Below are 56,513 nucleotides of genomic sequence, written 5' to 3'. Positions count from 1 at the left end.
TTGTTGACCACCAGATCCACCCCGCCGAAGGCCAGGGCGGCGGTGCGCAACGCGGCGCTGACGGCGTCGCCGTCAGCGACGTCGCAGCCCACACCGACGGCGGTGTCGGCGCCACCGATCTCGGCGGCGGCCTTAGCGGCCTGGTCGGCGTCGAGGTCGGAGACGACCACACACGCGCCCTCGGCGGCCAGGCGAGTGGCGATGGCCTTACCGATGCCGCTCGCGGCCCCGGTGACGAACGCGACGCGTCCGGCCAGGGGCTTGGGAGCCGGCAGGCGCCGGAGCTTGGCCTCCTCCAACGCCCAGTACTCGATGCGGAACTTCTCCGACTCCTCGATGGGCCGGTAGGTGGAGACCGCCTCGGCGCCGCGCATCACGTTGATGGCGTTGACGTAGAACTCGCCCGCCACGCGCGCGGTCTTGGCGTCCTTACCGAAGGAGAACATGCCCACCCCCGGCACCAGGACGATGGCGGGGTCGGCGCCGCGCAGGGCGGGGCTGTCAGCGGTGGCGTGCCGGTCGTAGTAGGCCCGGTACTCGGTGCGGTAGGCCTCGTGGAGTTCGCGCAGGCGCTCGCCCACCCGCTCCAGCGGCGCGGTGGCGGGCAGGTCCAGCACCAGGGGGCGCACCTTGGTGCGCAGGAAGTGGTCGGGGCAGGAGGTGCCCAGGGCGGCCAGGCGCGGGTGTTCGGCGCGGGCGAGGAAGTCCAGGACCTCCTCGGTGTCGGTGAAGTGCCCGATCTGTGGGTGGTCGGTGGAGGCCAGACCACGGATCACGGGGGCCAGCGCGGCGGCGCGCTCACGGCGCTCGGCCTCGGGCAGCGCCTCGTGGCCCTCCAGCACGGGACCGAAGGGGGCGGGGCGCCCCTGTTCGGCGAGGAAGGTCTCCGCCGTGCGGATGACCTCCAGGGAGTTGGCCCGACACTGTTCGCTGGTCTGGGCCCAGGTGGTGATGCCGTGACCGCCCAGGACGGCGCCGATGGCGTTCGGGTTCTCCTCGGCGATCCGGGCGATGTCCAGCCCGAGCTGGAACCCGGGACGGCGCCAGGGCACCCACACCACGCGGTCGCCGAAGCACTCCCGGGTGAGGCGTTCGCCGTCGGCGGCGGTGGCCAGGGCGATGCCCGAGTCGGGGTGCAGGTGGTCCACGTGGGCCGCCCGGACGAGGCCGTGCATGGCGGTGTCGATCGAGGGTGCGGCCCCGCCCTTGCCGAAGAGGCAGTGGTCGAATGCGGCGACCATCTCGTCCTCGCGCTCCTCACCCGGGTAGACGTCCACGAGGGCGCGCAGACGGTCCAGGCGCAGGACCGCCAGGCCGTCCTCGGTGAGGGTGCCGAGGTCCCCGCCGGATCCCTTGACCCAGAGCAGGTCGACCGGGCCTCCGGTGACGGGGTCGGTGGCGCTCCCGGCGGCGGAGGTGTTGCCGCCCGCGTAGTTGGTGTTGCGCGGGTCGGCGCCGAGGGCGTTGCTGCGTGCGATGAGCTGGTCGACGACGGAGTCGGACACGGTGGTTCCCTGTTCGGTGTCGTGGTGAAGAGGTCGTGCGGGCCGGTCGGGGTCGCTCACGCGCCCCATCCGGCCTGGGTCCCGCCCTTGCGTTCGTCGACGACCCGCTCGACGTAACCCGAGGCGGCGTGGGCGGCCATGGGGTCGGGGTGCAGACCCTGTTCCTCGCGCAGCCCGGCCAGGAGCGGGCGCACGTCGGTGTTGTAGGCGTCCATGAGCACGGCGTTGGCGCCCAGCACGTCACCCGCGGTCTGCGCGGCGGCCAAGGCCTCGGCGTCCACGAGCAGGGCCTTGGCGGTGGCCTCCTGCACGTTCATGACCGAGCGGATCTGGCCCGCGATCTTGGGTTCGATGTTGTGGCACTGGTCGAGCATGAAGGCGACCTCGGTGTCGGCGTCCAGGGCACCGCCCCGCGCCACCTCGTACATGATGCGGAAGAGCTGGAAGGGGTCGGCCGCGCCGACCATGAGGTCGTCGTCGGCGTAGAAGCGCGAGTTGAAGTCGAAGGCGCCGAGCTTCCCGGCGCGCAGCAGGAACGCGACGATGAACTCGATGTTGGTGTGGGGCGCGTGGTGGCCGGTGTCGACGCACACCACGGCCCGCTCCCCCAGTTCGAGGCAGTGGGCGTAGGCCGTGCCCCAGTCGGGGACGTCGGTGGCGTAGAAGGCCGGTTCGAAGAGCTTGTACTCCAGCTGCAGGCGCTGGTGGGGGGCGAGCCGGTCGTAGACCTCGCGCAGGGCCTCGGCCAGACGGTCCTGGCGGGTGCGCAGGTCGTCCTGGCCGGGGTAGTTGGTGCCGTCGGCGAACCACAGTTTGAGGTCGCGCGATCCGGTGGCGTCCATGACGTCGACGCACGCCAGGAGGTGGTCGATGGCCTTGCGGCGGATCCCGGGGTCGGCGTTGGTCACGCTGCCGAGCCGGTAGTCGTCGTCCTGGAAGACGTTGGAGTTGATGGTGCCGATGCCGATACCCAGGTCACGGGCGTGGGCGGCCAGGGCGGAGTAGTCGTCCACCCGGTCCCAGGGGATGTGCAGCGCGACGGTGGGGGCGGCCCCGGTATGGCGGTGCACCTCGGCGGCGTCGGCGATCTTCTCCCAGGGGTCGCGCGGCACCCCGGGCCGCCCGAACACCTTGAAACGGGTCCCGGAGTTACCGAAGGCCCAGGAGGGGAGCTCGATGTGCTGGCGCCGCAGCACGGTGAGGGCGTCGGAGTGCGAGGCCGCGAGCGGTGTGACCACGGTGGGGCTCCGTTCGAGTGGGGAGGGATCGCGGAGCACGCGATCATTGAATCGTTTCATTCACGCCACGCCGAAGCTATCCCGGCATCTGGAAGGGTGTCAACAGTCACCCCTGGCCGAACAGGAAGGGCATGGTCGGGTTACCTGGTTACAACGTTTTATCGCTCACGCACGAAGAACCGCCCCGCGCGAGGAACCTCGGGCGGGCGGTCGATCGGGGGCACATCAGCCCGAGAAAGCGCTTTCCAGACATCTTGACCCACGCCGCCCGATCCTGTCCACCACTCCCCCGACGCACGAGACGGGGCCGGGGCGTGGCGCCCCGACCCCGTCCGCCGTGTCCTACCCGCGTCGGGCCAGGGTGCGGCTCCGCCCGCGGAACTCGGCGATGACCTCCTCGCCACGGCGGACCGTGACGTCGTAGACGCCGCTGCGTCCGAAGACCACGCGTTCCACCGCGGTCGCCACCAGGAGGTCGCCCTCCCGAGCCGAGGCCACGAACGTCACGTCGGCCCCCGAGGCCACCGTCACCCCGCCCCCGTCCACGTTGCACGCACAGGCGAAGGCGGTGTCGGCCAGGGTGAACACGAACCCGCCGTGGGCGATGTTGTGCCCGTTGATCATGAGCGGCCCCACGGTCATCTCCACGACCGCGCGCCCGTCGACGGCCTCCACCAGGCGCATGCCCAGGTTCTTGGAGGCCCGGTCGGCCTCGAACATCCGCCAGGCGGCCTCGTTGCGCTTGCGGGGCGCCTCCCCGCCGCTCACGAGTCGAAGTCCACGGTCACGGTGTCGGTCACCGGCAGCGACTGGCAGGCCAGTGCGTACCCGGCCGCCACCTCGGCGGGGGTGAGGGCGTAGTTGCGCACCATCGAGACCTCGCCGCCGCACACCTTGACCCGACAGGTGCCGCACACCCCGCCCTTGCAGGCGAAGGGCAGGTCGGGACGGTAGCGCTGGGCCGAGTCCAGCACCGGCACGCCCTGGGGCAGGGTCAGGGTGGTGGTCCGCCCGTCCAGGACGACGGTGACCTCGCTGGCGGGCCCTTCGACCTCCGGGTCCACGTGGCGGGCCTGGGGCGGCGGTTCGGCGCCCTCCACGAAGAACAGCTCCTGGTGGATCCGGTCCCCGTCCACGCCACGCTCGGAGAGCACCTCCCGGGCGTCGGTCACCATGCCGTAGGGGCCGCACAACCACCAGTGGTCGACGGCGTCGGCGGCGATGACGGTGGACAGCAGGGCGTCCAGCTTGGCCCCGTCCAGACGGCCGGTGAACAGCTCCGACTCCCGCGGCTCCCGCGAGAGCACGTGCACCAACTCCAGGCGCGGCCCGAAGGCGTCCTTGAGGTCGGCCAGGTCGTCGGCGAACATCACCGTGTCGCTGCGACGGTTGCCGTACAGCAGGGTCACCCGCGAATCGGTCCGGCGCAGCAGCGAGGCGGCCATGGACAGCATCGGGGTGATGCCCGAGCCCGCGGCGATCAGCACGTGGCGGGCGGACGCGGTCAGGTCCGGGCTGAACCGCCCCGTGGGAGCGCCCACCTCGATCTCGTCGCCCGGCGCCACCTCACGGACCAGCCAGGTGGAGAACAGGCCGTCCGCGACCAGACGCACACCCACGCGCGGGGCCTCGCCCACCGGAGCGCAGATGGAGTAGCTGCGGCGCTCCTCCACCCCGTCGATCTCACGGCGCAGGGTCAGTGACTGGCCCGGCGCGAACGCGAACACCTCGGCCAGGTGGTCGGGGACGTCGAAGGTGACGGCGACGGCGTCCTCGCACAGGCGCTCGACGGCGGCCACGCGCAGCCGGTGGAACGCCGCCCGGCCGCGCGCGGCGGCGGGGGCGGTCTCGGTGACGGGTGTGGTCACGGTCAGATCTCCTTGACGTGCTCGAACGGTTCGAGGCAGGCCCGGCAACGGTGCAGCGACTTACAGGAGGTCGCGCCGAACCGGGACAGTTCCTCGGTGTCGGCCGCACCGCACAGCGGACAGCGCGGGACGGTCCGGGTGGGAAGCAGGGTGAGGGGAACGGGCCCGGCGGGCCGCACGGGGGCTCCCCCGGGCGGCGAGATGCCGTGCTCGGTCAGCTTGCGCCGCCCCTCCTCGGTGATCCAGTCAGTGGTCCAGGGCGGGGAGAGCGCGGTGCGCACCTCCACCTCCTCGAAGCCGGCGGCGCGCACGGCGGTGTGCACGTCCACGCGCATCTCGGCCAGGGCCGGGCAGCCCGAGTAGGTGGGGGTGATCCACACCGCGACGGTGCCGTCCTCCTCGACCTCCACCTCGCGCAGGATGCCCAGGTCGGCGAGGGTGAGCATGGGGAGTTCGGGGTCGGTGACCGCGGCGGCGGCCCCCCAGACGCGTCGGCGGGTCTCGGTGTGCGCGGTGGTGGTCACCATGTCGCCTCCGGGTGTTCGCGGGCCACCCGCTGGAGCTCCTCCAGCAGCGGCTCCATTTCCTCGGTGTGCCGTCCGGCGCGTCCGGCGGGCTCCGCAGCGGGGAACGGCGCGGGGGCGTCGAGGGTGGCCCCGGTGAGGACCTGGGTGAGGACCTGGTGGACCTCCTCGCGCACCGTGGCGGGGTCCACGGCCGCACCCTGGGCGGCCAGGGCGGCCTCCACCGGGTGGGTGGCGAAGAGTTCTCCGGTGAGCGGCCACACGTCGGCGACCGCCTCGACCATGCGCTCGTGCGCGTAGGGGGTGCCGTCGCCCAGGCGCAGCGCCCAGGAGACGGCGTACTCACGGTGGTAGGCCAGTTCGTTGACGCCCTTGGCGGCGATGGCGGCCAGCACCGGGTCCCGACTCTCGGTCAACCGGCCGAACAGGGCGAGCCGCCAGCTGGAGAGCACGAGCAGCGTGGTGACGCATCGGGCGAAGTCGCCGCGCGGGGCCTCGGCCAGGCGCACGTTGAGGAACTCCGCCGGCCCACGTCGGTAGGCGAAGTCGTCCTCGTCGCGCCCCGTGCCGTCGGCCTGACCGGCGCGGGCCAGCAGCAGGCGGGCCTGGCCGAGCAGGTCGAGCGCGATGTTGGCCAGGGCCACCTCCTCCTCCAGCTCGGGGGCGTCGGTCACCCAGTGCACGAGCCGCTGCGCCTGGACGAGGGCGTCGTCGCCGAGCATCCGGCAGTAGGTCGCCAGGTCCTCGCCGTCCACCCCCGCGGGCAGGGTGGTGTCCACGCCCGCGAGCGCCTCGGTGAAACCGGTGCCGAAGGCCCAGCGGGCGTCGCCGTCGTGCTCCTCGGTCAGGCCGGTGAAGATGTTGTCGCCGCTCATGTCGTTCCTTTGAAGCCTCGTTCGTCCCGTGCGCGCCACTAGATGTGCGGGACGTCCTCGGGGATCGGGTAGAAGGTCGGGTGGCGGTAGACCTTGTCACCGCTGGGCGCGAAGTAGGGGTCCTTCTCGTCCGGGCTGGAGGCGGTGACGTTCTCGGCGAGCACGACCCAGATGCTCACGCCCTCGTTGCGGCGGGTGTAGAGGTTGCGGGCGTTGTGCAGGGCCATCTCGCCGTCGGGGGCGTGCAGGGAGCCCACGTGCACGTGGTTCAGGCCCCGCTTGCCCCGCACGAAGACCTCGTAGAGGGGCCACTCGGGGCGGGCCGGGGTGACGTCGTCGTTGCTCATACCGCGACCTCCCGGGCGCTCCGTTGCTTCTCCGCGTAGGCGGTGGCTGCCTCGCGGACCCACGCGCCGTTCTCGTGGGCGGCGCGACGCCGTTCGACGCGCTCGGCGTTCTTGGGGCCGTTCCCGGAGATGACCTGCTTCAGTTCGTCCCAGTCCGGTTCACCGAAGTCGTAGTGGTCACGCTCGTCGTTCCAGGCCAGTTCGGGGTCGGGCAGGGTGACGCCCAGCTTCTCGGCCTGCGGGACGGTCATGTCGACGAACTTCTGGCGCAGGTCGTCGTTGGTGTCGATCTTGATGCCCCAGTCCATGGACCGACGGGTGTTGGGCGAGTCGACGTCGGGCGGACCGAACATCATCAGGGACGGCCACCACCAGCGGTCCACGGCGTCCTGGACCATCGCGCGCTGGCCCTCGGTGCCCTCCATCATGCGCATGAGCAGTTCGTAGCCCTGCCGCTGGTGGAAGGACTCCTCCTTGCAGATGCGCACCATGGCGCGGGCGTAGGGGCCGAAGGAGGTGCGGCACAGCGGGACCTGGTTGCAGATCGCGGCGCCGTCGACCAACCAGCCGATCACGCCGACGTCGGCGTAGTTCAGCGAGGGGTAGTTGAAGATCGAGGAGTACTTCTGGCGGCCCCCGATCAGGCGCTCGGTGAGGTCGGCGCGGTCCACCCCGAGGGTCTCGGCCGCGGCGTACAGGTACAGGCCGTGACCGGCCTCGTCCTGGACCTTGGCCAGCAGGATGGCCTTGCGGCGCAGGCTGGGCGCGGTCGCGATCCAGTCACCCTCGGGCTGCATCCCGATGATCTCCGAGTGCGCGTGCTGGGAGACCTGGCGCACGAGGGACCTGCGATAGGCCTCGGGCATCCAGTCACGCGGTTCGATGCGCTGGTTGGCCGCGATCTTGGCGTCGAAGTCCGCCTGGAGTGCCTCGTCGGCGCCGGGGGGCGCTTCCTGGGCCGTGGTCGACATTGATCATTCCCCATTCATAACCGAACGTTCGGTCAGTAATTAGTATCTCCGGATCCCCCCGCCCAACGCAAGTCCCCACGTGGGGAAAGCACCGGTCCACGACCGGGGACGTGCGCCGGGCACGCCCCCGGGAGGCACGGAACGATCACCGCCGGGCCTCGGGACGCCGCACCACGGGGTGGTCGGTGGCGTGTTCGGGCGCCGGCGGGCCCTGCTCCCTCACAACCCGTGGAGGGTGCGTAGGTGGGATCGCGAGGAACGATCCCCCCACAGCAGGACCCGAAGGTTCCCGCCGTGCCGTGGGGCGCCCGAACACGGGCCGAAGCGCAGCGCAGGCCCCCGGGCGAACCCGGCTCCGCGCCACCGGGGTGGTCCACGGTCTCGCGGCTCCTTGGATGCCAGGGGGTTGCGCGTTCGGGCGCCGGCGGGGCTCTGGAGGGTGCGTAGGTGGGATCGCGAGGTACGAGCCATCACGCCGAAGGACCCGAAGGTTCCCGCCGTGCCGTGGGGCGCCCGAACACGGGCCGAAGCGAAGCGGAGGCCCCAAGAGAACACTGCCGGGCCCCGAACGGCCGCCCCTAACGTCCGTCGAAGGTGGGTCTGCGCTTGTTCAGGAACGCGTCGACGGCACCGACGTGGTCGGCGGTCATGCCCAGTTGGTTCTGCAGGTCCGCCTCCTCCTCCAGCAGTTCGGTGAGTTCCGCCCCGCCCTCGGCCGCGGACCGCACCTCACGCTTGGCGGCCACGTAGGCGACCGTGGGTCCCGCGGCCAACCGCACGGCGACCTCACGGGCGCGCGACTCCCACTCCGGATCGTCGACCACCTCGGTGACCAACCCCAGTTCCAGGGCGCGGTCGGCGTCCAGCATGGTGCCGAGCAGCATGAGCTCCATGGCCCGCGCCTGGCCCAGGGAACGGGACAGACGCAGCGCCAGGCCCGAGTCGGAGGCCAGACCGATGCCGGTGAAGGCGGTACCGAACCTGGCCCGGCGGGCGGCCACCCGCACGTCGCCGGCCAGCGCGAACCCGAGTCCCGCGCCGACGCACGCCCCGCCGATCCCGACCACGACCGGCACCTGGATCCGCTCCAGCCCCAGCACGATCGGGTTGTAGTGCTCGCGCACCGTGGCCAGCGCCTGGTCGGGTCTCTCGGCCAGGGTCCGGGCGTGCTCGGCCAGGTCCTGTCCCACGCAGAACGCCTTGTCGGACCCGAGGAAGAGCACCGCGCGGGCGGTCGTGGACTCGGCGGCCCGTTCCACGGCGGCCAGCAGTTCCTCCTTGACCTGTCGGGTCAGCGCCGGGCGGTGCAGGCGGATCGTGGCCAGCCCGTCGACCTCCTCGAACTCCGCCGCCTTGACTTCGCTCACGCCTTGTCTCCTTCGTCCCAGAGGTGAAAGCCCTCACCGCTCTTGCGGCCGAGCCTGCCGTCGGCGACCTTACGGCGCAGCAGATCGGGCGGCGTGAAGCGGTCCCCCAGTTCGGTGGCCAGGTGCTCGGCGATGGCCAGACGCACGTCGAGACCGACCAGGTCGGTGAGCTTGAGCGGGCCCATGGGGTGCCGGTAGCCCAGTTCCATGGCGGTGTCGATGTCGGCGGGCGAGGCCACGCCCTCCTCGACCATACGGATCGCCTCCAGGCCCAACATGACGCCCAGACGGCTGGTGGCGAACCCCGGGGAGTCGCGCACGACGATCTCGGTCTTGCCCAGGGCGCCCACCCAGCCGCGCACGGTCTCCAGTACGGCGGTGTCGGTCTCGGGGGCGGTGACGATCTCCACCAGCTTGGAGGCCGGGACGGGGTTGAAGAAGTGCGTGCCCAGGAAGCGCTCGGGGCGCTTCAACGCCGCGGCCAACTCGGTGACCGACAACGAACTCGTGTTGGAGGCGAGCACCGTGTCCTCCCCCACCGCGTTCTCGGCTGCGGTGAGCACGGCGATCTTCAGTGCGGGCTTCTCCGGCACGGCCTCGACCACGAGCCCGAGGCCGCCGGGGAGGTCGGCGACGTCGGTGACCGTGCTCAGGCGGTCCAGGTAGAGGTGCGGTTCGGCGGCGATCTTGCCGCGTTCGCGCGCCTTGTCCAGGCCGGCCTCGACCCGGTCGCGGCCGGCCCGGGCGGCCTCGGGGGTGGCCTCGGCGAGCACCACCCGCGCGCCGGCCATGAGGAACTGTTGGACGATACCGGCGCCCATGGTGCCGCCACCGATGACGGCGACGGTGTCGGGCACGCCCTGAGGGGTGATCTCGGTCAACGCTTCTTCCTCTCCAGGAAACGGGTCATCCGTTCGTGTTTGTCCGCGCTCTCGAACAGGACCGCCTGGGTCAGGTCGTCGGCCAGGGGGTGCGCCCCGTCGGCGTCCAGGACCATCTTGGTCATCCGCAGGGCCAACGCGGAGGAGCCGGCCATGCGGTCCAGCAGTGCGTGGGCGCTCTCCCGCAGTTCCTCGGAGGGCACGATCTGCGCGATGAGCCCATGGCGCAGCGCAGCCTCGGCGTCCAGACGGAACCCGCCGAGCAGCACCTGCTTGGCCACCGACGCCCCGACCAACTCCTTGAGTCGCCAGCACGCACCGGCGCCGGCGATGATGCCCAGGCCCGGCTCGGGCTGGGCGAAGACCGCGGTGGGTGTGGCGATGCGGATGTCGCAGGCGTAGGACAGCTCCGCGCCGCCGCCCAACGCCCAACCGTCGACCGCCGCCACGGTGGGCGCCTGGAGGCGGTGCAGACGTTCGAACAGGCGGCTGTTGATCCCCGCCAATGCCTGATCGCGACCCCGTTCGCGCAGCTCGGAGATGTCGGCGCCACCGGCGAACACGGTCCCGTGCCCGATCAGGAGCAGAGGTCGGGGGTCGGACTCCAGCTCGGCGCACACGCGGTGCAGTTCGTCGATCATGCGCGCGTTGATGGCGTTGCGGGCCTCCGGTCGGTACAGCTCGACGACCGTTCGGTCCTCGCGCCGCTCCACCCGCAGGGTCGCGAAGCCCTCGGCGTCATCGGCCGGACTCTGTTCGTTCACGGTGTCCCCGTCGTTGTCGTCGGTCGTGGCCCGGTGGTCGGTGCTCACACGCGCTCCACCAGCAGGGCGGCTCCCTGACCCACGCCCACGCACAGGGTGGCCAGGCCACGCCGCGCGTCCTCGCGCTCCATGCGGTTGAGGAGGGTGACCAGGATGCGGGCGCCGGAGGAGCCCAGCGGGTGGCCGAGCGCGATGGCGCCCCCGTCGGCGTTGACGCGCTCCTCCTTCAGCCCCAGTCGGCGCATGACGCCCAGGGACTGGGCGGCGAAGGCCTCGTTGAGCTCGATGGCGCCGACCTCGTCCAGGGTCCACCCCGCGCGGTCCAGGACCTTGTGGGTGGCCGGAACCGGACCCAGACCCATGACCTGCGGGTCGACACCGGCCGAGGCCGAGGAGACCACGCGGGCCCGGGGGGTGAGTCCGTACCTGCTCACGGCGTCGGCGCCGGCCAAGACCAGCGCGGAGGCGCCGTCGGACAGGGAGGAGGAGTTGCCGGCGGTGACGATGCCGCCCCGGCGGAAGACCGGGCGCAGCCCGCCCAGGCTCTCCAGGGTGGATCCGGCGCGGGGCCCCTCGTCAGCGGTGACCTCGTGCGTGGCTCCCTTGCGGCCGTGCACGGTCACCGGGACGATCTCCCGGTCGAAGCGGCCGGCCTCGGCGGCGGCGAGCGCGCGCTCGTGGCTGCGCAGCGCGAAGGCGTCGCATTCTTCGCGGGTGAGCCGCTCCAGCGTGGCGACCTCCTCGGCCGTCTCGCCCATCGACAGCGTGTAGCGCAGGTCGTCGGGGGTGGCGTCGGCGGGCGCCTGCGCGTCGGCCTCGGCGAACCGGGGGTTGGTGAAGCGCCAGCCCAGGGAGGTGTCGGCGACCTCGCCGGGCTTGGCCCAGGGGGTCCCGGGCTTGGCCATCACCCAGGGGGCCCGGGTCATCGACTCGACGCCGCCGGCGACCACGATGTCGGCTTCACCGGCGCGGATGGCCTGGGCGGCGGAGGAGACGGCGGTGAGGCCACTGGCGCACAGACGGTTGACGGTGTAGCCGGGCACGCCCGCTCCCAGACCGCCGAGCAGGGCCGCCATGCGGGCCACGTTGCGGTTGTCCTCACCGGCCTGGTTGGCGGCGCCGAGGATGACCTCGTCCACCGCCTCTCCTGGCACGCCGCTGCGGCGGACCACCTCGGACACCACGAGGGCGGCGAGGTCGTCGGGGCGGACGGACGCCAGGGCGCCCCCGTAGCGGCCCTGGGGGGTGCGGACCCCGTCGACCACGTAGACGTCGCTCACGAACGGCCTCCCATGTGAACCACGGTGGCGTGGGCCACCGTCTGCTGTGAAGTCATCGACACATCTCCTTGACACGGCTGCTCGGAGACTGAATAAATGCATTAGTAACCGAACGTTCGGTCAGTAAGCAAGTCGGCCACCCTCACGGGGGTCGGCCCAGACCCGTCACCGCGCGGCGGGCCGCCGACCCACCCGGGCATCCGGCCCGGCGGGCCATCGCGCACCGTACCCGGAGAGTCCCATGGCAAGCCAGGACACCATCACGCAGTCGGCCGGTACCGCCCTCCCCCAGCGCCTCGGTCAGGGCCCCGCGCCCGAGACGCTGGACCCGGCCGAACGCATGAGCGTCGACGAGCTGCGCGCGCTGCAGTTGACCCGCCTGCGCTGGACCCTGGAGCACGCCTACACCAACGTGCCCCTGTACAAGCGCAAGTTCGACGAGGCCGGTGTCCGCCCCGAGGACCTGAAGAGCCTGGACGACCTGGCCCTCTTCCCGCACACCACCAAGGCCGACCTGCGCGACAACTACCCCTTCGGCATGTTCGCCGTGCCCCAGGAGCAGGTCAGCCGTATCCACGCCTCCAGCGGGACCACCGGCAAGCCCACCGTGGTCGGGTACACGCGCCAGGACATCGACACCTGGGCCGGGGTCGTGGCCCGCTCCATCCGCGCGGCGGGCGGTCGCCCCGGGCACAAGGTCCACGTCTCCTACGGGTACGGGCTGTTCACCGGCGGCCTCGGAGCCCACTACGGCGCGGAGGCGCTCGGCTGCACGGTCATCCCCGCCTCCGGGGGCCAGACCGCCAAGCAGGTCCAACTCATCCAGGACTTCCGGCCCGAGATCATCATGATCACCCCCAGTTACATGCTGACCCTGATGGACGAGTTCGAGCGCCAGGGCATCGACCCGCGCAGCACCTCGCTCACGACCGGCATCTTCGGCGCCGAACCCTGGACCGAGCAGATGCGCCGCGAGATCGAGGAGCGCTTCGACATCAACGCGGTGGACATCTACGGCCTGTCCGAGGTGATGGGTCCGGGCGTGGCCAACGAGTGCGTGGAGACCAAGGACGGTCTGCACGTCTGGGAAGACCACTTCTACCCCGAGGTCCTGGACCCGATCGACCAGCGGGTCCTGCCCGACGGCGAGAACGGAGAACTGGTCTTCACCTCCCTGACCAAGCAGGCCATGCCGGTCATCCGCTACCGCACCCGCGACCTGACCACCCTGCGACCGGGCACCGCCCGCCCCATGCGCCGCATGGACAAGGTCACCGGCCGCAGCGACGACATGATCATCCTGCGCGGCGTCAACGTCTTCCCCACGCAGATCGAGGAGATCGTGCTCGGCCTGGACGGTCTGGCCCCCCACTTCCAGCTGGTACTGACCAAGGAGGGCCGCCTGGACCGCATGGCCGTGCGGGTGGAGGCCGCACCCGACTGCACCGGCGACCGCCGCGTGACGCTGAGCCGCGAGATCACCGCCACCATCAAGGACCGGGTGGGCGTCAGCGTCACCGTGGACGTGGTCGACCCCGAACAGATCGAGCGCTCGGTGGGCAAGTTCCGCCGCATCATCGACCAGCGCCCCAGGGACTGACCGGCCCCGGCGCCCTCGGGCCCCGTCCCGGCACCGACACGGTGCGAAGACGGGGCCCGCGTCGTCCTGGCACCGGGCCGAGCATCCGGCCTCTCCCCCACACCCGGGCCGCCCGGGTGAGGACACGACCCGGCGGCGACGCGCGGCGCGGCCCGTCCCGCGTTCGGTGCACAGGGAGAGCCGGTCGACCAGGAGTCCTCTAGGCCTTACGGGCGACCCCGCCGTACTCGGCGACCGGGTGGACACCGCCCACCTCGGTCGGCTCCGGACGCCACAGCGAGCAGGACACCACACCCGGCTCCAGCAGTTCCAGACCGTCGAAGAGGCGCTCGATGTCGGCCGCCGAGCGGACCGTCAGCTTGGGCGTGCCGCGCTCGTTCCACGCCGCCGCCACCTGGTGGGCGCGCTCGTGGTCGATGTCGTCGGTGGGATGGGAGACCACCAGGAAGCTCCCGGGCGCCAGCGCGGCCAGCAGCCGGTCCAGGATCGACCGCACCTCGGCGTCGTCGGCCACGAAGTTGACCACCCCCAACAGCATGAGGGCCACCGGACGCGACAGGTCCAGGGTCCCGGCGGCCGCCTCCAGGATCGCGTCGGGGTCGCGCAGATCGGCGTCGACGTAGTCGGTGGCGCCCTGGACCGAGCCGGTCAGCAGGGCGCGGGCGTGCGCCAGCACCAACGGGTCGTTGTCGACGTACACCACACGCGCGTCGGGGGCCGCCGACTGGGCCACCTCGTGGGTGTTGTTGTGGGTGGGCAGTCCGGTGCCGATGTCCAGGAACTGCCGGATCCCTTCCTCCCGGACCAGGTGGCAGACGGTCCGCACCAGGAAGGCCCGGTCGGCGAGGGCGTTGTCGACGATCTCGGGGAAGAACGAACGGATCTGCTCGCCCATCTCCCGGTCGACGGGGTAATTGTCCTTACCGCCCAGCCAGTAGTTCCAGATACGGGCGTTGTGCGGGATGGAGGTGTCGATCTTGGCTTCAGGGATCTCAGGGGGCACGGGTCTGCTTTCCATCACGGAGCCCGACGGACGCCGGGCCGGGTAGGGCACCAGTCAACGGATCCGCCCCGCGTCGCACAAGTGCCTCAATCCCCTTTCTCGGCGAGAAAACGGTCGATGTGCGACATCCGACGTGTGGGGGCGCACTTCCTCCGCACCGCGGACGTTCCCGGGACACAGCACCCTCGCCGGGGTCCGTCGCGCGCGGAAAACCGTTCGTCACCGCCCGGGCCGACCGATAGGTTGCCCGAGCATCACCGACGGAACCGGGAGGCCCAGGTGAAACACTCCGGTGAGGAACACGCCCGCATCGCCGCGCAGGGCACCGTGCTGCGCTGCCAGGTGGGTTCCGGAGTCCACGGACTGGGTCTGCCCGGCGCCGCCGACCGCGACGAGATGGGCATCTGCGTCGAACCGCCCGAATACGTGATCGGTCTGCGCACCTTCGAGCAGTACATGCACCGCACCCGCCCCGAACACACCCGCTCGGGCCACGACGACCTGGACCTGACCGTCTACTCGCTGCGCAAGTGGGTCCGCCTGGCGCTGGACGGCAACCCCACGGTCCTGCTGCCGCTGTTCGTCCCCGAGTCCGAGATCGTCACCATCACACACATCGGCCACGAACTGCGCGCCAACGCCGCGCGCTTCCTGTCCCGCAGGGCCGGCGAGCGGTTCCTCGGCTACCTGCGCGCCCAGCGCGACCGGATGGAGGGGCTGCGCGGTGGCAAGCACACCAACCGGCCCGAACTCGTCGACCTGCACGGCTTCGACACCAAGTACGCCTACCACATGGTCCGGCTGGGCCTTCAGGGTGTCGAGCTCCTCGAAACGGGCCGCCTCACACTGCCCACCCCCGAGCCCGACCGCTCCTGGCTACTCGCTCTGCGACGCGGAGAGTACACACGCGCCGAGGCCCTGGCGCGTACGGGTGAGCTGGAGGAACGACTCGCCGAGCTGTGCCACACCTCGTTCCTGCCCGAACTCCCCGACGCCACGTGGGCCGACCAATGGCTCGGCGACACCTACCGACGCCATTGGGACGAGAGCCACGCTGGTCAGAGCGGCACCCGAAACGGCACCGCCACCACCGCGAGATAGGGTGATCCACCGAAGAGGTACATGCCGCGCCCGAAACACCGGGTGGCCCGGTGTGCCGGGCGCCGGGGATTTCGGCCCGCGGTGCCCGGAGGACGACAAGTGAAGGAAACACCATGGTCGGAACCATCGCGTTCGTGCTCATGATCATCAGCCTGTCGATGATGATCATCTCCGGTCTCATCGCGGCCGTCGTCAAGACCCGATAGACGACCCCCACGGCGGTGGGTGCGGAGCGAGACCGCGCCCGCCGCCCGGCACCCCTACCGCGGGCTCTCCACGGGCACCAGGTCCAGCCGGGCCACCTCCAGACCGTCCGGACCGGTGATGACCACCTCGTCCCCGACGATCTCGTATCGTGTGCGCCCCGCGTCGGCCACATATCCCTGTTCCGTGCGCGTCGCGGGCAGCACCATGGTCTCACCGTCGCCGCTCAGGAACTCCCCGAAGTAGAACAGCTCGCCCGCCTCGTTGGCGCACAGCACGATGCGGTGCCGTTCGGTCTCGTAGGCCGCCACCATCACCCCCACGCCGGCGCCCGGCACCGACTCGGCCACGCGCTCCGGGCAGAAGGCCTCCAAGGACGACGCCTGTGGGGATCCCGGGCTCTCCCCGCCCGTCACGTACGGCACCAACCACACCACCACCAGGGTCGCGCCGCCGACCAGGGCCAACGCCACAGCGCGCACCGTGCCCTGCGGCCATCGCGGCACGCTCCAGCGTGTACGACGACGGTGGGACTCGACCGCCGGTCGCCGGGGGTGCGTCGGTCCGGAATGCGGCGCGCCCGGCGTGGGCCGGCGCGGTGGCGGACGCCGCGATGGTTCCGTGACCCGCGGCGCCGTGCTCTTGCCCGGCCGTCCCGGCCCGCCCGCAGCGTACGGGCCGAAGTTCGGGCTCAGGGCGGGCGCCAGGAGATCGCCCTCCCCCAGGTCCTCGAAGCGCGCGCTCACGGCCCGCGTCGTGGCGCAGACCAGGCACACGCCTTCGGACCGCGCGTTGTGGGCGGCGCACATACTGCACCGCCAGAGCTCATCCGCCATGTGCACGCGCTCCTCCACCGTGTGGTGACCCGACCGCCGCCGGGATCACGCGGAGTGATCGCGTGATCCGTCCAGGAATGCCCCGACGCAGAACATGCAACACCGATCCGCACACGCGCACAAGAGGAGAAAGCGCCCGCCTCGGGCGTCGGAACCCGTCACCGAACGTGAGGTCGTCCCTGACCGGGGGCGTGTCGCGCGGCCCACCGGCCCGGACACGGCCGCACACGGACCGCCGACCGCATGTGGCCACACGGGTGCGGCCGGCGCGGGGCACCCGTCCACCGCGTCCCGCACCGGCCGCTCGCGCGGTCTCCGCGCGAGAACAGCCTACGGAATCAGGTGTGGTGACGGTGACGTGTTCACGGAAGTCGCACGGAATGTCCGGCGTCCCACCGCGCCCTCACGTCACCGTTGCAAAGAAGAACGCCACCTTGACGATGTAGATCTCACTGCGGCGACCACGGCCTCCGCTCAGAGAACACCGCAGGGTGCGCGCTCCACCGAACACGCACCCTTCCGGTCTCGACCTCAGCCCGTCGAGGCATCGTCCATCGCCGTGAACCACGCGCGGGACTTCGCCGTCTGGAGCAGCAACAGCACGATCAACGGCAGGATCACGCCCATGAAGGCCGCCCCCTCCCCGGCCAGCACGGCGTCCAGGACCGACACCAGACCACCGGCGCCGACCAGCAGGCGCACGACCCGGAGGTTGCGCTCCCCTCCCCGACCGATGCGCAGCGCGGCGACCAACAGGAGAAGGATCGCGATCACCCCGAGGGCGAAGCTCAGCAGGAGGCCGCCCAGGGTCACACCGACCCCGGCCAGCGCCGCCTCGGCACCGTCCGGGTGGGTCAGCACCGCCAGGACACCGAGCAGGCTCATCACCATGAGCACTCCGGAGAGGCCGGAGACCACGAAGAGCATGACGCGGGCCGCGGTCACCACTCCGGGCATGGGCGGTGTCTTCTGGAAGGACATCGGGGAATGTTCCCGTTCTTTCGGGCGGATTTCTACCGCCGTCATGGTATCCCGCGCCACGGCGAGAACAGCGACCGAAGACGCCTCCGCCGCCGAGTTCACGCGCACTCAACCCACGGGCAACGTCGGCGCAACACGCGACCGGCCTCGCGCGAGGCACGAACGGCGGACCCCACCCGGCACCGATGGCCCGGGGCCGGGTCAGGGCCGTCGCACGGCTCCGCCCGTCGCGGGCCCCGCCCGAGGCGAGGCCCGGGGCGGGGGCCGTTCCCGGACCTCGCCCCGGGGCCTGGTCGCCGGCGCGATCGACACTGCGACCCACGCGCCGTCCGACACGCGCCCGACGGGATCACCCGCCGTTGGACTGACGGATCCCCTCACCGAGCGCCTCGAAGGTGAAGACGAAACCGCCGTCCTCACCACTGACGGTCATGTACGCGTCGGTGCCCCCGGGCTCGATCGCGATGTTGGTCGCCGTGTCCAGCCCCGCGGCCGCGTCCTCGGGAACGGTCACCGTGGTCAGGTGCTCCCCCGTCGAGCTGTACACGAAGATGCTCGGCTGGCCGTGGACGGCCTGGTAGAGGTTGCCCTCGGCGTCGACGGCGTTGGAGTCGAGCTGACTGGTACCGCCGTCGAAGTACACGGCGGGATGGGCCGTCTCCACCTCCGTCCCGTCCTCGTTGAGGCCGAGGTGGTCGATGCGGTTCGCGGTGTAGTGGCTGATCCACAGGCCCGAGAAGTCCTCGGTGAACGAGATGCCGTTCGGCGAGGGGAGCTCGTCCGCCAGGACGGTGGCCTCCGCCGTGTCCCGGTCGATCCGCACGACCCTGCCTCGGGGCTCCCAGACCGGGTCGTCGAAACCGGTCGAGTCACTGACGTACATGTGCCCCGCCTCGTCGAAGGCCAGGTCGTCCGGTTGCATGGGCGTGCCGTCGACGTCGCCGGAGAAGAACGTCGTGTGGTCCTCCCCCTGCGGGGTCACGCTGTCGATCCGCCCACCGGGGAAGTCCGTGAGGTAGAGACGGTCGTCGTACGGGCTGAACTGCGCGGAGGTGTAGGCACTGTCCTCGTTGGTGAACACGGGGGTCACCTCCGCGGACTCGGTGTCCACCCGCAACACCTTGGGTTCACCGGGCGGGGCGGTGACGTCGACGACGAGCAGCCCGCCGTCCGGGGCGAGGGTCGGCCCCTCCAACAGCGTCATCCCGGTCTCCTCGTGGACGGAGGTCACCTGGACCAGGAGCTCGGCCGTGCGTTCGGTCCCCTCCTCCGCGTCGCCGACGGCGGTGTTCCCACACCCCGTCACCGCGCCGAGGGCGACGACGGCCGCGAGCACCCGGTGGCGCCCCGTGTGTCGTGTTCGCGGATGCCACGCTGCCATGTGGTCGCCTTCCGATCGGGGGTTCCCGGCCCCAGGGCCGGGGTGCGGACGTGGGAGGTCACGGGGGCTCACGGCTTCGCGCCCAGGACCTCGTGGAGGCGGTCGCCGCGCCAGTCCTCCAGCAGCCGGTGGAAGGCCACGGGACCGGGGCTGTACGAGGAGCCACCACGGACCCCGGACCCCTCCCTGTTGTAGTAGCCGGGTGTGCACTGGGCCTGGAAGGCGGAGTTGTCGTGCGCCGTCTCCCTGATGGTCCGCACCCACGCCTCGGCCGCCTCCCGAGAGGGTTCGACGACGGTCTCGCCGACCTTGCGCGCCTCCGCGATGACGGCGGCGATGTGTTCGGCCTGCTCCAGGAGGATGTGGGCGAAGTTCACGGAGTTGGCGTTCTGCAGTGAGCCCAGGTGGAAGAGGTTGGGGAACCCGTGGGAGTAGAAGCCGTGCAGGGTGCGGGGGCCCTGACCCCAGGACTCCAGCAGTCCGTGCCCGCCACGGCCGCGGACGGGCATGGTGCCGGACACGACCCCGGAGACGCCGACGTCGAACCCGGTGGCGAAGATGACGCAGTCGACGGGGTAGGAGGTCTCTCCGACGACGATCGCGTCCTCGGTCATGCGCGTGATGCCGCCGTGGTCGGCGGTGTCGACCAGGGTGACGTCCGGCCGGTTGAACGTCGGGAGGTAGTGGTCGCTGAAGCAGGGGCGCTTGCACATGTAGCGGTACCAGGGCTTGAGCAGGTCGGCCGTGGCCGGGTCGTCGACGACCTCGTCGACGCGGGCCCGGATCCGGTTCATCGTCCGCGCGTCGACGAGTTCGTCGATCCGCTCACGCTCCTCGTCGGAGACGCTCGTGTCCAGCGCACCCGTGATCATCTTGCGTTGGAGCCGCGCCGTCGACGTCCAGCCGTCCCGGGTCAGGTCGGTCTCGACCGGCTCCCCGGAGACGACCTGGAGGAAGTTCTCCATGCGCTCGCGCTGCCACCCGGGGCGCAGGGAGGCCGCCCACGCCGGGTCGGTGGGCCGGTTGTCGCGCACGTCCACCGAGGACGGCGTCCGCTGGAACACGTAGAGGTGTCGCGCGTCGCGCCCCACGTGCGGGATGACCTGCACACCGGTCGCCCCCGTGCCGACGACCGCGACCGTCTTGTCGGCGAGTCCGTCCATACCCCCCTGCTGGTCGCCCCCGGTGTAGCCGTAGTCCCACCGGCTCGTGTGGAAGGTGTGGCCTTGGAAGGTCTCGATCCCCGGGATGCCCGGCAGTTTGGGCCGGGTCAGCGTCCCGGAGGAGGTGATGACGAACCGGGCGCGCATGCGATCGCCGCGGTCGGTCTCGACCACCCACCTGTCGGTCTCCCCGTCCCACTCCAGGTCGGTGACGCGGGTGTGGAACAGGGCGTCGCGGTACAGACCGAAGGTCTCGGCGATCGCCACCGCGTGGCGCCGGATCTCCTCACCGGGGGCGTAGCGCCACGCGGGGATGTGGCCGACCTCCTCCAGGAGCGGCATGTAGGAGTAGGACTCGATGTCGCAGTGGATGCCCGGGTAGCGGTTCCAGTACCAGGTGCCACCGAAGTCGCCGGCCTCGTCCATCATGCGGATCGACTCGACGCCCGCCTGCCGGAGCCGAGCACCGGTGGTGAGGCCACCGAACCCGCCGCCGATGACCAGTACCTCCACCGTGTCGGTCAGTGGCGCGCGCTCGGTCCTCGGCGTGTACGGGTCCTTCGCGTAGTAGCCGAACTCACCGGTGATCGAGCGGTACTGGGCGGCGCCGTCGGGGCGGATGCGGCGGTCGCGCTCGCGCGCGTATCGGGCCCGCAGTGCGTCGAGGTCGATCTGCTCGGTCGGTTCGTCCGGGCTCGCGGGGGCGCCGGGGGTCGTGGTCATGTGCGGTCCTCACTGTGTCGCCCTCGGGGCGCCGGGGCGGTTTCCACCGGTGCCGCGGGGGTGCGGGTGGTCGCTGTACGACGTGGTGTCCCGATGCCGGTGTGAGCTCCCGGCTCGGGTCGGGTCCCTTCTCTCGGGTGCGCGGGCGGGCGTCCTCGCTGCTCACGAAGCGGAGGACGGGGCGGCCTCGGGTGCGGGACGGTCGAGCGTCCCGGGGGCGGGGGTCTCCTGGGAGGCCGTTCCGCGTCCGGGCAGGAAGGCCGCGATGGCGAAGGCGGCGAGCGCGGTCAGGGCGCCCAGACCCAGGAGCAGGGTGAAGGCGTCGCGCGCCGGGAAGACCTCTCCTCCGGCCGTCATGGTCAGGCCGGCGATGACCACTCCCGCGACGGCACTGGCCACGGAGGTTCCGATGGAGCGCATGAGCGTGTTGAGGCTGTTGGCCGCGGCGGTCTCCGAACGGGGAACGGCGGCCATGACCAGGGCGGGCATGGCACCGTAGGCCAGGCCCACACCCGCGCCGATGACGGTGGAGGCGGCCATGAGCTGCCAGACGCCGGACATGAGGAACAGGCTCAGGCCGTAGCCGAGCGCGACGAGCAGGGCCCCGACCATCAGCGTGGTCTTGGGACCCTTGGCGCGGGAGAGCCGCGCGGAGACCGGGGACATCGCCATCATCACCAGCCCGTTCGGGGCCATGACCAGTCCGGCGACCAGGATCGTCCGTCCGAACCCGTACCCCGTGACCTCCGGGAGCTGGAGCACCTGGGGCACGACCAGGGACATCGCGAACATGGAGAAGCCGAACACCAGGGACGCGGAGTTGGTGAGCAGGACCTGGCGCCGCACGCTGACGCGCAGGTCGACCAGCGGATGCGGTGCACGCAGCTCCCACCATCCCCACACCAGGAGGACCAGGGCGGCGGCGACGATCATGGCCCCGGGGACACCGCCGGCCCACCCCCAGTCGGACCCCTTGGAGACCGCGAGCAGCAGCAGGAGCAGCGCCACGGACAGGCCCAGGGATCCGAGCAGGTCGAACCGGCCGCCCGCGCGGACCCCGCCGTCGGGGACCAGGGCGCGGACCAGCACGGCGGCCGTGCCCGCCAGTGCCGCGGCGACCCAGAACAGCATGTGCCAGTCGGCTTGTTGCACCACCAACGCGGCGGCGGGCAGTCCGAGCGCGCCGCCCACGCCGAGTGAGGCGCTCATCAGCGCGGTCGCCCCACCGAGCCGCTCCGGGGGCAGCAGGTCGCGCATGATGCTGATACCGAGCGGGATGACCCCGGCGGCCAGCCCCTGGAGCGCGCGGCCGATGATCATCGGCACCAGGCCGGTGGCCAGTGCGCAGATCACCGAGCCGGCCACGAGCACCACGAGACTGAACAGCAGCATGCGGCGCTTGCCGTACATGTCGCCGAGGCGACCGACGGTCGGGGTGGCGACCGCGGCGGCGAGCAGGGTGGCGGTGACCGCCCACGCGGCGTCGCCGGGGGTGGTGTCGAGCAGCTCGGGAAGCAGGGGGACCAGCGGGATGACCAGGGTCTGCATGAGCGAGACGACGATCCCGCCGAAGGCCAGGACCGCGACGATCACGTTCGGCCGGACGGGCGTTCCCGTGTCGCCGGGCGCCGGTGCCCTGTCGGGAGCATGGGTCATGGAGTGGGTCCCCGTCCTCGAACGTACGAAAGCGCCCACTTTTAAGTCAGGCGCATGACTTACGTTAACAGTACGTACCGGAACGGTGTCCTTGCTCGCCGCGAGGGGTGAGGAGGAGCACATCGGGAGGCCGGCCCGTGGGCGGCGCCCGCCACCCCGGGAACGTCCCGCCCACGCCAAGGGCGCCGGAACGGGGGCGACTCCCCCACCGGGCGCTCCGACCGGGCGACGACCGTGGGCGGTCGGAACGCGCTGCCGGTACGGTGGCCCCTATGAACGGCAGGGTGACGCGATCGGACCGGGTCGCCGCGACACGGGAGACGATCCTGGTGGCGGCGGAGCGGCTCTTCGCCGAACACGGACTCGCCGCCGTCTCCAACCGCCAGATCAGCCAGGAGGCGGGGCAGGGGAACAACACGGCGGTCACCTACCACTTCGGCTCCAAGGCCGGACTGGTGCGCGCGATCGTGCGCAAGCACACCGAGCAGGTGGAGGAGATCCGCATGCGCATGGTGCTGGATTGCGACGGCTCCACCCGACTGCGGGACTGGATCGCCTGCATGGTGGAACCCTTCGCCCAGCACCTCGCCGACCTGGGCACACCCACCTGGTACGGACGGTTCAGCGCTCAGGCCATGAGCGATGAGACCTACCGCGAGGCCGTGTCGCAGGAGGCGCTCAACTCCCCCTCCCTGCTTCGGGCCGGGGAGGGGCTGCACCGGTGTCTTCCCGATCTGCCGATCGAGGTGCGCAGGGAACGCCAGGACATGGCGCGCCAGCTCATGGTGCACATGATCGCCGAACGCGAGCGCGCCCTGGCCGAGGGCGGCACGACGCCCCGGGACTCCTGGCACCGGGCCGCGGTCGGGCTGACCGACGCCCTCACCGGGCTCTGGCTCGCACCGGTCACCGAGGTCGGGTCGCCGGCCGCACCGGAGACCGTGCCCCACGGCAACGCCTGACCTCGGGCGCGGGAGGGGCCGGCATCGATCCCGGCGGATCGATCACACCCGCGGGTGCCCTCGCCGCCCGATGTCCATCGGTCAGGTCGCGGGGTCGCCTTGGACGGCCGGTACCCCGCCACCGCACGGCCCACGAACCCCACCACCCGCGTCAAAGGCGCCGGCAGGAGCCCATGGCGGCCGGAGTCGACCTGGCCGCGGTCCGAGCCCGCGCTCGGTTCCCGCGGGGGAAGCGAGGAGTCGGCGGGTCGAGCGGCGACGAAGACCGCGATCGGCTCGGGCGGATCAAGGTGGATCCGGTCCGCGTGCGCCTCCTCGCCATGGTCCGGGGTGAGGAGGCCGGGTATGATCGCGTCCTGGAAGAACTTTTCTCGTTACTGTGAGCTGAAAGTGTATCGAGTGAAGTCGATTTCTTCTTCGCTCACGCGGTCTCGTCGAAACGCCATTGGATCTGTCGCCGTAGAATCTCCTCTATCTGGCGAGGCGCACGAGGGGTGAGATTCTTACTGTCCTGATGGGTCTGGTCGATGATGGACTTCCATCGTTGGATTTTTTCCTGATCGGGTTGTGGTGAGGAGCGCTCGGACTCGATCAGATCGGCGTACTTTGCCAGGTTGTACGCGATGTAGTTGTCTGCCACTTCCAGGCTTACGGACGTATCCTGATCCCATTCCCATGGCATCACACCGTCGAGCGAGGATTTTTTGTCCGGCATATTTTTTCTCCGTTGGTAGGATGCGCGAGTAGGATATCAATCAGGACAACCGAAGGAAAGGTGTCATCGTGGCCATCCTTGATGCCATCCCCCCGGGCGAATGGGATGAGGAGAGAGCGTTTTCTTACGAGTCCGCGCTGGGTCTGCTCGCCCAGGTGATCTCGCGTCACAGCCGGCTCCTGATGGAGGCACAGGAGGGCCCTGAACCTGATCAGGGCCGCGTGGATCTTCTTCTGCGCCGGCAGGCCGAATTCGTCCATCGGCAACGGACACTCTCTCCGGGCGATCCTGAAAGGGTGGCGTCCGTATCGCGTGAATGTGTTCGAGTGCTGCGTGACCTTCAGCCGCCCACCGGAGAGGGATGAGGTACGTGCCCACACCTGAATCCGAGCCCGGTCCCCACCATCTCACCTCGATTCAACGGGAACGTCTTCTCCGGCAGCGGATCGTCCCCACCGGGCAGGCGATCGGCACGGTACCCCGAGCGGGAGGTTCCGAGGTCACGCGAGCGGTCGACGGTGCGGACGCCGCCTTCCCCGGATGGTCCACGACCACGGCGGACCAACGCACCACCGGCCTGAACCGCATGGCCGCCGTCGTCCGAGAGAACATCGACGACCTCGCCGCCATGCTCACGCTGGAGCAAACAGGGAGGCCGCTTGTCGAGGCGCGCCGGACTGGAACTCGGCGCCTCTGACACCCCTTGGTTCACCGAAGGACCGGCGGATCCATGGGGAGATCCTCCCGACGACCTGGCCCGACCGGCACTCAGAGGTCACCCGCACCAGGATCCAGGAGTGGCTGAACCCTGAAGCATCACAGGACCGCCGACCGAAGAACCGTCGGACCCGTGGGACGGCCGTGGGCCCGCGCGCCATCAGCGGAAAGGACCATGAACCGGCGCTGCGTCTGGCCGGCGCCTTCTCACGACGTGCCGCGCCCGGTGAACCGGATTCCTCTACCGTGCGTCAGACTCACGCATCACCCCTCGCGGCTACCGCTCCGCCGCCCCCTGCAAGCTAGACCGGAGCACCCCCATGTCCTACCCCAGCGGCCCCCAGCAGCCTCCCTACGGCCCGCCGCACCAGCCCCCGAAACAGGGCATGTCCACCGGCAAGAAGATCGGTTTCGGCTGTGGAGGATGCCTTGGCGTCCTGCTGCTCTTGGCCCTGATGGGCGGCTGCATGGCCGCGCTCAGTGGCGACACCACCGCTGCTCCGCCCGCAGCCACCAGCACCCCTGACACCGACGAGGCCGCGGTCGAGGAGACCGAGGACGAGCCCGTGGAGGAGGCTGCCGCCGAAGAGCCGGCCGAGGAGGAGAGCTCCTCCACCATCGGTAACGGTGTCCACCAGGTGGGCTCGGACATTTCGCCCGGCGTCTACACCACCGACGGCCCGGACCCCGACAGCATCATGCCGATGTGCTACTACGCCCGCCTGTCCGGCTTGAGCGGGGAGCTCGACGACATCATCACCAACAACAACATCGAGGGACCCGGCACCGTAGAGGTGTCCGAGGGCGACGCAGCTCTCGAGCTGTCCGGCGGCTGCGAATGGACCCTCCAGGAGTAGCCCCACAGGAAAGCGGCCCCGGCGGTGCTGGAACACCGGCCGGGGCACGTCCACCTCCACAGGATCTGAACGCCGGACGGGGGTGGACATGTCCAACGAATCGCGCCCTGAAAGCGCCGTCGTCACCACACCCATGGTCTCCTGCCGGACATGTTCGCCGATCTCGACGCGCATGGCCGCGACCGCGCGTCCGGCCTCGCTCCGCCAACTGGCGCAGCCCATGCGATCACCGAGCGGATTCGGGAGAACGGGGTTTTCCGGCGCGCAAAGCCGGGGCACAGTCCCCTGCTGCACCCTGTGGTCTTCCTCCTCTCACCTCCGGGGGAAAGCTCGGCTCTCGTCCCCTTCTTCCTCTTCGTCGTCGATCTCCACCTCGTCGAGCAGGCGCAGGGGAACGGCTGTTTCGATGCCGTCTCCGTGGAGGAGGTGACGGGATTCGGCAGAGGAAGCGAAATAGCCCTCCGGAGCCCGGTCGACCAGTTGCAGCGCGGTGGCCATGTACTTGGCGGCCGAGTGCCTGCCGGACACGAACACCGACAGTTCCTTCCGGGCAACGATGGTCTGGACGTCGACCCTCTTGTTCAAGGCTGTCAGAACACCGGGGGACGCGCTGATCGGGAGCTTGACCGACCAGTGCGGCCCCTCCAGGGTCAGCGAGTTCTTCTTCTGTTCGTCGGTCTCCAAGGCCGCGGTGAACCAAGGTGTGCCCGCCACGGTCGCACCGTGTTCCTCGGCCAGGGTGCGCAGTTCGTCCGCTGTCTTCGCGGCGACTGCAGCGACCTCGCCCCAGTCATAGCGATCCGGTCGGCCCGCCCGTTGGTCCACCGCGACCGTGGGGGCGAATGCCGACAGCACGGTGGTCTCGGGCCTCTCTGTGTGTTCGACCTCGGGCCAAGAGGTGAGCAGCTCATGGGCGGTCCGCATCGCCTCGTCCTCGGTCGTGCGCCTGCGATGCAGTGTCTCGGTGTGCACGCGAAGGAGTTCGACGGCGGTGTCGGGAGCATCGAGCGCCTGGCGCACGTCCTTGACACTCATCCCGGCCTCGCGCAGCTCCATGATCAGCAAGGCCCGCTGGATCTGGTCGACTTCGTAGTAGCGGTAGCCGGTCTCCTCGTCGACCGTGGCGGGCACCAGCAGACCCTCGGAGTGGTAGAAGCGCAGCGTCTGGGGAGAGAGGTCACTGATCTCGCTGAAATCCTTGATGAACAGACTCATACCGTCAGTGTCAGGCTTGCGGTAACCAGAAGGTCAAGCCCAGGTCGCGCGGACACGCACCCGTGCCCCCTGCTGGGGCTCCTTCGATGACGGCGCTCGGGCTCCTGGCCGCGCCGTTCGGCACGACCGCGGTGCCGCGCCGGCCGGTGGACCGGGCGTTCGGACGTACCGCGGGCGGCCCTCTCTCGCTCCAGCCGGCCCAGCCCCGGCCGGCGGCGGTGGACGGCGGCCCACCCGGGCGGTCAGCGGCACCGTGGTGACCCTCGCGGGGCCATCGTGGTGCAGGGCCCGTTCGCGAACGCCTGGGCCGAACTCACAAACCCACCGGGCCGAGGATGGGGGCCCATCGTCGCACTCCCCCTCACATTCTTCTGACCGGTGAGGGCCTTTGCGAAGGCCGGTGGGCATGAGCGGGGCGACCAGGGGTGTACCGGCCCGGAGGGGTCACGGACGGGCGCTCACCGCAGGCACCGCACCGACGTCCGTCCGGTCCGGGGGGACGATCGCCGGCCAGTCGACGTCGACGACCTGATGCAGACTCGGCGTGCGGGTGAAGGCTCCGCGCACGCGGCCTTCACAGCAGCGCAGTCCCCTCGGCACAAGGGCCCCGCACTCGGCCGTCAGGTCACCCACGAGCCATGACACGAAAGCGAACCCGGGGTGCCATCCCACCGGGGTGGCGCACCAGGGCGTATGGGCGGCAAGGAGGGTTGCCACAGAATAGTTGACAAGTCATCCATTGGCGCTATTTTAGATGATGTATCAACTACTTGGGTCTTGGTGAGCCGCCACGGCCAGGGTGAGCGTCCCAGCGCCTGCGAACCGGGGTGTTCCGACAACGTGAGCGCCCGACAACGCCGTCGGATCCCCGGCGTAGAGAAGGAGGACCCTGTTGACCGAGCAGCTGGTCGGCCGCGGTCACAGATTCGATCTGGGCCCGCTGAAAGTGGCGTTCACCTTCGACTCGCCGTCGCAGGGCGGCTTCGTCGTGGAGGAGGGCGGGGGCTCGCACCGGACGGGCACGCCGAGACCGTCGCGCTGGACCTCACGAGGCTCCGCGAGGGCCTCTACCTGAACTCGTGGACCGAGGCCTCCGGCGCCACCGTGACCCACGTGGAGGACTTCGCCAACGGGGTGTCGTACTCCAACGTCACCGTCGACGGCCTCCTGTTCACCTTCGTCGGAACCATCAGGGAGACAGGACCATGACCGACCACAGCATCGCCGAGAGCGATCAGGCCGAGCGCAACACCGAGATCGTGGTCACCGCGATGCGCGAGCTCTTCGTGGACCAGGACCTCACCGCACTCGACCGCTACTGGGCCGAGCCCTACGTACAGCACAGCCCCCACATGCCCGATGGGCTCGACACCCTGCGCGCCGCGGTGCCCGACCTCCAGGGGTTCTCCTGGGAACCTCAGCGCACCGCCGCCCAAGGGGACCTGGTGTTCACGCACAGCCTCGTCCACGGCTGGGGCCCCGGGCCGACGGTGATCGTCGACATCTTCCGACTGGAGAACGGCCGCATCGTCGAGCACTGGGACGTCGTCCAGGACTTCACCCCGCCCGCGTCGACGGCCGGCGGCAACCCCATGGTGTGAGGCCGGGCAGGCCGGAGCACGGAGTGGCGGCTCCTTCCCGTGGTGCGGCCGTCGGTGGGAAGGGCCGCCGCCCTCGCGGCTCCCGCCCTCACGCGTGTTCCGAACAACGGAGAAAGGCCCTGCCGAGCAGGGCCTTTCTCCTGTATCCGAGGTAGGGCCCCAGCCGAAGACCTGCGCAACGACCACGCAGTCGCTCCGTGGGAATCCACCACTGCGATTCCACGCGCCCGCGCATGAAGCCGCGACGCCGAGGCGGAGAAGACGTCCGCGCACCTGTGCGAGGTAGAGCGGACGCAACAGGACCGGTAGGCCGCGCGACCGAAGCCGTCGAGTGACTCGATACCTGGGAGCGGCCGGCCGGCTTGGCTGCTGGCGATGCCGAGCATCATCAGGAAAGTGGAGGCCGTGCGCTCCCCGCCCACGTCCAGCCTGCGGTAGGAGCCCATCCAGGCGATCGAGCGCTTGATGTCGTACCGGTGCGGCCCCATCCGCTGGGAAGATTCGATCCCGGTACGGGCGATACGCGCGCCGATGCCGCGCTCCTGTGGCCCGCGCCACGGCTCACGGGAGTGGTGGGCCTTGTCGCCGTGAAGCCTTGGCCGGACGCCGCCGTGGCCTCGTCGTGACCGCACAGCAGGAATATCCCGCATGGGCCTTCGAGTGTTCGGACGTCGTCACCACCTCACAGGGTTATCGAGATGAGCTCTCTGCCCTGGCTATGTCAGCGATGCCAGGTCGAAGGTGCGCGGAGGGCCGGAGAGGCTTGCCTTCGCCTCGACGCCGAAGCGGTCGAGGATCTCGATCTCTCCCGCCTCGATTCCGTCCAGGGCCAGTCGAGCGAGGTAGTCCGGTTCGATCATCGGGTCCTCAGGGAGAGCGACGCCGGAGGCCTTCATGGCTTCCTTCAGGGTTTCGCTGGCCACGAGACCAGGGACGAAGGCGGCCACGAGAGTCCCTTGGCCGGCCAACTCCACCCGCACTCCGTTGGTGAGTCCCCACTGTGCGGATTTGGCGGCGGCGAGGGCGGTGTTGCTCTCGACGGTAGTCCAAGCCACCGCCGATAGGACGTTGAGGATGGCACCGCCACCATTACCGGCCAGCACGGGGGCGAACGCCCGGATCATGGACAGAGTGCCGAAGTAGTGAGATTCCATCAGCTGCCGAACGACATCGAGGTCTCCGCTGACAAGGCTTCCCACGCCCATGTAGGCACCGTTGTTGATCAGCAGGTCGACGTCGGTGGCGATCTCGGCTGCGGCTTCGATGGATGTCTGGTCGGTGATGTCGATATGGAGCACTTGGGCACCAGGGATATCGACGAGCTCGGGGCGGCGAGCCGTGGCATAGACCTTCGCCCCACGGCGAAGGAGTTCGATGGCGAAGTGGCGGCCCATCCCGCTATTGGTACCGGTGACCAGGGCTGTGGATCCTTGTAGCCGCATGGGTCTCCTCATCCGATCTGGGCTTGCGGACTGCCCCGTGAGGCAGAAAATGACCGACCGGTCACCTTGAGTCGACAGTGGATCACAAGATGACCGACTGGTCAACTTGCTACACTGTTGCGTATGGCCCTGTCTGCCCGATCGCTGCGCTCAGACGCGGCGCGCAACCGAGAACTGCTCCTCGCTGCCGCAGAGGAGGAGTTCGCCAAGCGGGGCATGGATGCCTCGGTCGCGGATATCGCTCGCCGTGCGGGTGTGGCAAAGGGGACCGTCTTTCGCCACTTCGCCACGAAGGAGGAGCTGGTCGCCGTGGTCGTCGGCGGTCATTTCGTCTCGCTCAGCACCGTTGCGGGCGCACTGCTGGAATCCGCTGATCCCACGGCTGCGTTGTTGGAGTTCCTGACTGTGGCGGCACAACAGTTGCAGCACCAGGATCTTGCGTTCTTGCAGGAGGTCACGGAAGGAGATCCAACGGTGACCGAGTGCCGAAGTCAGCTGCACGCGGGGACCAGCGCGTTGGTCGACCGTGCCCAAGAAGCCGGTGGGATCCGGTCTGACGTCACCGGGGCCGACATCCTTCTGCTTCTCTGCGCCCTCGTTCACACGATCGGGCTCCGGACGGAACCAACTCCAGACTCATGGCGGCGTCACCTCATCATCCTCTTCGATGGACTGCGGCCCCAGGGCGCTTCTCCCCTACCTGACCCGGCGCCCGAACGGCTCTGATGACCTGGCGGGAGGTGGCACCGCCGTGAAAGAGGCCGACGCGGGCTCGAGAATCGCGTTGACCCCGCGCAGCTCTCGCTTCTCACATTCGAATTCGACGATCTTGTGGGCCTGATCGGTGGTATTTCGATGCGACCGCGGACGTCAGTGCCGGCCTCCTCGGCGAGACGGCGGACCTCGATGATGACGGCCCCATCCCGTTCGTGTGGCCACGCTCCACGCGTGCGGCGGTCGACCCGCCTCTGGCCGCGATCGTGGCCAAGGCCCGATCGAAAGCGTCATGCGCCTCCCCGAGACGCGCGGACGTTCGTCGGCGAGCGCGAACATGGCGTGGTCACGGTGGGCCGCCTGCGGTTCGAACAGGATCCGCGGCCTCCACGTGCCCGACCAACGACCCCGATCAGCGCAGTCATGGGCTTCACGACACCGAGCACGGGAACGGCCGGAGCGAAGGAGCACCGGCGTGGTCACCAGCGCCCCGCGGGGCGTCTCCGTGAGGCGCTCGACGTCGAACGTGTCCCTGCCCGAGATGCCGACCGGGGCCCAGACGTTCGTGAAGGCGGACCAGCGCACCGGGATCTCGAACCCACGTGCGCCGACCTGCGGATCATCGTCCCTGCGAGCGAGAGTCCCGTTCCGCGAAGGGCGGCCCCGGTTCCGAGGGGGTCAGGGCCGGCCCCGATTCTCGTGTGCGCCACCACACCACCGCGGTGACCGCGACAGCGCTGACGCAGGGCACGATCAGTGCTGCCGAAGCGCTGCCCGCCGCACGGTCGAACAGGGTACTGAAGTCGGTGTGCATCCCGATGTCGAAGAGGAAGAGCAGAGTGTTGTTGAGCGCGTGAAGAACGATCGCGGTCTCGAGGCCGCCGGTGCGCCAGGTGATGAGGGCCGTGCCGGCGGCGAACGTGAAGTACCAGACGTTGTACCAGGGATCGGTCGAGGCGTGGGCGAGGACGAACGCCAGACTGGAGACGAGGACTCCGAGGACCAGCGCCGCGCGAGGCCCGCGTGCCCAGCCTCCGGCGATCCGAAAGACCAGTCCTCGGAACCCGTATTCCTCTCCGGCCGACTGCAGGGGGGTCAGCAGCAGGGTGAGGGCGAGCATGGCGACCAGGTCGGCCACCGACCAGAAGGTCTGTTCCTTGGGTATCCACAGGCTCTGGGTCACCGCCACCGCCAGCCAGAGCGGGCCGATGAACAGAAGGGCGCGTGCGAACAGGTCCCACCGGAAGCCCGAGACCACGGAGTGCAACGAGGCGCCCTGCATTCCGTAGAGCCATCGTTGGATGAGCATGCTCCACGGGATGAGCAGGGCGAGGGAGAACATCCCCGCCCCGTGCTGGAGCGGTGAGTAGACACCACCGCTGTAACCGAAGTGGTCGCCGAGGGCGGTGACGGACCGGCCGATGGCGATGCTGAAGGCGAACATGCCGACCAACAGGAGAAGGATCGCGAAGACGCCACGCCCGATACGGCGCCTCTCACCGGCGAATACGCGGTGGTACTCCACTCCGGGCGGGATACGCGGAGTGGAGCGGCCGGTCGGTTGTGGGCGGGACGGCGGGCTGAAACTCAGGCTGTTGCTGTTCACACTCCGAACCTAGGATCGAGTCGGTGCGGGTCGAAGTGCCGCTCCTCATGTGTTCTCTCCGTGGTGCGCACGGTGCCTGAATGACATCTGTCATGCCCGACGGGAGCTCGGGCAGCACCGGTGGCGGGACCGCACTCCTGTCGCCCCACGGCGGGCGGTTCCTGTGCGAGCACCGCATCGACGGTGAAGGAGCGCGACGGGGTCTCGTCGCCCCGGGGGTGATTCGCCGGCGAACGGCACCCACTCCTGGCGGACGCTGCCGACGGTGACATCGGCCTTCGTGATGACGCTCGCCGTCTCCGAGTCCGTGCCTGCGGTGAGACCGCGGCGTGGCGGATCGGCCTGGACGCCGACGGCTCGGTCAGGTTCGATCGTTGGACGGGTGGTCTGGACACCGCCTTCCCGATCACCCGGATCGTGCTCTTCATCGGCACGGCCGTGGCCGTCTGGTTCCGGGCCCGAAAGACCGGGCCGGACACGACGCCGATCGCGCCCGACGAACACCGGGTCCCCTGAGTCCACTGATTCGGCAGGACACCGAACTCGCCGCGAGCATCGAACGCCGGCAACGCGCGCGAACCGAACTCGCCACCATCCTGCGCGCCCGCGCGCCCATGGACGTCCCCACCGATTTCAGCTCGGTGGCCGAACGCCTGAGTGAGGCCGACCGGGCGGTGCTGTCCATCTCCGCCATGTTCTACGACGAGCGCGTGATGGTGGACCTCGAACTCATGATCGAGGCCGAACCCACCGACCTCGACCACGGGATCGACACCCTGCCGCCCGACGCGGACGAGGTCGGTTCCGAAGGTGTGGCGCGGCAGGTGCGTCCGCCCCGTACGGACGAGCCCGAACCGGTGGTTCCCGGGTGGTCGAGGCAACGGATCGAAGCGATCATCCGGCGCCACCGGCTGATCGGCGCCCCGGTCGAGCGGTCGCTGATCGCTGACGACCCCTGACCAGGTCGCACAGGTGCCATCCGCGGTCTAGTCGACGTCGACGACCTGGTGCAGACCCTGCGTGCGGTTGAAGGCGCCGCTCACCCGGGCGACCGTGGTGCGCGGCAGCAGGCGCGCCGGCCAGGTCATGGCCCGGTTCGCGGTCCGGGTCAGGACGCGGCCCGGGTAGGACACCGGACGCCGTCGCGCGTAGTCGTCGAGTGTGCGGGCGGCGACCACGGCCGGCGTGTCGGCGACCGGGTGGATCCGGGCCGAGGTGCCGTCGAAGAAACCGGTCGCGACCGGGCCGGGGTGCGCGGCCATGACGTGGACACCGGTCCCGCGCAACTCTTCGGCCAACGCCTCGGTGAAGGACAGCACGAAGGCCTTGGTCGCGGCGTACCCGGCCTGGTAGGGCACGGGTTGGAAGGCCGCGGTGGAGGCCACGTTGATGATGCCGCCGGTGCCGCGGGCCACCAGATCGGCGCCGAGGGCGTGGGTCAGCGCGAGGAGCCCGCTGATGTTGAGTCCGACGGAGAGCAACTGGGGGCCAAGCGGGCGTTCCAGGAACGGTCCCACACTGCCGGAGCCGGCGTTGTTGACGAGCAGATCGACGGTCAGGCCACGCTCGCGCAGTTCCCCCAGGACCGTGTCGGGGCCGTCCGGTGCGGCGAGGTCGGCGACGATGATCTCGGCGTCCGGGCCGTCTCGGAGCGCCCCGATGTCCGCGGCCAGGGCCCGCAGATCGCCCTCAGACCGGGCGAGCAGGATCACCTCCGCGCCTCGGTGGGCCAGATCCCACGCGAACGCACGCCCCAGGCCTTTCGACGCACCGGTGACGAGAGCGGTGACACCGCGGTATCCGTGCTTCATGACGACCTCCATTGGTTCGAGTCTCGAAGCAAAAAGCTAGCACGATATTTCGACACTCGAAGGATCGATAGAATCGAGGACATGACCGCGCCCCACCTCACCGCGGCGGTCGCCGCGACGTACGACATCTGGATGCGCACCATCGACCGGGTCGGGCCGGTCCTGGCCGAGCACCACCTGACCCCGGCGACCTTCCAGGCCCTGTGGGTGATCGACCCGGACGAGCCGCCGCCCTCGATGAAGGTGGTGGCCGAGCGTCTGCACTGCAACGCCCCCAACCTGACCTTCGTGACCAACCAACTGGTCGACCGGGGCCTGGTGGAACGCGCCGTGGATCCGGACGATCGACGCTCGCGCGTCCTGGCCCTGACCGACCGGGGCCACGAGATCCGCGCGGAGGTGGTGGGGACCGCACTGGAGGGGACCCCACTGGCGGTGCTGAGCGAGAGCGAGATCCGTCTGCTCTTGGACCTGCTCGGCCGCGCGCTCGACTCCGACTGACCTCGGCCGCATCGGTGCCCGAGCGGACGTCCTCGCCCGCCCACCACGACGCCGCCTCGGCGGGCGGGCGACGGGTCCGTTTCCGGGGTGTGCGCGCGCCCCTCCCCCGGTCCGGGCGGCCCGGTCGGGCCACCACCGGCTGCGCACGGCGTGGGGCCCCACATCTGGAGCCCGACACCGACCGGGGACGACCGACGTCGTGCCGCGATCCTGGGTGACCCGATCCTCCTCCCTCGGTCCTCTGAGATCGAACACCGGAGGATCGCTCTCCGGGGCACCGAACCCTCAGGGCATTCTCCCCCACCAGCGGCCCGGTCGCTCGGGCCGGTGCCACCTCTTGCCTTCGGGTCCGCTCCCCCGTATCGTCAGATTGGATGACCCAATCCTGATCCGCGCAGGTCTCCCCCGACGGGCGCGAGGGTCGGCCGCCCACGACAGAAACGAGCTTCCGCGATGCATGTCGGCTTCATCGGCCTCGGCAGGATGGGCGCGGGGATGGCGCGCAACATCGCCACCACGTATCCCGTGACCGTCTACGACACGCGCCCCGCGGCGGTCACCGCCCTGACCTCCGGCTCCGACACCATCCACGCCGCACGGTCGGCGGCGGAGGCGGCCCGGGCCGCCGACATCCTGGTGACGATGCTGCCCGGTCCGGACGAGGTCGAGTCGGCCCTGCTCGGTGAGGAGGGGGCGGCGTGTTCCCTGGGCCCCGGTGCGCTGTGGATCGACATGAGCAGCAGCAGCGCCGAGACCATGGAACGCGTCAAGAACGCCCGGTCCGACCGCGGCTGGAGCAGCCTCGACGCCCCGGTCACCGGGGGTGTCCCCGGGGCGGAGTCCGGCACCCTGCAGATCTTCGTCGGGGGCGAGCGCCAGGACTACGCACGCGCCCTTCCCGTGCTCAGCGCCCTCGGCGACCCCGAGAAGATCAGTCATGTGGGCCCCCAGGGAGCGGGCTACACGGTCAAGCTCTGCATCAACCTCGGCTTCTTCCTCCACGCCATCGCCGGCGCGGAGGTCCTGGCGCTGGGCACCAAGGCCGGCGTGGATCTGAGGACCCTCCACCGCGCGCTGACCGGCAGCGGCGCCTCCAGCGCGTTCCTGGAGAACGACGCACCGAACAACGTCTTCGTCGGGGACTACAAGGAGTACTTCCGTTTGGCCCTGGCGTTGAAGGACCTGCGCCTGGCGGTCGACCTCGGGCGTGAGGTCGGTGTCCCGCTGGAGGTGTCCGCCCTCGTCGAGCAGATGCACCACCGCGCCCTGCGCACCTACGGCGACGGCGGGCAGTTGCTGGCCGTGCGTCAGTTGGAGGAGACCAGCGGCCTGTCCTTCAGCGACGAGCACACCCGATGAGGTCGCCACGCCACTGACGACCCCGTCGGTGTCCACCCTCGGCACCGCCGGGCCGATCCTCCGCAGACCGGCCCGGTCCCGGCCAGGGACCCCTACTCGGCGCCCGAGGGTCGACCGGACCCCGCCACGGATCGGCGCGTGCTGCGCAGGTGGGACCGCATCAGCGCCCGCGCCCGCTCCTCGTCCCGGTCCTCGACCGCCCGCACGATCGCCTCGTGCTCGGACCGCATGTGCGCCAATTGCGCCGGATCGTCGTACCTGTCCCGCTGGTGGAGCTGCGCCCCCAGGTCCAGTTGCTGCCGGACCAACCGTTCGAGCATGAAGTTGTGCGTGGCGGCGGCCAGGGCGACGTGGAACTCGACGTTGTCGTCCCAGGTCCGCAACCGCGCGCCCAGGCGGGCGAGTTCGCGGACCTCCGACGTGGTGCGCCGTTGGCAGGCCATCACCACGCACTGTTCCTCGATCACGAACCGGGCTTCGAGGATGTCGGCGATGGAGGCCGCCTCCAGCGTGCGCGGATCGACCGGCGCGGCGACGTCCTCGACGGTGCGCAGGAACCGGCCCGAACCCCTGCGCGAGCGGACGATGCCCCGTTCCTCGAGGATGTCGAAGGCCTGGCGGACCACGTTGCGGCTGACGCTCAGGCGTGCGGCCAGCTCGCGTTCGGTGGGCAGCGCCCGGCCCGGGGTCAGTTCCAGCTCACGGATGAGTTCCAGGAGGCTGGCGACGACGCGGTCCCGCAGACGGGGCGCGTCCGCGGGCGGGGTCGTCCCGCCGTCCGGGTCGGATACAGACATGTACGGAACCGTTCCTAGCGACGTCGGAGGTCGTCGGCACACCTGGAAAATTGGGTGACCCAATGCTAGCCTGAGCGTCCCTACTCTAGCTGCGAGGACGACCTGTGAACATCGTGAGCGTCGAGGCGATTCCGCTGCGCGCCGAACTGTCGGCACCCTTTCGCTTCGCGCACATCACACGCACCGTCTCCTCGAACGTCGTGGTGCGCCTGACCACCGACGAGGGCCTCGTCGGTTGGGGCGAGGCCTGCCCGGTCCCCCAGTTGACCGCGGAGACGCAGCGGTCGATCGTGGAGATCGTCGACGAACGCGTCGCCCCGGTGCTCCTGGGCGCCGACCCCCTGCACCGGTCCGAATGGGCCGGCCGCATCCTGTCCACCAGTCACGCCATCGACTTCACCATGGCGGCGGTCGACACCGCCCTGCTCGACATCGCGGCGAAGTCCGCCGGGGTTCCGCTCTCCCGCCACCTCGGGGGGTACGCGACCGACACGGTGGAGGTGCACGGTTCCGTCGGTTGGGACGCCGACCCCGCCACCGTCGCGCGGACCGCGGCCACGGCCGCGGAGCGGTTCCGCTGGCTCAAGCTCTACGCGGGCCGGGGCTCCCTGGAGGGGGACCTGCGCGGCATCGAGGCCGCGCGCGAGGAGGTCGGCGAGGCCCACCCCTTCCTGCTCGACGTCAACGGCCTCTGGTCGGTCACGGACGTGGCGCGGGCCGCGGATCGACTGCGCCGCGCCGGAGTGCGGCTCGTCGAGCAGCCGGTCGCCCCGACCGACCTTCCCGGCAACGCCCGCGCCACGCGAATCCTCACCGACGGGAACGGGATCGACGTCGTCGCCGACGAGTCGGTCCGCCGCCCGCAGGACGTTGTGCGGGTCGCGCACGCGGAGGCGGCCTCCGTGGTCAACGTCGGCCTGTCCAAGCTCGGTGGTGTCTCCGCGGCGCTCCGCACGGCCGACGTCGCGCGCGCCCACGGTCTGGGGGTCCTGGTCGGCGGTGTGGTCGAACTGGGCATCGCCAACGCCGCAGGGCTGCACCTGGCCGCCTGTGTCGGCGCGACCTCCGGGCCGGCCTATCTCATGGGACCCCTGAAGTACGCGCGGCAGATCACCGCTCCGGTCATCGCCCCGGTCGACAGCACCCTGGAGGTCCCTCGCGGGCCGGGCCTGGGCGTGGAGATCGACGAGGAGGCCTTGACGGCGCTGGACGCGCGCCGCCACTGATCACGATCCACCGTCGTCGCCGACGACGACGGCGCTCCGAGCCCCGGCGCAGGCGGGAGCACCGGTCCCCGACCATGGCGACCGGAGACCCACCGGTCGACCATCGAGGCGGACGCCGTGCCCGTCATCGACATCACGCTCGGTCCCGGACGCAGCCCCGCGCGACTCCGCGCCCTCGTACGGGAGGTGACCGAGGCGACCCACCGGTCGATCGGCGCCCCCGTCGACGGCATCCGGGTCTTCGTACGCGAGGTACCCGACACGCACTGGTCCGTCGCCGGCGTCCTGGCCTCGGAACGCGACGCTCCCCCCGACGACGACGGGGACGCGGCCGGGCCGTGAGTCGTTGAGGGCCACCGGATCGACGGCGGCCCGCGGCGTGTGATCGAGGCGACCCTCTCTCTCGCCCTGAATCTGTACAGATGTACTGGTACTTTCGTACTAGTACACGAGTACACATCGGGGAAGGATGCTTGTGAGTACCCAACGCGACCCCCGGGCGCGACGCCGGGCGATGGTCGAGGCCGCGGCGGACCTGATCGCCGAGACCGGGGCGCTGGACATCACCCACCGCCGGGTCGCCGAACGCGCGCAGGTCCCCCTGGGCGCGACCACCTACTACTTCTCCTCACTGGAGGAGTTGACCGCGGCGGCGGTCGGCCGGCTCGCCGAACGCACCGACGAGGGCATCGCCGAACTGGAGGCCGAACTCTCCGGAAACGAGCCGACCCCCGCGGCCATCGCCGCCTCGCTGTGGTCCTACCTGTCCGACACCGCACGGGTGAAGGCCGACGCGGTCCTGTACATCGCGGGTTCCCAGCGCGAGGACCTGCGCCCCCTGGCTCTGCGCTGGTACGAGGGCATGGTGCGCACGCTCTCCGGCCGCGTTCCCGCCGAGTCGGCCCGCGCGATCGCGGTCTTCTCCGACGGCGCGATGATGCACACCCTGATCCACGGTGCGCCCATGGGGCGCGCGGAGATCGAACGGATCGTGGCCGCGCTGCTCGCCTCGCCGGGCGAGGGCACGGGAGGCGCCCGATGACCCGCACCGGAACCCACCCCACCTCCGTCGGGCTCTCGCGCGGTCGCCGTTGGGCGAGCCTGACGGTCCTTTCGCTCAGCATGCTCGTGATCGTCATGGACATGACGATCCTCAACGTGGCGTTGCCGGAACTCGCCGCCGACCTGCGGCCGAGCGCCGACCAGCAGTTGTGGATCGTGGACGTCTACTCCCTGGTCCTGGCCGGACTGCTGGTCCCGGCCAGCGCGCTGGCCGACCGGTGGGGCCGCAAGAGGCTCCTGCTCTCGGGCTTCGTGGTCTTCGGAGCGGCCTCCCTGCTGGTCCTGACGGCCGAGTCACCGGAGTGCGTCATCGCCGTGCGGGCCCTGCTGGGGCTGGGCGGCGCGATGATCATGCCCACCACCCTGTCGATGATCCGCAGCGTCTTCACCGATCCGCGCGAACGGGCCACCGCCCTGGGCGTGTGGGCCGCCACCGCCTCCCTGGGCGGAGCGGTCGGTCCCATCGTGGGCGGCCTACTCCTGGAGGTCTTCTCCTGGCACGCGGCGTTCCTGGTCAACGTCCCCCTGATGGTCCTGGCCCTGATCAGCGGCCTGCTCCTGCTCCCGGAGGCACGCGACCCCGCACCGGGCCGGTGGGACGTGGTCGCGACCGTGCCGGCGATCGCCGGCATGGTCACCCTGGTGTGGTCGATCAAGCACTTCGCCAAGGAGGGGGTGGCCGACCCTCTCGCGTGGGCGTCCCTGGCCGGGGCCGCCGCCCTGCTGACCTGGTTCGTGCTGCGCTGCCTGCACCGTCCCGACCCTCTGTTGGACGTGCGCCTGTTCGCCCGCGCCCCCTTCACCGCGGGGGCCGTGGGAGCGCTGGGATCGATGTTCGCGATGGGGGCCCTGCTGCTGTTGGCGGCCCAGTGGCTGCAACTGGTGGGCGGCCACTCTCCGCTGGAGACGGGGATCCGCATCCTGCCCATGGCTCTGGCGGCGGTGGTGATCTCCCCGCTGGCCCCCGCCCTGGCCGACCGCATCGGCGCCCGCACGGTCCTGGCCGGTGGGCTGGCCATGTCCGCCATCGGGTTCTTCGTGCTGTACGGCGCGCAGGAACACCTGTCCTACGCCGCGTTGGCCATCACGCTGACGCTGCTGGGCGTGGGGACCGGTTCCCTGGCCATCGCCTCGGCGATCATCATGTCCAGCACGCCCCAGGCCAAGGCGGGTAACGCCGCCGCCATCGAGGAGACCGCCTATGACCTGGGCAACGTGCTGGGTGTGGCGATCCTCGGGTCGGTCGCGTCCGTGTTCTACCGGACACGGATGGCCGACGGCGCGGCCGGGTCGGAGGGCCTGGACCCCGATCAGGTCGCGTCCGCGGGCGAATCGCTGGGCGGAGCGCTGTCCATCGCGTCGCAGACCGGCGGCGAGGAGTTGGCGGTGTGGGCGCGGCAGGCGTTCAGCGAGTCGCTGGTGCAGATCGGCCTCTACGGCGGACTGGTGATGCTGATCGCGGCCGTGTTGGTCTACTTCATGGTCCCCCGCGACCTGGACCTGGCCGAACAGCACCACTGACCCCTGACGGACCGGGGTCTCGGACGGCGGGTCCGGGCCCCGGGTGCGTCCGTCGGGCAGGGCGTCGACGGGGTCGGCCGGGGTCGCGACCCCGGTGAGCGCGCCGGAGTGCCTCGGGCGCCGGCGGGGCCGGGCGCACGGTCACTCCCTCGGCCCGGATCCCACGACGGATCCCAGGCCCGAAACCCGACCCGGCGACGGTGACCAGCACCGATACGGTTACCTTGACGTTGTCGCCGTCGCGCCCGCGACACCTCGGGCCGGCGTCCCGGACGGGTCGGGCACGTGTTCGACCACCGGTGGCGACGTCCCTCGGCCGGTTCACGCCGGTCCGGCGCCGGAGGGGACGGCGCGCATCGGCGGAGCGTCCCGTTCGGGGACGAGGGCGCACCGGCACGCGGACGTGCCGGACCACAGTGGCCGCGCGGAGTGATCGGGGAGAGGCGCCCGTGAGTGTGATCGAGTCGGAGTCGTCCCCCGAGGGTGCGGGGTGGGGCACCTGGCGTCGCGAACCGAGGACCCGGTTGCGCCGGGCCGCACCGCTTCCGCAGGGGGCGCCCTCCCCCTTCGTGATCCTCTCGGAGTCGCACGTGCTGGGGGTCCCCACCGAGTGGGAACCGCACGCGCACCCCGTCCACGAGCTGGTGTGGGTGCGCAACGGTGCGCTGACCGCCCGTGCGGGCGACCGTCTCTTCACCGTGTCCGAGGGGTGCGGACTGTGGGTGCCGGCGGGCCACGTGCACGCCGGTCGGCTCACCGCGGGCGCCGAACTCCACGACGCGTTCTTCGCGCCCGACAGCACCCCGCTCGCCTTCGCCACGGCGACGGTGATCGCGATGACCCCGGTGCTGGAATCCCTGCTGATCCATCTGTCCCGGACCGACCTCGACGCCGGCGCGCGCTCGCGGGCGGAGGCGGTCGTGTTCGACCTGTTGGAGCCGGCCGCGCCACACCTGGCGCTGCGGTTGCCCGGCGACGCCAGGGCCGACGCCGTCGCCGAGGCCCTGATGGAGGACCCCTCCGACGACCGCTCCCTGGAGGAGTGGGCCCGTGACCTGGGGGTCAGCCCGCGCACCATCAGCCGTGCGTTCCGCGCGGCCACGGGGCTGTCGTTCGCGCAGTGGCGTCAATCACTGCGCATCCACCGGGCGCTGACGCTGCTCAATGAAGGACGCGAGGTGCAGGAGACCGCCGATCTCCTCGGCTACGCCCAGACCAGCACCTTCATCGACGCTTTCCGACGCGTGATGGGCACGACCCCGGGGTCCTACGTCGGGTCCGCGCGGGCGACCTCTGACCGGAACTCCGTATCGGCTGTCTGAATGTCCTGATTGCAGCCACAACGCGAAGATCTCTATTCTGAGTGAGTGAAGGCTAACCTAACTTCCCACTCCCGTGGTCCCGCCCCCGCGCGACCGCACGCGCCGCACCGGCGGTTCTCCCCCGGGGTACCGACGCCTGCCACGGCGGCGCACCCGTCGTGGGCCACCGCCCGCCCGGGCTCCGCACCGCGGCGCGCGCCGGGACCGGTGTGAACGCCCTGCGCGGGGAGCGGCTGGTCCTGCGCTACGGAAGGACCACGGTCGTCCACGGCACCTCGCTCGCGTTGGAGGCCGGGAAGGTCACCGCGCTGGTCGGTCCGAACGGCAGCGGCAAGTCGACCCTCCTGCGCGCCCTCGCCCGCCTGCACCACGTCGAGAGCGGTGAGGTGCGGCTCGGCGGTCGCGACGGGCGGCCGGACCGACCGGTGTCCCTGCTGAGCCCGCGCCGCTTCGCGCGGGAGGTCACCCTGTTCGCCCAATCCCGCCCGGTCCCGGAGGGGCTGACGGTGCGCGAGGTCGTCGCCTTCGGCCGCCACCCGTACCGGCGCGGCTTCGCGGGCCCGACCGCCGAGGACCGGCGCGCGATCGACCACGCGATGCGCGTCACCGGCGTGCTCGCCATGGCCGACCGTGCGGCCGGAGAGCTCTCCGGCGGAGAGATGCAGCGCGTCTGGCTCGCCACCTGCCTGTCCCAGGACACCGGCGTGGTGCTGCTGGACGAACCCACCAACCACCTGGACCTGCGGTACCAGATCGAGACCCTGGACCTGATCCGCGATCTCGCCGAGGACCACGGCACCACGGTCGGGGTCGTCCTGCACGACCTCGACCACGCGGCCCGGGTCGCCGACCGGCTGCTGTTGTTGAGCGAGGGTCGCCCCCACGCCGAGGGCCCTCCCGCCGAGGTCCTCACCGCCGCGCACCTCACCGAGGTCTACGGCATCCGGATCGAGGTCGCCGAGGACCCGCGGACCGGCCGGCTGCGCATCGATCCCGTGGGGCGACATCCGACCCCCGCCCGGTTCGACACCGAGACCACACCGTCAGAGAACGACAGAGCCAGAGGACAGCACCCATGATCCGTATCCGCCGACTCGCGACCATCGCCACGATGGCCCTCGCCCTGACCGCGACGGGATGCGGCACCACCGGCGTCGAGGAGCCCGAGACCGATGGTGTCGCCGCGCCCCCGTCGGACGAGTGCGCCGAGGACACCACGACCACGACGACCGACCCGGTGTCGTTGACCGACGGGGTCGGCCGACGGGTCGAGCTCGACCGTCCCGCCGAACGCGTCGCCGTCCTGGAGTGGCAACAGGTCGAGGACGCGCTGACCCTGTGCGTCACCCCCGTGGCGATCTCCGACACGGAGGGCTACAGCACCTGGGTGAGCGCGGAGGAACTGCCGGAGGGCGTGACCGACGTCGGCAGCCGTGAGGAGCCCGACCTCGACACCCTCTACGCCCAGAACCCCGACCTGGTGATCGTGGAGGCCTCCGACCCCGACGACGAGATCATCGCGCGGCTGGAACAGCGCGACGTGCCCGTCGTCGTGACCCTGGGGGCCGACCCGACCGACCCCATCGGCAACATGCGGGACGTCTTCTCGCTCATCGGCGAGGCGACGGGACGCACCGAGCGGGCCGAGCGGGTGCTGGGCGAGTTCGACGACCGTCTGACGCGGGCACGGGAACAGGTGGCCGACGTCGACCTGCCGACGACGGACTTCCTGTACTTCGACGGATGGCTCCAGGGCGGCAACCTCACCGTCCGCCCCTACGGCCAGGGCGCCCTGTTCACCGCGCTCGGGGAGGAGCTCGGGATGACCTCGGCCTGGACCGACGACATCAACGAGGCCTACGGCGACGGCGGTGTGGACCCCTCCTACGGTCTCGCCCAGACCGACGTCGAGGGCCTGACCGCCGTGGGCGAGGCCAACCTCTTCTACGCCAACGACGAGGGCGTCGGCGGCTATGTGGAGGAACTGGAGAAGAACCCGATCTGGAACTCCCTTCCGGCCGTCCAGGAGGACCGGGCGCACTCCTTCCCCCCGCGCATCTGGGGCGCCGGCGGACCGCGCTCGACCGAACAGGCGGTCGACGCCTTCGTCGACGCCCTCACCCGGGGATGAGCGCACCGACGCACACCCGCCCCCGGCGGTCCCCGACGACGGACCCCGGTCCGCGCGGTGGCACCGCCGGGGCCGCGGTCGTCACGGCCCTGGTCGCCGTGATCGGTGCGCTGGGCATGTGGCACCTCACCCAGGGCACCTCCGGTGTGGGGTGGTGGGACCTCGCACGGTTCCTGGCCGGGGCCCGGGAGGACGTCGGCGGGGTGCCCGTCGGCGACGTGCTGCACGGCTCACGGCTCCCGCGCCTGTTCGCCGGGGTGACCGTGGGCTTCGCCCTGGGCGTGGCCGGCGCGCTCCTCCAGTCGGTCACCCGCAACGCGCTCGCCTCCCCCGACACCCTCGCGGTGACGGCGGGCTCCTACTTCGCGCTCACCCTCGTGGCCGCGTTCGGGCTCGCCGTTCCGCTCTGGGCCTCGGGCCTGGCGGCCTTCGCCGGGGGCCTGGCCGCCGCGGCGCTCGTCCTGGGGCTCGCGGGCAGCGCGGCCGGGACGGCCACGACGCGACTCGTCCTGGCCGGCTCGGCGATCGCCATGGCCCTGGACGCGGCCACGGCGATGCTGCTGATCCTGTTCAAGGAGAACACCACCGGCCTCTTCGCCTGGGGCAGCGGGTCCCTCGCCCAGCTCAACATCGACGCGTCCCTGCGCGCCCTGCCGTTCATCCTGGTCGTCCTGGGCGCGGCGCTGCTGCTGAGCCGACGCCTGGACGTGCTGCGCCTGGGCGAGGACACGGCCTCCTCACTCGGGGTACCGGTCCGGTCGACACGGACCACGGCGGTGGTGTGCGCGGTGCTCCTGACCGGGGCGTCGGTGACCCTGGCGGGACCGATCGCGTTCGTCGGGCTGGGCGCCCCCGTTCTGGCCCGTCTGATCGCGGGTCGACTCCCGTCCCTGCACCGGCACCTGTTCCTGGTGACCGTCTCCGGTCTGCTGGGCGCGGCTCTGATCCTGTTCGCGGACGCCTCGCTGCGGGCGGTGCTCGGGGCCGAGGGCGCCGCGTCCATCCCCACCGGGGTGCCCACGGCGCTGCTCGGCGGTCTCCTCATCGTGGTACTCGCCCTGCGTCTGCGCGACGCGGGCCCGCTCCGCCGCCCGCCCGGCGCGCGGACCGGTCCGCGCTCGGGCCGCCGGTTCCTCGTGGTCCTGGCCATCGCGGCCACACTGCTCGTCGTGTCCGTGCTCGTGGGTGTGCTGGCCGGCAGCCTGTGGTTGCGCACCGGCGACGTCGCGCTCTGGCTCCAGGGCGCCGCCCCCGACCTCATCGGCAGGGCATTGGACGAACGGGTCCCCCGCGTGACCGCGGCCGTACTCGCCGGAGCGGCGCTCGCCCTGGCCGGGAGCATCGTGCAGGGGACCGTGCGCAACCCGCTCGCCGAGCCGGGTCTGTTGGGCGTCACCGCCGGTGCGGGGCTGGGCGCGGTGATCGTCGTGACCGCCCATCCGGGCGGTGGCCTCGGCGCGCTCACCACGGTGTCGGTCCTGACGGCGCTGGCCACGTTCGCGTTGATCTGCGCACTGTCGTGGCGGGGCGGTCTGCGCCCGGACCGGTTCGTCCTCATCGGGATCGGCTGCGGATACAGCCTGAGCGCGGTCACCACCTTCCTGCTCCTGCGCGCCGACCCGTGGCAGACCCCCCGCATCTTCACCTGGCTCTCGGGGACGACCTACGGACGCACCTTCCCCGAGGTCCTTCCGGTGGCGGTGGCGCTGCTCCTGGCGACGCCGCTGGTCATCGGCCTGTCCCGGCACCTGGACCTGATCGCCGTCGACGAGGACACCCCGCGCATCCTCGGCCTGCGGGTGGGGCGCACACGGTGGGCCCTGCTGAGCCTCGCCGCGGTGCTGGCCGCCGTCAGTGTGGTGGCGATCGGTGTCGTGGGCTTCGTCGGGCTGGTCGCACCGCACCTGGCGCGCGGGCTGGTCGGGGCCCGGCACGATCGCGTCGTCCCGGTGGCGATGGTGACGGGCGCCCTGCTGGTCTGCGTGGCGGACACCCTCGGCCGTACCGTGATCGCCCCGGCCCAGGTGCCGGCCGGGCTCATGATCGCCCTGGTCGGCGGCCCCTACCTCATCTGGTTGCTGCGCCGGTCGCGGGCCTGACCGGCGGTACGAGCCCGGGGACGCTGCTCGGGCCTCCCCCTGGCACCGCGCACCTCCCCTACCCGACACGTCCCTTCGACCGCGGCCGCCACCGACCGCCCGATCCCGCCCGGAGCCCCACATGCCGCATCGCCCTGTCGCACCGTCCGTCGCCACGGTCGTCGTCCCGTTCGATACCGCCGCCCCTCCCCCGGACCTCACACGCATCGCCCCGAACGCGGTGCTGGAACGCTGGGCGGCGGTCGACCGGACGGCGCACACACCTCGGGTCGTGGCCGTCCGCGACGACGACTCCACTGCATGGGCCGGTGCCGCGCTGGTGACCGCCCGGCCGGGGGCCGCCTATCTCAAGATCGTCGACGCCGTGGGCGACGTGCCCTCGGCCGTGGACGCCGTCGTGGCGCACGCGCGCGAACGGGGGCTCGCCCAGGTCAAGTGGGAGGGGTGGAGCGTGACCGCCGCGCAGGCCGGGGCCGCGGGATTCACACCCCTGGAGGGCCCGCACGGCGCCCCGGACGCGGACGGCCCGCGCACGGGATACGTGCGCTGGTCCGACGACGTCCGGGTGCAGGAACCGCCCTACTACCGGCAGAGCACCACGTTCACGTGCGGTGCCGCGGTCGCTCTGATGGCGCAGGTGCGGTCGGGGGTGGAGACCCGGGCGTCCCTGGACCGACCCGGGGAACTCGCGCTGTGGCGCGAGGCGACGAACTTCCCCGCCTGCGAACCCGTGCGCCTGGCGACCGCCGTGCGTCGCGCGTGGCCGGGTTCGTCCGTCGTGGTGCGCCTCGACGTCGACCGGCCCATCATGCTCGACGCCTACTCCGAGGACGAACGTGCCTGGCGCGCCGTGCTGCAGCGCACGTCACGGACGGACGCGGCGCAGGCCGGGGTCTCCATCGACGGGCACCGCCTCGACCTGAGCGGACTGCGCGACGCCCTCGTCGAGGGTGGTCAGATCCTGCTCCTGGTCTCACTGAAGACGATGCAGGAGTTCGACGTGCCGCACTGGGTGCTCTGCCACGGCGTCGTGCCGGGCGCCGTCGTGCTCCAGGACCCTTGGACCAACGCGGCCACGGGAGACACCTGGGTCGACGCGCACCTGCTGCCCGTGTCCGACGCCGCGCTGGACGCGATGTCGACGATGGAGTGGGACGGCTACCGGGGCGCCGTGCACCTCCTCGGTCCCGCGGTTCCCTGACCGACAGGGAATAGAGACCGTTCCCGGAGGAACGGCGGGGACCGCGTCGTACCGCAGGAGCGGCGTTCCGGCCCGTGGGTCGTGACGGGACCCCGCGGTCGCGCGCGGGTCCGAGGCTCGGGTCGGCCGCGAGGCCGCTCAGGAGGAGGGCTCGGCGTCGACGCGGGCGCACACCTGATCGGTGGTGACCAGGTGGTGGGCTCCGATCAGGCGGCGGGCCACGGTGAGTCCCGCCCTGTGGACCCGGGCCCCGGCGTCGCTGGAGGAGGCGTCGGTGATGATCCTGGGCACCAGACCGAGTTCGAAGGCGTCGGCGGCGGACTTGAGGACACAGCTCTCGGTGGCGATCCCGCAAAAGTACGTGTCGGTCCAGCCGTGCCGGTCGACCAACGTCAGGAAGGCGTCGGTACAGCAGGAGTAACCATGCTTGTCGATGACGGCGACGGCGTCATCGGCGTGGGCGTTCACCTGGGACGCCAGGTCGGTCTCCGGCGGCGCCTGGAGCCGGGTCCAGTCCAGCAGGGTGCTGAAGGGACTGTCGGCGTGGTTGAGGTACCGGGTGAGCACGAGCGGGCGTCCGGCCCGGGTCCAGGTGTCGAGGAGCCGCACGAGCGTGGGGAGCACCGGTCGACTGTGGTGGTTGAGGAAGCCCTCCTGCACGTCCACGACGACGAGCACGTCACGCGCGGTTCGGTGTGTCACCGGCGCCCCTTCCGATGCGGTGGTCGGATCTCCCGGGCCCGGGCCCGGCCGTTCCTCGGTACCTACCGCACCGGGCGTCGGTGAACCCACCGCGCACCCGTTCCCCGGCCGGAGCGGTCCGACCTCGCGCGCCTGCGGAGCGCGGGCCTCGGGGCCGCGGCCGGCCTCCGCCCTCGTCGGGCCCGGCGGGATCGCTCCCTGAGGATGCCGTTGCGGCCGACCCCGTACCGGGAGAGGGCCACGTCCGACCGGGTCCCCGTGCCGAGCGGAGGTCCGACGGACGGGCCGAGGAACCCCGGATCCACATGCGTGGACGCCCGTCACATCCGAGCGGCCGCCGGCCCCGGTGGGTGACGGCGGCTGCTCGGATGCGGCGGAGGCGGCGGATCAGGACCGGGCGACGCCGGTGTCCTCGGTGTTCTTGATGAGGCGACGGGTGGAGCGGCGGAAGGCCCAGAAGACGACGACGGCGGCCAGGGCGGTCAGCGGGAAGCCGGTGACGGTGTCGGCGATGGCCAGCCCGGTCGTGGAGTCGGCGAGGTAGAGGCCCTGGCGGACGATGAAGCGCCCGGCGAAGACGGCGCACACGGCGAGGGTGGCGAGGTCGTGGACGCGCAGGGTGGCGCGGTCCTCGCGCCAGGCGTGGGTGCCACCGTGGACGGCGTTCCAGATGACACCGGTGAGGGGACGGCGGACCAGGAGCGAGACGAGGGTGACGATGGCCCCGACGAGGGAGGCCCAGATGCCGATGAGGAAGAAGTCGTTGGCCGAACCGGTCCAGGCGGAGACACCGCCCGCGACGGCGACACCGAACACGCCGCCCATGGCGCCCATGAACTGTTCACCGCGCCACATCCGGTACACGCCGAGGGCGAGGGCGAGGGCGATCGCGGCACCGATCGCCACGGTCAGGGTGGCGAAGGGGACCACGGCGGCGAAGATCACGACGGGCAGCGTGGAGTAGACCATGCCGGAGGTGCCGCCGATGTGGTCGAGCACGGTCTGCTGGGTGCCGGTCGGCTGCTCCCGGGTGCCCTGGTCCGGTACGGCGGGGCCGGTGTCGGGGGTCGCGGCCCGGTCGGCCGTGTGGTCGGCCGTGTGGTCGGCCGTGTGGTCGGCGGTGTGGTCGGCGGTGCGAACGAGGTCGGTGGTGGTCATGTCCGTCCTCCCGAGGGGGTGTGCGTGATCTCTGTACGACTTCAGGTAAATCCATGCCGTTACGGCACACTCAAGTCCGAGTGACGTGAACTGGGTCACATGCGAGGGATCGGGGGTACGCGCCCCCGGGACCGGGCAGTGCGCCCGTCACCGCCCAGAAGCCCGCCGGCACGCGGAGCACCGCAGGTGGGAACGCGTACCCTGCGCGCCGAACCACCGCGGATCACGGTCGAACGACGCTCGCCTCTCCCCCGATCGCGGAGCCCGACCCGGCGGGTGTCGTTGTCGGTCCCGTCCGGCGGGTGCGCCACCACACCATCGCCGTGATCGCGATCGCGGTGACGCTGGGAACGAGCAGGGCCGCCGAACCGGTGCCCGCCGACCGGTCGGTGACCAGGGTGCCGATGTCGGAGTGGACGGCGATGGCCGGCAGGAAGGTGACCGGGTTGAGCAGGGCGTGGAGGAGGACCGCGATCTCGATGCCGCCGGTACGCCAGGTGATGACCGCCAGGCTCGACGCGAGCGTGAAGTACCAGAGGTTGATCCACGGGTCGGCCGCGCCGTGGATGAGGGTGAACACCAGGCTGGACACCAGGACGGCGAGGACCAGCGAGGTGCGCGACCCCCGCCCCCGGCTCCCGACGAACCGGAAGAGGAGTCCGCGCAGCCCGTACTCCTCGCCGGTGGCCTGCAGGGGTGTCGGCAGGAGGGTGAGGGCGACCAGGAGGACCAGGTCGACGAAGGACCAGTGGATCCGGCCCGTGGGCATCGCGACGTTCAGCACCACCGTGGCGCCCGGCCAGACGGGCCCGAGGTACAGCAGGGACCGCCCGAGCACGTCGAACCGGAAACGGGAGAACACCGAGTGCAGCGAGGCGCCCGGCACGCCGTACAGCCACCGTTGGACGACCATGCTCCACGGGACCAGCAGCGCGAGCGCGAACATGGTCGCGCCGTGGTAGAGCGGTGTGTAGTCGGTACCGTCCATGGCCGGGTTGACCCTGCCCGCCCTCAGGTCGATGACGCCGGCGGCCTGGGAGAGGGTATGGCTGAAGACGACCAGGCCGTCCAGCAGGAGCAGGATCGCGAGGAGCCCGCGCCCGATACCGCGCTCGCGCCCCGCGAGCACACGGTGGTACTCCACTCCCGGCGGGACGGGACGCGCGCCGCGGCGACGCGCGCCGGGTCCGGCCGGGGAGGGCTCCGCCACGCGCCTGGTGCCCGTGCGCGGAGGCCGGGTGCGGTCGTCGGTCGAGTCGGTCGGTCGGTCGTGGGATCGGGGATACGGGATGAGCGTGGTCGTGGGGGTCCACACGTCGAACCTGGGCCGCAGTCGGACCGTGACGTTGTGTCACCGATCACGAGTTCTCTCCGCTCCCCGCACGGGGCGGGCATGACGGAAGTCGTCCCCGCCCGTCGACCGCGCCCGCGACCGGACCGGCGACTCTGGGGCCGGGGCGCGCTCTCGGGGACGCGTCCCCGAGAGCGGTCACCGAGACGGCGTGCGCCCGACCCGCGACGCCCCTCGACCCCAGCGGCTCCACCCCCGCGCCGCGCTGTGGGGCCTCGCCCGGTCGGTGCCACACCCGGCACCGACCGGGCGAGACCCCGGGCGACGGCGGGGTCAGAGGGAGTCGCGCACCCGTGCGCCGATGCGCTCCACCGAGACGCCGTAACGATCGTGGAGCGTGGGAAGCGCGCCCGCGTCGAGGAACGCGTCCGGCAGGCCGATCGGCGTCACCTGACGGTGCACCCCTCGCTGGACCAGCGCCGAGGCCACGGACTCGAAGAGCCCGCCCACGACGGAGTGGTTCTCCAGCACGAAGACCCTGCGGTCCCTACCGACCTCGGCCAGCACGGTCTCCACGTCCAGGGGCTTGATGGTCGGAACGTGCAGCACCGCGACGTCGACGCGGTCCTTCTCCAGGTTCGCGGCCACGCGCAACGCGCGTTCGGTCATCAGCCCCGAGGAGACCAGCAGGACGTCCTCGCCGTCGCGCAGCCGGGCCGCCCGACCCAGGCGGAACTCGTAGTCGTACTCGTCCAGCACCGTGGGCACGGCGCCACGCAGAATACGCGTGTACGTGGGCCCCTCGTGCGCGATGAGCTGGGGCACCGCCTGTTCGATGTCCACCGAGTCGCAGGGGTCGACGATGGTCATGCCGGGGATGCCCCGCAGCAGGGCGATGTCCTCGGTGGCCTGGTGGCTCGGGCCGTATCCGGTCGTCAGCCCCGGAAGCGCCGCCACGACGTTGACGTTGAGTTCGGGTTCGGCGATGTCCAGGCACAGGAAGTCGTAGGCGCGGCGCGTGGCGAAGACCGAGTAGGTCGACGCGAAGGGGACGAACCCCTCCTGGGCCAGCCCCGCGGCGGTGCCCATCATGACCTGTTCGGCCATGCCCATCTGGTAGAAGCGGTCGGGCATGGCGTCCCGGAAGACGTGCATGTCGGTGTACTTGGCCAGGTCCGCGGACAGACCCACGACACGGGGATCCTCGCGTGCGGCTCGCAGCAGCGCGTGGCCCAGGGGCGCCTGCACGGTCCGTGCCCCCGCGTCGGCGATCGAGGCGATCATCGCGTCCGAGGTGAGCCTCTTGGCGGTGGTGGAGCTCATGCTTCGTGTCCTTCCTTCAGCTGGTCCCGCGCGATCTGCCATTCGTCCTCGGCCACCCGCATGAAGTGGAGCTTCTCCCGCGACTCCAGCATGGGGATCCCCTTGCCCATGACGGTGTCGCAGATGAGGGCCTTGGGGCTCCCCCGGTGCGACCGCAGTTCGTCCAACGCGGTGAGCACCGCGTCGACGTCGTTGCCGTCGACGCGGAGGACGTGCCAGCCGTTGACCCTGAACTTCTCGTCGGCGGGCTCGGTGCCCATGACCTCCTGGGCCGGGCCGTCGGCGACCTGTCGGTTCATGTCCACGATCGCGATGACGTTGTCGAGTCCGTGGTGGGCGCAGGCCTGCACGGCCTCCCACGTGGAACCCTCGCTCAACTCACCGTCGGACAGCAGGTTGTAGACGTGGGCGGGGTTGTCCTTGCGACGCAGTCCCAGGGCGATACCGACGGCGACGCCCAGTCCGTGGCCCAGGGAGCCGCCGGAGACCTCCATGCCCGGCGTGTAGGTCGACATCCCGGACATCGGCAGCCGCGAGTCGTCCGTTGCGTACGTGCTCAGTTCCTCGACCGGGATCACGCCGGCCTCGGCCAGAGCCGCGTACAGCGCGATCGCGTAGTGCCCGATGGACAGCAGGAACCGGTCGCGGTCCTCCCACTCCGGGTCCTCGGGGCGCAGGTTCAGGTGGTCGGCGTAGAGCGCGGCGAGGACGTCCGCGATGCCCAGGGCCTGGCCGATGTAGCCCTGCCCCTGTACCTCGCCCTGGGTCAGGGCGTTGGCCCTGATCCGGTAGGCGGCGTCCCGGACGCGGTCCGTTCGTGTGGCGCCGATCCCGACTTCCGGCTCGGCGGCGGTCTGGTTCATCTCGGTTCTCCCGATCGGGTGTGGGTGCGGGTGGGTCGTGTCGAGCGGTCGTGCGGAGCGGTCGCGCGGCGCGGCCTCACACGAGCGCCCAGGTGAGGGAGACCAGTCCGAATCCGGTGGTCCCCAGGACCGTGACGAGCACGGTCCAGGTGCGAAGGGCGTCGGCCACGCTCAGCCCCAGGTAGCGCGAGACGATCCAGAACCCGGAGTCGTTCACGTGCGAGAGGCAGATCGCCCCGCAGCCGATGGCCAGGTTGATCAGCGCGATCTCCACCGCGCCGAACCCGCCTTCGGACACGGTGCTCGCCAGCAGCCCGGCCGTGGTGATGGCCGACACGGTGGACGATCCCTGGGCCGCCCGCAGCAGGGCGGCCAGGACGAACGCCAGGAGCAGGACGGGGATGCCGAGGCCGAGCAGGCTGCCGGAGAGGGCCTCGCCGATCCCGCTCTCGGTGAGGACCTTGGCGAAGGCACCGCCGGCACCCGTGACGAAGACGACGATGGCCGCGGGGGCCAGAGCGCCCTCCATGACGCCGCCGACCGCGCGCATCGACCATCCACGCCGCACGCCCAGCAGGTAGACGGCCAGCAGGCAGCCGGTCAGCAGGGCGAAGGGCGGCGATCCGAGCATCGACAGCAGGCTCAACGCCGACGAGCCCTCGTCCAGGAAGATCGCGCCGACGGTCTGCAGCCCGATCATGGCGATCGGGATGAGGATGATCGCCAGCACCGCACCGGAGCTCGGGGGCGCCTGCGGTTCCCGCCTGGCCCGGGCCTTCACGGAACCGCCGCCGTGCGGGGACGTGTCGGTCCCGTCGCCGGGCTCGGACGTGTCGGTCGCCCCGCCCTCGGAGGCACCACGGTCCCCGGTGTCGCCGGTGTCCTCGGAGTACCGTGCGAGCGTTTCGGGGAGCATCGCGTAGGTGCGCCGGTTGAGCAGGCGCGCCGTGTGGTAGGCGACGAAGCCCACCGGGATCACCAGTGCACAACCCAGCATCGTGACCAGGCCCATGTCGGCGTCGAGGATCACCGAACTGCCGACGATCCCCGGGTGCGGGGGCACCACCACGTGGATGAACAGCATCAGTCCGGCGATCGGCAGACCGATGGTCATCGGTGACGGCAGCCGGGCCGCCCGTGAGAAGGCGTAGATGATCGGGACGAGGATGATGAACGCGACGTCGAAGAAGATGGGCGTGGCGATCACCGATGAGGCGATGAGCAGCGCGACACCGACCCGGGCGGGCCCCAACAGCCGGGTGAAACGCTGCGACAGGGCGTCCGCGCCCCCGGAGTGTTCGACGATCGCCCCGAGCATCGCCCCCAGGCCGATGAGGAGGGCGACGTTGCCCAGCGTGCCGCCCAGGCCCTCGACGATGGTGGGGATGATCTCGGCGAAGGGCATCCCGGTGACCAGCGCGGTCGCGATGCTGACCAGGATCAGGGAGACGAAGGCCGGCATGTTGAACCGGATGATCAGTAAGAGCAGGAGTCCGATCGACCCGAGGGCGATCAGGGTCAGCACAAGAGCATCCATGCGGGGATCCCCATTCGTGGTGCGGGAAGGGCTCTGGAGGTCATGGCACGGTGTTCTCGGGCATGACGAGGAACCCTGACGGGTGGGTGACGGCGCGGGCCCCGACCGGCGCCCGTCGGGTGCCCGGTACGGCGGTGTGGTGGCGCGCCGTGGGCGCGGCGGTGGCGGGGCGCGGCGATGAGGTGGAGCGGCGGGACGCCGAACGCACGTCCCGGCGGGGTCAGTCGCGGTAGACCTGGATGACCTGGGAGTCGTCCCGGTCCAGGAGGCCGGACCCGGCGGCCTTCTCGTAGGCGGCGCGCGCGGCCTCGGCCAGGGGCGCGGAGAAGCCGACCGCGTCGGCCGTGTCGGTGACCAGGGTGGAGTCCTTGACGAAGATCCCGATGGTGCTGGTGATCTCCTCGGGTGCGTCCGGCAGCATGCGGGGGCCGCGGTCGCCGAGCATCCAGGACGCCCCCGCGCCGCCCCCGACGGCGTCGAGCACCTCGGCCGGGTCCAGCTCCAGCCGTTCGGCCAGCGCGAGCGCCTCGGCCGCCGCCACGATGTGCACGGAGCACAGCAGCTGGTTCACCACCTTGTAGGACTGTCCCCGGCCGGGTTCGGCACCGCAGTCGCGCAGGGTTCCCATGGTGGACAGGACCTCCGAGCAGTCGGCGATCGCGGTCGGGTCACCGGAGGCGAAGAGGGTCAGGGCGGCGCGCCGGGCACCGGCCACGCCACCGGTCACGGGCACGTCCACCAGACGGACCCCGACCTCCGCGGCCCTGCGCGCGGCCTCACGGACCGGTTCGGGGCCGACCGTGCTCATGACCGCGAGGATCGCCCCCGGGCGCATGGAGTCGAGCGCGGCACCGGGTGCCGACACCGCCTGGTGCAGCTGGTCGGGGGTGGCCACCATGACCAGGACCAGGTCGGCCTCGTCGATACCCGTGACGTCGGCGCGGGCCGGCACACCGACGGCGGCCGCCGCCTCCCGCTGACGGGCGGAGGGGTCCACACCGATCACGGTGTGTCCCGCGCGGGCGATCTGCTCGGCCATGGGAAGGCCGATCGCACCGATACCGACGAACATGACGGTCGATTTCGGGCATGACTGTGGAGCCTGTGTTGCGTTCATGAGTTTCCTTCTCCCCCTCGGGGGTCGTGACCTGGGCGATCGACCGGTCGCGGAGCCCTAGCCCTCGGCCGGGGTCCCGGTGTGCTCGGTGATCTGGCGCCACAGGGTGAAGTGCTCGACCATGGCGGCGGCCGCGGCGCTGCGGTCGTGCGCCTCGATCGCGTCGACGATGGGCGTGTGGATGGTGTCGGTCCTGCGCGGCCGGTCGGACCCTTCCGGCAGGGCGGCGGCCTCGATGCGCAGGGCCTGGGCGCGCTTCTCGGCCAGGACGTCGCGGAGGGTGAGGCTGATGCCGTCGACGAAGAGCTCGATGACCGGGTTGTCGGCGATCGTGAAGAGCTTCTTGTGGAAGGCGTAGTCGGCCTCGTGGCCGGCCTCGGCGTCATCGGCCGCGGTCGCGCGGACCATGGCGTCGATGTGACCCCGCAGGACAGCGACGTCGTCGTGGTCGGCCCGGTCCGCGGCCTCCTGGACCACGGCGATCTCCATCATCTCCCGGGCCCGTTCGACACTGGCGTGGTCGACGTGGCCGAACTTCGACATCAGGTCGAAGAGGAGCCGGACGAACGAGGCGTCGGGTTTGGTGAAGAAGGTCCCCGCGCCCTGGGTGCGCCGGACCATGCCGAGCACCTCCAGGCTCCCCAGGTTCTCGCGGACCGTGGCACGACTGTTGCCGAGGCGTTCGGCGAGTTCGCGCTCGGTCATGATCCGGGATTCCAGGCCGGAGGTCCGCGCCTCCCGGGCGAGGGCCTCGACCAGCGCGTCGAAGTTGCTGTCCATGACACCTTCCATTGGCCTGACCAATATGACCGAGGTTACAAGCGCGAAAACGAGGAGGTCAAGACTTTGGTCAGACCAATGTTTCACCACCGTTTCCGGAGGCCGCACGCCCGCGCGGTGCGCCGGATCCCGGTGCCGCACGCCCACTCAGGCCCGCGCACGCGCCCCGTTCGGGCCGTCGAAGCCTGGGCGAAGGCATCGCGCGATCGCTCGCCGTGCGCGAGGGACGTGCCGGGCGTGGGTGCGTGCCGGGGATGGGGGTGCGCCGGGGCGCGCCGCACGGAACGGGGCCCGGCCGGAGACGTTCCGGGGGCTCGGCCACACGTGGGGGGACGGTCGCGGACGGGCATCGAGGAGGTCCGAGCGCAGGGAGCGCCGGGCGCGGAGGCAGAAGGCGACGGTTCCTCGGCCAGGTCCTCGTGCGGTGGCCGGGTCGCGGGAGCGGGTCCGACACCTCCCGCGGACCGCGCGAACGGGTGCGACGTCAGGCGGGGCTCCGGTGCGGCGCGGAACGAGACCGGCCTGAGCGACCCGTGGGCCGCCGGGCCGGTGCTCGGTCCACGCGGCACGGGGCCGGGCCGACGGCACTCAGGCCCGGTCCGGGCGGGGGCGCGT

54 protein-coding genes (1 of these 54 running past the window's edge) are annotated in these 56,513 nt (G+C 71.1%); 22 read left to right on the top strand and 32 right to left on the bottom strand.

Annotated features, from left to right (window positions below; all coding sequences use genetic code 11):
* From DSY14_RS03560 to DSY14_RS03505, 12 genes are all read right to left on the bottom strand, one after another.
* On the bottom strand, positions 1-1,574 hold the 5' portion of the coding sequence (locus tag DSY14_RS03560; protein ID WP_211714973.1) for a bifunctional aldolase/short-chain dehydrogenase. It extends 532 nt beyond the left edge of the window; only the first 1,574 of its 2,106 coding nucleotides appear in the window; the start codon lies at positions 1,572-1,574; its stop codon lies off the left edge, out of view.
* Positions 1,562-2,743 (bottom strand): L-rhamnose isomerase, encoded by a 1,182-nt coding sequence (gene rhaI, locus DSY14_RS03555; protein WP_211714972.1) that lies wholly within the window; start codon positions 2,741-2,743, stop codon positions 1,562-1,564. Before rhaI ends, DSY14_RS03560 begins: the two co-directional genes overlap by 13 nt.
* Positions 2,744-3,085: 342 nt before the next feature.
* On the bottom strand, positions 3,086-3,463 hold the full coding sequence (gene paaI / locus DSY14_RS03550) for a hydroxyphenylacetyl-CoA thioesterase PaaI (protein WP_211714983.1): 378 nt from the start codon (positions 3,461-3,463) through the stop codon (positions 3,086-3,088).
* A 44-nt stretch (positions 3,464-3,507) separates the two neighbouring features.
* Entirely contained in the window at positions 3,508-4,611 is a 1,104-nt protein-coding gene (paaE, locus tag DSY14_RS03545; protein WP_211714971.1) for a 1,2-phenylacetyl-CoA epoxidase subunit PaaE, read from the bottom strand.
* 2 nt (positions 4,612-4,613) lie between these two features.
* Positions 4,614-5,138 (bottom strand): 1,2-phenylacetyl-CoA epoxidase subunit PaaD, encoded by a 525-nt coding sequence (paaD, locus tag DSY14_RS03540; RefSeq protein ID WP_211714970.1) that lies wholly within the window; start codon positions 5,136-5,138, stop codon positions 4,614-4,616.
* Positions 5,132-6,010: a 1,2-phenylacetyl-CoA epoxidase subunit PaaC gene (paaC, locus tag DSY14_RS03535; protein ID WP_211714969.1), complete on the bottom strand. Its 879-nt coding sequence runs from the start codon at positions 6,008-6,010 to the stop codon at positions 5,132-5,134. Before paaC ends, paaD begins: the two co-directional genes overlap by 7 nt.
* A gap of 38 nt (positions 6,011-6,048) precedes the next feature.
* On the bottom strand, positions 6,049-6,357 hold the full coding sequence (paaB, locus tag DSY14_RS03530; RefSeq protein ID WP_211714968.1) for a 1,2-phenylacetyl-CoA epoxidase subunit PaaB: 309 nt from the start codon (positions 6,355-6,357) through the stop codon (positions 6,049-6,051).
* Positions 6,354-7,328: a 1,2-phenylacetyl-CoA epoxidase subunit PaaA gene (gene paaA, locus DSY14_RS03525; protein ID WP_211714967.1), complete on the bottom strand. Its 975-nt coding sequence runs from the start codon at positions 7,326-7,328 to the stop codon at positions 6,354-6,356. The genes paaB and paaA overlap by 4 nt, the downstream gene beginning before the upstream one ends.
* 578 nt (positions 7,329-7,906) lie before the next feature.
* Positions 7,907-8,695 carry an enoyl-CoA hydratase/isomerase family protein gene (locus DSY14_RS03520; RefSeq protein WP_211714966.1) on the bottom strand — a complete coding sequence of 263 codons (789 nt, stop codon included), beginning with the start codon at positions 8,693-8,695 and terminating at the stop codon, positions 7,907-7,909.
* Complete coding sequence (locus DSY14_RS03515) at positions 8,692-9,576, bottom strand: 3-hydroxyacyl-CoA dehydrogenase family protein (protein ID WP_211714965.1); 885 nt, start codon at positions 9,574-9,576, stop codon at positions 8,692-8,694. The genes DSY14_RS03520 and DSY14_RS03515 overlap by 4 nt, the downstream gene beginning before the upstream one ends.
* Positions 9,573-10,340 carry an enoyl-CoA hydratase/isomerase family protein gene (locus tag DSY14_RS03510; RefSeq protein WP_211714982.1) on the bottom strand — a complete coding sequence of 256 codons (768 nt, stop codon included), beginning with the start codon at positions 10,338-10,340 and terminating at the stop codon, positions 9,573-9,575. Before DSY14_RS03510 ends, DSY14_RS03515 begins: the two co-directional genes overlap by 4 nt.
* Positions 10,341-10,384: 44 nt before the next feature.
* Positions 10,385-11,620 (bottom strand): thiolase family protein, encoded by a 1,236-nt coding sequence (locus tag DSY14_RS03505; protein ID WP_211714964.1) that lies wholly within the window; start codon positions 11,618-11,620, stop codon positions 10,385-10,387.
* 241 nt (positions 11,621-11,861) lie between these two features.
* Between DSY14_RS03505 and paaK the strand changes: the two genes are divergently transcribed.
* A complete protein-coding gene (gene paaK, locus DSY14_RS03500; protein WP_211714963.1) occupies positions 11,862-13,220 on the top strand; it encodes a phenylacetate--CoA ligase PaaK in 1,359 nt (452 codons plus the stop codon).
* Positions 13,221-13,419: 199 nt separating this feature from the next.
* Here paaK and DSY14_RS03495 read toward each other — a convergent pair whose 3' ends face one another.
* Positions 13,420-14,223 (bottom strand): SAM-dependent methyltransferase, encoded by an 804-nt coding sequence (locus DSY14_RS03495; protein ID WP_307851118.1) that lies wholly within the window; start codon positions 14,221-14,223, stop codon positions 13,420-13,422.
* 279 nt (positions 14,224-14,502) lie between these two features.
* On the opposite strand from DSY14_RS03495, the gene DSY14_RS03490 reads away from it, so the two are divergent.
* Complete coding sequence (locus DSY14_RS03490) at positions 14,503-15,324, top strand: DNA polymerase beta superfamily protein (protein WP_211714961.1); 822 nt, start codon at positions 14,503-14,505, stop codon at positions 15,322-15,324.
* 260 nt (positions 15,325-15,584) lie between these two features.
* Here DSY14_RS03490 and DSY14_RS03485 read toward each other — a convergent pair whose 3' ends face one another.
* The 5 genes from DSY14_RS03485 to DSY14_RS03465 form a co-directional block, all read right to left on the bottom strand.
* Positions 15,585-16,034 carry a hypothetical protein gene (locus tag DSY14_RS03485; protein WP_211714960.1) on the bottom strand — a complete coding sequence of 150 codons (450 nt, stop codon included), beginning with the start codon at positions 16,032-16,034 and terminating at the stop codon, positions 15,585-15,587.
* An 861-nt stretch (positions 16,035-16,895) separates the two neighbouring features.
* On the bottom strand, positions 16,896-17,345 hold the full coding sequence (locus tag DSY14_RS03480) for a hypothetical protein (RefSeq protein WP_211714959.1): 450 nt from the start codon (positions 17,343-17,345) through the stop codon (positions 16,896-16,898).
* A gap of 349 nt (positions 17,346-17,694) precedes the next feature.
* Positions 17,695-18,726, bottom strand: a complete 1,032-nt coding sequence (locus tag DSY14_RS03475; RefSeq protein ID WP_211714958.1) for an SMP-30/gluconolactonase/LRE family protein — start codon at positions 18,724-18,726, stop codon at positions 17,695-17,697.
* 68 nt (positions 18,727-18,794) lie between these two features.
* On the bottom strand, positions 18,795-20,612 hold the full coding sequence (locus DSY14_RS03470; protein WP_211714957.1) for an NAD(P)/FAD-dependent oxidoreductase: 1,818 nt from the start codon (positions 20,610-20,612) through the stop codon (positions 18,795-18,797).
* Between the two features lie 162 nt (positions 20,613-20,774).
* A complete protein-coding gene (locus tag DSY14_RS03465; protein WP_211714956.1) occupies positions 20,775-22,268 on the bottom strand; it encodes an MFS transporter in 1,494 nt (497 codons plus the stop codon).
* Positions 22,269-22,540: 272 nt separating this feature from the next.
* On the opposite strand from DSY14_RS03465, the gene DSY14_RS03460 reads away from it, so the two are divergent.
* On the top strand, positions 22,541-23,230 hold the full coding sequence (locus DSY14_RS03460; RefSeq protein WP_211714955.1) for a TetR/AcrR family transcriptional regulator: 690 nt from the start codon (positions 22,541-22,543) through the stop codon (positions 23,228-23,230).
* Positions 23,231-23,651: 421 nt separating this feature from the next.
* On the opposite strand, the gene DSY14_RS03455 is transcribed toward DSY14_RS03460, so the two are convergent.
* Positions 23,652-23,945, bottom strand: coding sequence for a hypothetical protein (locus DSY14_RS03455; protein ID WP_211714954.1), 294 nt, complete (start codon positions 23,943-23,945; stop codon positions 23,652-23,654).
* Between the two features lie 68 nt (positions 23,946-24,013).
* On the opposite strand from DSY14_RS03455, the gene DSY14_RS03450 reads away from it, so the two are divergent.
* From DSY14_RS03450 to DSY14_RS03440, 3 genes are all read left to right on the top strand, one after another.
* A complete protein-coding gene (locus DSY14_RS03450) occupies positions 24,014-24,310 on the top strand; it encodes a hypothetical protein (protein ID WP_211714953.1) in 297 nt (98 codons plus the stop codon).
* Positions 24,307-24,642, top strand: a complete 336-nt coding sequence (locus tag DSY14_RS29560) for an aldehyde dehydrogenase family protein (protein ID WP_374223977.1) — start codon at positions 24,307-24,309, stop codon at positions 24,640-24,642. Before DSY14_RS03450 ends, DSY14_RS29560 begins: the two co-directional genes overlap by 4 nt.
* Before the next feature lie 340 nt (positions 24,643-24,982).
* Complete coding sequence (locus tag DSY14_RS03440) at positions 24,983-25,519, top strand: hypothetical protein (protein WP_249187266.1); 537 nt, start codon at positions 24,983-24,985, stop codon at positions 25,517-25,519.
* A gap of 312 nt (positions 25,520-25,831) precedes the next feature.
* Here the strand turns inward: DSY14_RS03440 and DSY14_RS03435 are convergent, their stop codons facing one another.
* The gene (locus DSY14_RS03435; RefSeq protein WP_211714951.1) at positions 25,832-26,734 is read right to left on the bottom strand and encodes a MerR family transcriptional regulator; all 903 of its coding nucleotides are present in this window, start codon (positions 26,732-26,734) and stop codon (positions 25,832-25,834) included.
* A 693-nt stretch (positions 26,735-27,427) separates the two neighbouring features.
* Here DSY14_RS03435 and DSY14_RS29555 point away from each other — a divergent pair.
* Positions 27,428-27,943 carry a hypothetical protein gene (locus DSY14_RS29555; RefSeq protein ID WP_374223976.1) on the top strand — a complete coding sequence of 172 codons (516 nt, stop codon included), beginning with the start codon at positions 27,428-27,430 and terminating at the stop codon, positions 27,941-27,943.
* Positions 27,940-28,335, top strand: coding sequence for a nuclear transport factor 2 family protein (locus tag DSY14_RS03430; RefSeq protein ID WP_211714950.1), 396 nt, complete (start codon positions 27,940-27,942; stop codon positions 28,333-28,335). Before DSY14_RS29555 ends, DSY14_RS03430 begins: the two co-directional genes overlap by 4 nt.
* A 716-nt stretch (positions 28,336-29,051) precedes the next feature.
* Here the strand turns inward: DSY14_RS03430 and DSY14_RS03425 are convergent.
* Entirely contained in the window at positions 29,052-29,777 is a 726-nt protein-coding gene (locus tag DSY14_RS03425) for an SDR family NAD(P)-dependent oxidoreductase (RefSeq protein ID WP_211714949.1), read from the bottom strand.
* Between the two features lie 123 nt (positions 29,778-29,900).
* On the opposite strand from DSY14_RS03425, the gene DSY14_RS03420 reads away from it, so the two are divergent.
* Positions 29,901-30,503, top strand: coding sequence for a TetR/AcrR family transcriptional regulator (locus tag DSY14_RS03420; RefSeq protein WP_211714948.1), 603 nt, complete (start codon positions 29,901-29,903; stop codon positions 30,501-30,503).
* A gap of 607 nt (positions 30,504-31,110) precedes the next feature.
* Here DSY14_RS03420 and DSY14_RS03415 read toward each other — a convergent pair.
* Positions 31,111-32,097, bottom strand: coding sequence for a type II CAAX endopeptidase family protein (locus tag DSY14_RS03415; RefSeq protein WP_307851117.1), 987 nt, complete (start codon positions 32,095-32,097; stop codon positions 31,111-31,113).
* A gap of 614 nt (positions 32,098-32,711) precedes the next feature.
* Here DSY14_RS03415 and DSY14_RS03410 point away from each other — a divergent pair.
* On the top strand, positions 32,712-33,056 hold the full coding sequence (locus DSY14_RS03410; protein WP_211714947.1) for a hypothetical protein: 345 nt from the start codon (positions 32,712-32,714) through the stop codon (positions 33,054-33,056).
* A 27-nt stretch (positions 33,057-33,083) separates the two neighbouring features.
* Here the strand turns inward: DSY14_RS03410 and DSY14_RS03405 are convergent, their stop codons facing one another.
* Positions 33,084-33,908 (bottom strand): SDR family oxidoreductase, encoded by an 825-nt coding sequence (locus DSY14_RS03405; RefSeq protein ID WP_211714946.1) that lies wholly within the window; start codon positions 33,906-33,908, stop codon positions 33,084-33,086.
* Between the two features lie 81 nt (positions 33,909-33,989).
* On the opposite strand from DSY14_RS03405, the gene DSY14_RS03400 reads away from it, so the two are divergent.
* Together DSY14_RS03400 and DSY14_RS03395 are read left to right on the top strand one after the other, a co-directional pair.
* Positions 33,990-34,409: a MarR family winged helix-turn-helix transcriptional regulator gene (locus DSY14_RS03400; protein ID WP_211714945.1), complete on the top strand. Its 420-nt coding sequence runs from the start codon at positions 33,990-33,992 to the stop codon at positions 34,407-34,409.
* A 453-nt stretch (positions 34,410-34,862) separates the two neighbouring features.
* Entirely contained in the window at positions 34,863-35,768 is a 906-nt protein-coding gene (locus DSY14_RS03395) for an NAD(P)-dependent oxidoreductase (protein ID WP_211714944.1), read from the top strand.
* Between the two features lie 92 nt (positions 35,769-35,860).
* Here the strand turns inward: DSY14_RS03395 and DSY14_RS03390 are convergent, their stop codons facing one another.
* Positions 35,861-36,565, bottom strand: a complete 705-nt coding sequence (locus tag DSY14_RS03390; RefSeq protein ID WP_211714943.1) for a FadR/GntR family transcriptional regulator — start codon at positions 36,563-36,565, stop codon at positions 35,861-35,863.
* 104 nt (positions 36,566-36,669) lie between these two features.
* Between DSY14_RS03390 and DSY14_RS03385 the strand changes: the two genes are divergently transcribed.
* The 9 genes from DSY14_RS03385 (at position 36,670) to DSY14_RS03345 (ending at position 47,127) form a co-directional block, all read left to right on the top strand.
* Positions 36,670-37,791: a mandelate racemase/muconate lactonizing enzyme family protein gene (locus tag DSY14_RS03385; protein WP_211714942.1), complete on the top strand. Its 1,122-nt coding sequence runs from the start codon at positions 36,670-36,672 to the stop codon at positions 37,789-37,791.
* Positions 37,792-37,908: 117 nt separating this feature from the next.
* Positions 37,909-38,133, top strand: coding sequence for a tautomerase family protein (locus DSY14_RS03380; RefSeq protein ID WP_211714941.1), 225 nt, complete (start codon positions 37,909-37,911; stop codon positions 38,131-38,133).
* A gap of 133 nt (positions 38,134-38,266) precedes the next feature.
* The gene (locus DSY14_RS03375) at positions 38,267-38,833 is read left to right on the top strand and encodes a TetR/AcrR family transcriptional regulator (RefSeq protein WP_211714940.1); all 567 of its coding nucleotides are present in this window, start codon (positions 38,267-38,269) and stop codon (positions 38,831-38,833) included.
* Positions 38,830-40,374, top strand: a complete 1,545-nt coding sequence (locus DSY14_RS03370) for an MFS transporter (RefSeq protein ID WP_211714939.1) — start codon at positions 38,830-38,832, stop codon at positions 40,372-40,374. Before DSY14_RS03375 ends, DSY14_RS03370 begins: the two co-directional genes overlap by 4 nt.
* 449 nt (positions 40,375-40,823) lie before the next feature.
* The gene (locus DSY14_RS03365) at positions 40,824-41,696 is read left to right on the top strand and encodes an AraC family transcriptional regulator (RefSeq protein ID WP_307851116.1); all 873 of its coding nucleotides are present in this window, start codon (positions 40,824-40,826) and stop codon (positions 41,694-41,696) included.
* 209 nt (positions 41,697-41,905) lie between these two features.
* Complete coding sequence (locus DSY14_RS03360; protein WP_211714938.1) at positions 41,906-42,775, top strand: ABC transporter ATP-binding protein; 870 nt, start codon at positions 41,906-41,908, stop codon at positions 42,773-42,775.
* A complete protein-coding gene (locus DSY14_RS03355; protein ID WP_211714937.1) occupies positions 42,772-43,827 on the top strand; it encodes an iron-siderophore ABC transporter substrate-binding protein in 1,056 nt (351 codons plus the stop codon). The genes DSY14_RS03360 and DSY14_RS03355 overlap by 4 nt, the downstream gene beginning before the upstream one ends.
* On the top strand, positions 43,824-45,926 hold the full coding sequence (locus DSY14_RS03350; protein WP_211714936.1) for an iron ABC transporter permease: 2,103 nt from the start codon (positions 43,824-43,826) through the stop codon (positions 45,924-45,926). Before DSY14_RS03355 ends, DSY14_RS03350 begins: the two co-directional genes overlap by 4 nt.
* A 121-nt stretch (positions 45,927-46,047) precedes the next feature.
* Positions 46,048-47,127, top strand: coding sequence for a peptidase C39 family protein (locus DSY14_RS03345; protein ID WP_211714935.1), 1,080 nt, complete (start codon positions 46,048-46,050; stop codon positions 47,125-47,127).
* 138 nt (positions 47,128-47,265) lie between these two features.
* On the opposite strand, the gene DSY14_RS03340 is transcribed toward DSY14_RS03345, so the two are convergent.
* The 6 genes from DSY14_RS03340 to DSY14_RS03315 form a co-directional block, all read right to left on the bottom strand.
* Positions 47,266-47,829 carry an isochorismatase family cysteine hydrolase gene (locus DSY14_RS03340; RefSeq protein WP_307851115.1) on the bottom strand — a complete coding sequence of 188 codons (564 nt, stop codon included), beginning with the start codon at positions 47,827-47,829 and terminating at the stop codon, positions 47,266-47,268.
* Between the two features lie 387 nt (positions 47,830-48,216).
* Complete coding sequence (locus tag DSY14_RS03335; protein ID WP_211714934.1) at positions 48,217-48,987, bottom strand: DUF3159 domain-containing protein; 771 nt, start codon at positions 48,985-48,987, stop codon at positions 48,217-48,219.
* Between the two features lie 223 nt (positions 48,988-49,210).
* Complete coding sequence (locus DSY14_RS03330) at positions 49,211-50,116, bottom strand: CPBP family intramembrane glutamic endopeptidase (RefSeq protein ID WP_307851114.1); 906 nt, start codon at positions 50,114-50,116, stop codon at positions 49,211-49,213.
* Between the two features lie 495 nt (positions 50,117-50,611).
* Positions 50,612-51,601 carry a transketolase family protein gene (locus tag DSY14_RS03325; protein WP_249187264.1) on the bottom strand — a complete coding sequence of 330 codons (990 nt, stop codon included), beginning with the start codon at positions 51,599-51,601 and terminating at the stop codon, positions 50,612-50,614.
* Positions 51,598-52,464 carry a transketolase gene (locus tag DSY14_RS03320; protein ID WP_211714931.1) on the bottom strand — a complete coding sequence of 289 codons (867 nt, stop codon included), beginning with the start codon at positions 52,462-52,464 and terminating at the stop codon, positions 51,598-51,600. Before DSY14_RS03320 ends, DSY14_RS03325 begins: the two co-directional genes overlap by 4 nt.
* Before the next feature lie 76 nt (positions 52,465-52,540).
* The gene (locus tag DSY14_RS03315) at positions 52,541-54,001 is read right to left on the bottom strand and encodes an SLC13 family permease (protein ID WP_211714930.1); all 1,461 of its coding nucleotides are present in this window, start codon (positions 53,999-54,001) and stop codon (positions 52,541-52,543) included.
* 62 nt (positions 54,002-54,063) lie between these two features.
* Between DSY14_RS03315 and DSY14_RS03310 the strand changes: the two genes are divergently transcribed.
* Complete coding sequence (locus DSY14_RS03310; protein ID WP_211714929.1) at positions 54,064-54,234, top strand: hypothetical protein; 171 nt, start codon at positions 54,064-54,066, stop codon at positions 54,232-54,234.
* Here the strand turns inward: DSY14_RS03310 and DSY14_RS03305 are convergent.
* Both DSY14_RS03305 and DSY14_RS03300 read right to left on the bottom strand, forming a co-directional pair.
* Positions 54,222-55,118 (bottom strand): NAD(P)-dependent oxidoreductase, encoded by an 897-nt coding sequence (locus tag DSY14_RS03305; protein ID WP_211714928.1) that lies wholly within the window; start codon positions 55,116-55,118, stop codon positions 54,222-54,224. The two genes, DSY14_RS03310 and DSY14_RS03305, sit on opposite strands and share 13 nt — an antisense overlap.
* Positions 55,119-55,175: 57 nt before the next feature.
* Positions 55,176-55,898 carry a FadR/GntR family transcriptional regulator gene (locus tag DSY14_RS03300; RefSeq protein WP_211714927.1) on the bottom strand — a complete coding sequence of 241 codons (723 nt, stop codon included), beginning with the start codon at positions 55,896-55,898 and terminating at the stop codon, positions 55,176-55,178.
* Positions 55,899-56,513 lie beyond the last annotated feature (615 nt).

It is taken from the genome of Nocardiopsis sp. MG754419 (assembly GCF_018207095.1).
Taxonomy (GTDB): domain Bacteria; phylum Actinomycetota; class Actinomycetes; order Streptosporangiales; family Streptosporangiaceae; genus Nocardiopsis.
Note: the sequence above shows the minus strand (reverse complement) of the source record. Positions and strands in the feature narration are given on the sequence as shown.

What these genes read in the sequence shown, in the direction of transcription:
- DSY14_RS03390 (WP_211714943.1), bottom strand. Translation starts at nt 36,565, where the DNA reads ATGTCTGTATCCGACCCGGACGGCGGGACGACCCCGCCCGCGGACGCG.
- DSY14_RS03440 (WP_249187266.1), top strand. Translation starts at nt 24,983, where the DNA reads ATGTCCTACCCCAGCGGCCCCCAGCAGCCTCCCTACGGCCCGCCGCAC.
- DSY14_RS03475 (WP_211714958.1), bottom strand. Translation starts at nt 18,726, where the DNA reads ATGGCAGCGTGGCATCCGCGAACACGACACACGGGGCGCCACCGGGTG.
- DSY14_RS29560 (WP_374223977.1), top strand. Translation starts at nt 24,307, where the DNA reads ATGAGGTACGTGCCCACACCTGAATCCGAGCCCGGTCCCCACCATCTC.
- paaD (WP_211714970.1), bottom strand. Translation starts at nt 5,138, where the DNA reads ATGGTGACCACCACCGCGCACACCGAGACCCGCCGACGCGTCTGGGGG.
- paaB (WP_211714968.1), bottom strand. Translation starts at nt 6,357, where the DNA reads ATGAGCAACGACGACGTCACCCCGGCCCGCCCCGAGTGGCCCCTCTAC.
- DSY14_RS29555 (WP_374223976.1), top strand. Translation starts at nt 27,428, where the DNA reads ATGGGCGGCAAGGAGGGTTGCCACAGAATAGTTGACAAGTCATCCATT.
- DSY14_RS03315 (WP_211714930.1), bottom strand. Translation starts at nt 54,001, where the DNA reads ATGGATGCTCTTGTGCTGACCCTGATCGCCCTCGGGTCGATCGGACTC.
- paaI (WP_211714983.1), bottom strand. Translation starts at nt 3,463, where the DNA reads ATGTTCGAGGCCGACCGGGCCTCCAAGAACCTGGGCATGCGCCTGGTG.
- DSY14_RS03410 (WP_211714947.1), top strand. Translation starts at nt 32,712, where the DNA reads ATGGACGTCCCCACCGATTTCAGCTCGGTGGCCGAACGCCTGAGTGAG.
- DSY14_RS03455 (WP_211714954.1), bottom strand. Translation starts at nt 23,945, where the DNA reads ATGCCGGACAAAAAATCCTCGCTCGACGGTGTGATGCCATGGGAATGG.
- DSY14_RS03480 (WP_211714959.1), bottom strand. Translation starts at nt 17,345, where the DNA reads ATGTCCTTCCAGAAGACACCGCCCATGCCCGGAGTGGTGACCGCGGCC.
- DSY14_RS03420 (WP_211714948.1), top strand. Translation starts at nt 29,901, where the DNA reads ATGGCCCTGTCTGCCCGATCGCTGCGCTCAGACGCGGCGCGCAACCGA.
- DSY14_RS03430 (WP_211714950.1), top strand. Translation starts at nt 27,940, where the DNA reads ATGACCGACCACAGCATCGCCGAGAGCGATCAGGCCGAGCGCAACACC.
- paaA (WP_211714967.1), bottom strand. Translation starts at nt 7,328, where the DNA reads ATGTCGACCACGGCCCAGGAAGCGCCCCCCGGCGCCGACGAGGCACTC.
- DSY14_RS03400 (WP_211714945.1), top strand. Translation starts at nt 33,990, where the DNA reads ATGACCGCGCCCCACCTCACCGCGGCGGTCGCCGCGACGTACGACATC.
- DSY14_RS03305 (WP_211714928.1), bottom strand. Translation starts at nt 55,118, where the DNA reads ATGAACGCAACACAGGCTCCACAGTCATGCCCGAAATCGACCGTCATG.
- DSY14_RS03370 (WP_211714939.1), top strand. Translation starts at nt 38,830, where the DNA reads ATGACCCGCACCGGAACCCACCCCACCTCCGTCGGGCTCTCGCGCGGT.
- DSY14_RS03355 (WP_211714937.1), top strand. Translation starts at nt 42,772, where the DNA reads ATGATCCGTATCCGCCGACTCGCGACCATCGCCACGATGGCCCTCGCC.
- DSY14_RS03470 (WP_211714957.1), bottom strand. Translation starts at nt 20,612, where the DNA reads ATGACCACGACCCCCGGCGCCCCCGCGAGCCCGGACGAACCGACCGAG.
- paaC (WP_211714969.1), bottom strand. Translation starts at nt 6,010, where the DNA reads ATGAGCGGCGACAACATCTTCACCGGCCTGACCGAGGAGCACGACGGC.
- DSY14_RS03425 (WP_211714949.1), bottom strand. Translation starts at nt 29,777, where the DNA reads ATGCGGCTACAAGGATCCACAGCCCTGGTCACCGGTACCAATAGCGGG.
- DSY14_RS03310 (WP_211714929.1), top strand. Translation starts at nt 54,064, where the DNA reads ATGACGAGGAACCCTGACGGGTGGGTGACGGCGCGGGCCCCGACCGGC.
- DSY14_RS03300 (WP_211714927.1), bottom strand. Translation starts at nt 55,898, where the DNA reads ATGGACAGCAACTTCGACGCGCTGGTCGAGGCCCTCGCCCGGGAGGCG.
- DSY14_RS03350 (WP_211714936.1), top strand. Translation starts at nt 43,824, where the DNA reads ATGAGCGCACCGACGCACACCCGCCCCCGGCGGTCCCCGACGACGGAC.
- DSY14_RS03405 (WP_211714946.1), bottom strand. Translation starts at nt 33,908, where the DNA reads ATGAAGCACGGATACCGCGGTGTCACCGCTCTCGTCACCGGTGCGTCG.
- DSY14_RS03335 (WP_211714934.1), bottom strand. Translation starts at nt 48,987, where the DNA reads ATGACCACCACCGACCTCGTTCGCACCGCCGACCACACCGCCGACCAC.
- DSY14_RS03320 (WP_211714931.1), bottom strand. Translation starts at nt 52,464, where the DNA reads ATGAACCAGACCGCCGCCGAGCCGGAAGTCGGGATCGGCGCCACACGA.
- DSY14_RS03465 (WP_211714956.1), bottom strand. Translation starts at nt 22,268, where the DNA reads ATGACCCATGCTCCCGACAGGGCACCGGCGCCCGGCGACACGGGAACG.
- paaK (WP_211714963.1), top strand. Translation starts at nt 11,862, where the DNA reads ATGGCAAGCCAGGACACCATCACGCAGTCGGCCGGTACCGCCCTCCCC.
- DSY14_RS03435 (WP_211714951.1), bottom strand. Translation starts at nt 26,734, where the DNA reads ATGAGTCTGTTCATCAAGGATTTCAGCGAGATCAGTGACCTCTCTCCC.
- DSY14_RS03395 (WP_211714944.1), top strand. Translation starts at nt 34,863, where the DNA reads ATGCATGTCGGCTTCATCGGCCTCGGCAGGATGGGCGCGGGGATGGCG.
- DSY14_RS03460 (WP_211714955.1), top strand. Translation starts at nt 22,541, where the DNA reads ATGAACGGCAGGGTGACGCGATCGGACCGGGTCGCCGCGACACGGGAG.
- DSY14_RS03345 (WP_211714935.1), top strand. Translation starts at nt 46,048, where the DNA reads ATGCCGCATCGCCCTGTCGCACCGTCCGTCGCCACGGTCGTCGTCCCG.
- DSY14_RS03325 (WP_249187264.1), bottom strand. Translation starts at nt 51,601, where the DNA reads ATGAGCTCCACCACCGCCAAGAGGCTCACCTCGGACGCGATGATCGCC.